A 56,532-nucleotide genomic window follows, 5' to 3' on the forward strand; every position below is an offset into this window, starting at 1 on the left:
GGCAGGGGGCGCTGCAAGTACGTCCCTGTAGCTCGGTCGCGCCATCCATGGCGCTCACGCCCCTGCCACCGGACCCACCCCGCCTTCGACAGTTTCCCGCGGCCTGCCGGAACGGCATCCCGCTCTGGGTGTCGACCTTGGTCGACACGGTAGATCCACGCCATGCGTGGATGGAGTGGTGCAAGACGCTGTAATGAAAAGGTTGGAACCAGAGGGTCAGAAGGGGTTCAGTGCCACGCGCTGAACGGGTGCCCCGGACGGGTAGACTGTGGCTCCTGCTCACGTGAAGACTGGTTGCCCGATGTCCGCCAAACGCCGCTGGTTGCCCCTGTTGTGCCTGGCCCTGGCGGGCTGCAGCCAGCTGGAAAATCCGGGCAATGTGACTGCTGCCGACAAGGCGGCGCGGGCACCGGCCAGCGATGGCGAGAACATGGTGTCGATCAATGCGGCCGATGCACCGCCACCGCCAGCGCCGCCGCGCAGCCAGGCGGATCGGCCGTGGCCGCAGGCGCAGCTTGAGAATGGCCGTGCCTGGGTCAGCTGCAGCACGGAATATGCTGGCGATGCCGGCGACGGTGTCGAGCTGGAAGGCCTGCAGCGCGAGCAGATCACTCAGGCGCTGGCGCCGTGCGCCGAGCGCGGCCTGATGCGCGTGCGTTACGCCGGCAAGATCAATCCGGGCTTCGCCGAGATGATGTGGCGGTTGGCGGTGGTCGCCGACCAGCAGAAGATCCACAAGCGCATCCTCGATCTGGATTCCAGCGGCGGCCAGGTGGAATCGGCGATCGTTGCCGGTGACAGCATCGGTGAATCCGGCTGGACCATCTGGGTGCGCGAAGGCTCGATCTGCCACAGCGCCTGCGTGTTCGTGCTGGCCGCCGGTGACAACCGCCTGCTGTCGGGCAAGGTCGGCATCCACCGCATGATGCGGATCAGCTCCAAGGCCACCTCGCGCGCGGAACTCAACCGCGAGCTGCACGAGGTCTACGACAACGTGAAGGACTATCTGCAGCGCAATGGCGTGGCGGTGGGCGTGGCCGATCTGATGATGACCGTGCCCAACCGCAGCCTGCGCCTGCTGACTCCGGACGAGCTGCGCCAGTACGGCCTGGATGGGACCAATGCGGTGCAGGATGATCTGGAACGGATCAAGCAGATGCGTGCCTGCGGCGATGATTTCGTGCAGCGCAAGGACGCGTTCCTGGTCGCCTTCGACCAGCAATGCAAGCGCGAAGGCGCCGACATGGAGTCGATCAACAGCTGCGGCCAGGCGTTGAAACAGCGCTTCGGCTTTCCCGACGCGGTGTGCCCGGACGAAAGCCCGCTGTCGGAGATCGATGTGGCGACGCTGCCCCCGGCACCGCCGGAACCGCGGATGGCCGAGCAGGCAGCCGACGATGCAGGCAAGTCTGCGGCGCAGGCCGATGCGGCGGCGGTGGAAGGCAACGCCCACGCGCGCTGACGAACCGCTCACCGCGCTGGCGTAGACTGCGGTCCTTTCCTCGAGAACCGGCGGTGTCCATGAAGCGCGCGCTCCTGCTGCTGTCCCTGCTGCCCCTGACTGCGTTGGCGCAGGCACCTGCGCCGGCCACGCCGGCACCGGCACCCGCGCGCCCGGCCCCGGCATCGCCGGCGGCTGCGAAACCGGCCACCGCCGGCGCTCCGGCATTGACCGCCGCGCAGCAGGCCCAGGTGCAGAAGCAGGACGCCGAAATGGGCGCGGCTGCGTTGAAGGCGGCGCAGCTGGTCGATGCCAACCGCGCCGGCGAACTGTGGGATGGCGCTTCGGCCGTCGCCCGTCGTGCGGTGCCGAAGGCCGCCTTCGTCAGCCAGCTGACCACCGAGCGTGCGCGCCTGGGTGCGTTGGCCGGGCGAGGCCAGCCCACCATCACCCGGGTCAAGTACAGCGCCGGTGCTGCGGTGCCGGAAGGGCTTTACATCAACGTCAGCTTCCCGACCCGTTTCGCCAACAGCGCGCAGCCGGTGCGCGAGCTGGTCTCGTTCCGTTTCGACGAAGACCAGGTGTGGCGCCTGGCCGGTTACAGCCTGCGTGCGTCGGCACCCTGAGGAGATGATCGATGGCAACTGAACTGGCAATGCTGGCCTGGTCGATCGTGCTCGGCTTCGTGTACATCTTCGCCACCTCCACCGTGGTCACCCGCGAGCGCGGGATGAAGTGGAATGCCTCGGCACGCGATGGCGATGCAAAGCCGCTCAGCCCGCTGGCCGGCCGCCTGCAGCGGGCCCAGGCCAACTTCCTGGAAACCTTCCCGTTCTTCGCCGCTGCCGCCATTGCAGTAGTCGTGTCCGGTCGCGGCAACGGCACCACGGCGCTGGCTGCGCAGGCCTACTTCTGGGCGCGTGTGGTCTATCTGCCCCTGTACGCGGCCGGCGTGCCCTACCTGCGTAGCCTGGTGTGGCTGGTGTCGCTGCTGTCGATCCTGGCGCTGGTGTTCGCGTTGTTGTGACCCGCGCCTGATCCAGATCAAGGACGGTCAGGCGCACGGCGCTATGCTGGCCCGGACTGAATCAACGGCAGGAGACGCGCATGCGCAGGATGGACGTGGTGGTGGTCGGCGCCGGACCGGCGGGCCTGTGCTTCGCTCGGGCGCTGGCCGGCAGTGGCCTGCAGGTCGGGCTGGTCGAAGTTCAACCGCGCCAGGCGCTGGCCGAGGCCGCCTTCGATGGCCGCGAGATCGCGTTGACCCATGCCTCGCGGCAGAGCATGGAGCAGCTGGGGCTGTGGCAGCGCCTGCCGCCGGCCGAAGTCGCTGAACTGCGCGATGCCAAGGTGATGAACGGCGGTTCGCCGTTCGCGCTGACCTTCGCCAGCAGCCAGGTCGACGGCCAGCCGCTGGGCTGGCTGGTGCCCAACCATCTGATCCGCCGCGCTGCATGGGATGCCGTGCAGGACCAGGATGGTCTGGACCTGTTCGACGGGCGCAAGGTGCAGCGCGTCCAGGCCGATGCGCAGGGCCACGTGGTCAGACTCGATGACGGCAGCCAACTGCACGCCCGCCTGCTGGTCGCGGCTGACAGCCGCTTCTCCGCCACCCGCCGCATGCTTGGCATCGGTGCGCAGATGCGCGACTTCGGCAAGTCGATGCTGGTGTGCCGCATGCAGGTCGAGCGCGACCATCACCACACGGCCTGGGAATGGTTCGGTTACGGCCGCACCATGGCGCTGCTGCCGCTCAACGAGGGCCAGGCATCGGCGGTGATCACGCTGCCGCCGCGGCAGATCGAAGAACTGCTGGCGATGGATGAGGTGGCCTTCGGCGATGCCATCAGTGCGTGCTTTGAACATCGCCTGGGCCGCATGCAGCCGGTGGCGACGCCGCAGGCGTACCCGCTGGTAGGTGTGTACGCGCACCGTTTCGTCGGCGAGCGTTCTGCGCTGATCGGCGATGCCGCAGTCGGCATGCATCCGGTCACCGCGCATGGCTTCAACCTGGGCCTGGCCAGCGCACAGCGGCTGGCGCAGGGCATCGTCGCGCAGCAGCGTCGCGGTGCCGACATTGCTGCCGCCGGCATGCTGACCAGCTACCAGCGGGGGCATCGGCTGGCGTCGCGGCCGCTGTACGAAGCCACCAATGCGATCGCCAGCCTGTACACCGACGACCGTCGCCCGGCGCGCCTGCTGCGTGCGGCTGGCCTGCGCCTGGCGCAGGGCGTGGCACCGTTCAGGCAGCTGATCGCCTCGCACCTGACCCAGCGCGTGGCCTGAACGGCTTCAGATCAGCCGGCAGCCAGCACTCGGATCTGGCTGCCGGAAAATTCGACCACCTGGCCCGCGCGGATCTTGCAGGCCTTGCGCAGCTCGATTTCGCCATCGACCCGCACCTGGCCTTCACTGATGACCATCTTGGCCTCGCCGCCGCTGGTGACCAGGTCGGCCAGCTTGAGCAGCTGCTTGAGTTCGACGTAGTCACCGTCGAGGTCGAATTCGAGAATCTGCATGGAGCGGGTTCCTGGGAAGAGGGCGCAGGCCAGCGGCCGGGCCGGGAAGCGGGCGCGTATTGTGCGCCAGCACGGGCTCGACGGCACGCGCACGGAAAGCTGTACGCCTCGTTCAGGATCAATGCGGTATCATCCCGCTCTGAGCGAGTGAAATCTCCTCCGACCGAGCAGCGCCAGGGCACGCGATAAGAAGGGCGCCCAAAGCGCGGACCATCCCTTTTTTATCGCACTGCCAGGAAGACGGCAGTGCCTTCGGAGTTCCCCATGTCCCAAGATTCCCAAGCGCCGCTGCAGTTCGCGCAGCTCGGCCTGTCCGAGCCCGTGATGCAGGCGGTCACCGCCATCGGCTACGAAACCCCGTCGCCGATCCAGGCCGCTACCATCCCCGCGATGCTGGAAGGCCGCGACGTGCTGGGCCAGGCCCAGACCGGCACCGGCAAGACCGCTGCGTTCGCACTGCCGGTACTGTCCAACATCGACCTGCAGCAGATCAAGCCGCAGGCCCTGATCCTGGCGCCGACCCGCGAACTGGCCATCCAGGTCGCCGAGGCGTTCCAGTCCTATTCGTCGAAGATCCCGGGCTTCCGCGTGCTGCCGGTGTACGGCGGCCAGCCCTACGGCCAGCAGCTGTCGGCGCTGCGCCGTGGCGTGCACATCGTGGTCGGTACCCCCGGCCGCGTGATCGATCACCTGGACCGCAGCACCCTGGACCTGTCCGAGCTGAAGACCCTGGTGCTGGACGAAGCCGATGAAATGCTGCGCATGGGCTTCATCGACGACGTCGAAGCGGTGCTGAAGAAGCTGCCGGAGCAGCGCCAGGTGGCCCTGTTCTCGGCCACCATGCCGCCGCAGATCCGCCGCATCGCGCAGACCTACCTGCAGGATCCGGTGGAAGTGACCATTGCGGCCAAGACCACCACCTCGGCCAACATCCGCCAGCGTTACTGGTGGGTGAGCGGCATGCACAAGCTGGATGCGCTGACCCGCATCCTGGAAGTCGAGCCGTTCGACGCGATGATCATCTTCGCGCGCACCAAGGCCGGCACCGAAGAACTGGCCAGCAAGCTGCAGGCCCGTGGCCTGGCCGCTGCCGCCATCAACGGCGACATGCAGCAGGCCCAGCGTGAGCGCACCATCGCCATGCTGAAGGAAGGCAAGCTGGACATCCTGGTTGCCACCGACGTGGCCGCGCGCGGCCTGGACGTGGAGCGCATCAGCCACGTGCTGAACTACGACATCCCGTACGACACCGAAAGCTACGTGCACCGCATCGGCCGTACCGGTCGTGCCGGCCGCAGCGGCGAGGCGATCCTGTTCGCGACCCCGCGCGAGAAGGGCATGCTGCGCCAGATCGAGCGCGCCACCCGCCAGCCGATCGAAGAGATGCAGCTGCCGAGCGTGGAAGCGGTCAACGACACCCGCATCAACAAGTTCACCTCGCGCATCAGCGAAACCCTGGGTGCCGGTGGCCTGGACTTCTACCGCCAGCTGCTGGAGCGCTTCGAGAACGAGCAGAACGTGCCGGCCATCGAGATCGCCGCCGCGCTGGCCAGGATGCTGCAGGGTGACACCCCGTTCCTACTGCAGCCGCCGGTGCGTGCCCCGCGTGAAGAGCGCGCCCCGCGCGAGCGTTTCGACCGTGGCGACCGTCCGGAGCGTGGCGATCGCTTCGACCGCAACGAGCGCGGTCCGCGCTTCGAGCGTGGCCCGCGTCGCGACGACGCCGAAGGTGGTTTTGAGCAGCGTCCGCGCCGTGAGGTTCCGCCGCGTGGTGCACCGGAGCAGGGCATGGAGACCTACCGCATTTCGGTGGGCCATCAGCATGGCGTGAAGCCGGCCAACATCGTCGGCGCCATTGCCAATGAAGCGGGCCTGGAAAGCCGCTTCATCGGCCGCATCGACATCCACGACGACTTCTCGCTGCTGGACCTGCCGGCACAGATGCCGCCGGACGTGCTGTCGCACCTGCAGAAGGTGTGGGTGTCCGGCCAGCAGCTGCAGATGCGTGCGCTGGCTCCGGGTGAAGACACCAACCCGGCCCCGCGTCCGTTCAAGCCGCGCTTCGACAAGCGTGGCCCGGGCGGCCCGGGTGGCCCGCGTCGTGGTGGCCCCGGTGGTCCGGGTGGCCATGGTGGCGACCGCGGCGGTGACCGCGACAGCCGCCCGCCGCGTCGTGACGGCTTCAAGCCGCGCGGCCCGCGCAGCTTCTAAGCCGCACCCGCAGCCGTCCATAACAACGCCAGCCCCGGGCTGGCGTACAGGAAAAGGGGACGGAGGGGATTAAGTCGTAAATGGCAGGCCATGCGCTTATGCCGAAAACGACTTAATCCCCTCCGTCCCCTTTTTCGCATGGCCCACACATTGCCGGTCATAGGCTGGGCCGGTTCCAAGGCAGGTTGTCACCGCAGCACATTCGGGGGGATCCGGGATGGGTAGAAGTGGCACGGACCAGCAGAGCCGGCGGGTGCCGATGACCCGTGGGCTGGGATTGCGCTTTGCGTTGTTGACGGGCATGGCGATCGGGCTGGTCGCATTGTCCGCGTTGATCCAGGAACTGCAGGCGGCTTCGACGGCCTGGATCGCCGGGCAGGGTTACTGGTCACGCGGGCAGCAGGATGCCACTGCTGCGCTGAGCCGCTACCTGGCGCGCGGCCATGCCCAGGACCTGGAGGACGCGCGCCAGGCCCTGCGGATTCCGTTGGGAGATCTGCAGGCCCGGTTGGCGCTGGAACAGGCGGTACCGGACGAGGAGAAGGCCCGGCTTGGCTTCCTGCAGGGTGGCAACGCACATGCCGATATCCCGCGTCTGGTGTTCTCGTTCCGCTATGCACGCGACATCGGCGCCTTCCGCGAAGCAACCGCGTTGTGGCGGCAGACCGACGATGACCTGTTGGCGGTGCAGCGGCTGGTCGCCGAGCTGCAGTCGGCGCACGCCGAAGGCACGCTGCCAGTGGCCGACCGCGACCGTTACCTGCAACAGCTGCGCGATCTGGACCGGCGGCTGCAGGTGCAGGCGCAGTCGTTTTCCCGAGCGTTGCTGCGCATGGCCACGATGGTGCGGATCGCCACGCTCGTGGTTGGTGGGCTGTCGGTGCTTGCGATCAGCCTGATGGCGGTGGCCCTCGCGCGCCGCGTCGGCAAGGACCTGACCGAACATGAAAGCCGCTTCCGCGCCGCCTTCTATCAGGCCAATGTCGGCATGCTCAAGCTCGACACCGAAGGCAAGGTGATCGAAGCCAACCAGGCGATGGCCGATATCCTCGACTACCGGCGCGACGTGCTGCTGCAGATGTCGTTGGGCGATCTGCTGATGGACGGCGAGCTTGTCATCGATGGGGTGGGCCGTATCGACTGGGACCGGCAGCTGCGGCCGAGCGAACTGCGCTTCCGCCGTCGCGATGGCAGCCTGGTCTGGGGCCGCTGGAGCGGCACCGGCGTGCGCAGCGCCGCCGGTGGCCTGTCGGTGTTCGCGATCATCGAGGACGTCAGCCAGAACCATGCACTGGCGCGCGAGATCGAGCACCACGCCAGCCATGACCCGCTGACCGGCCTGATCAACCGCCGCGAGATCGAACGGCTGCTGGAACGCGCGCTGTTGCAGGTGCGCAGCGAAGGCGGCACGCACGCGCTGTGCTATATCAACCTGGACCATTTCAAGCTGGTCAACGACAGCTTCGGCCACGCCGCTGGTGACCAGATGCTGCGCGCCTTCGCCGAGTACCTGGTGGCGGCGGTGCGTGATGGTGACTGGGTCGGCCGGCTGGGTGCGGACGAGTTCGCGGTGTTCCTCGCCCATGCCGGGCAGGACGAGGCCAAGCGCGTGCTGCAGCGGGTGATCCGCAACCTGGGCCAGGCCACGTTTCCGATCAGCGAGGGCAGCCCGCAGCTGAGCTGCAGCATCGGCGTGGTCGAGGTCAGTGCAGATGCGCCGGACGTGAACTGGTTGATGAGTGCCGCCGACAGCGCCTGCTATGCCGCCAAGCAGGCCGGGCGCAACCGCGTGCACTGCTTCAATGAGAACCGCATGGCGCTGGAGGAGCGGCGGCAGGAGGCCGAGCGCCTGCAGGGCGTCAGCCTGGCGATGGCCGAGAATCGCATGCTGCTGTATGCACAGCGCATCGCCCGCGTGGGGGATCCGTCCTACCTGCACTACGAGGTGCTGGTGCGCATGCGTGGCACCGATGGCAGCCTGCATCTGCCCGGCCAGTTCATGCCGGCGGTGGAGCGCTATGGCATGGCGGTGGCGCTGGACCGGCACGTGCTCGGGCTGCTGTTCCGCCACCTGCAGGTGTGCCCGGCGCACGTGCGCCAGCTGGGCCTGTGCAACGTCAACGTGTCCGCGCAGTCGATCGCCGAGCCGGGATTCCTCGCCTTCGTCTGCGACCTGCTCGAGCGCAACCGCGCGCTGGCCTCCAAGCTGTGCTTCGAGATCACCGAGACTGCGGCGATCAGCAACCTCAGCCAAGCCCGCGCCTTCATCGATGCGGTGAAGGCACGGGGGTGCCGGATGGCGCTGGATGACTTCGGCTCCGGCCTGTCTTCCTTCGGCTACCTGCGCCAGTTGCCGGCGGACATCCTGAAGATCGACGGCGCCTTCGTGCGCGACATGGATACCGACCCTGTCAGCCACGCCACGGTGCGCGCGATCAGCGAGCTCGGGCGCGAGCTGCAGATGGAAGTGGTGGCCGAGTGGGTGGAGACCGCCGAGGTTGCCGGTGCGCTGACCCGGCTTGGCGTACAGGGGCTGCAGGGCTATGCCATCGAACGGCCGCAGCCGCTGGAGCGGCTGACCCTGGTCGATCTGCGCCCGGTACGGCTGGTCGCGGTGAAGGGGCCGCCGGCGGCTGGCTGAACCGCGGGCGCCGACTTTGGTGTACACATGCGTGGCGTGCCCGGCTGCGATAATGCGCGTCAGGGGCGGCGCGCAGTGGGCGCGGACGTAAGCAGGAACAGGACGTGGCGTGGGCGGCAGGCAGTGGCGGTATGGAACAGGAGCGGTGCTGGCCGTCCTGATGGTGTGGTTGGCGTTGCCGTGGCCGCTTCAGGCTGCAGAGGCCGTGTCGGGCCATGATTATCTCCTGGTCGGCGGCGCTACCGACGAGCCGACGCCGCACCGCGCATGCACGCCGCAGATGCTGTCCGGCGCCCGCCAGCAGGTGCTGGTGCCGGCTCCGCCGCAGGGCTGGTCAGGCCAACCGCAGGCGCTGGACGTGTTCAACGTCTTTGCCGGTGAAGTGCGCGTCCAGCATGGTGACCGCGAGATCTGCGGCAACATGCACGACGCGCGCACCCGCGATTCACGTTTCCGGGCTGGCATCGGCCTGGTGGCGGTACCGCCGGCCGGCAGCCATGAGCCGTTCCTGGTCTCCTGGCAGACACCGCTGAAGACACGTTGGGTACCGACCCTGCGGCTGGGCGCGCCCAGCCCGGTGCAGCAGAACGACACCGCCCGCCTGCTGGTGCGCGCGGCCTGCATCGCGGTGGCGATCGCGCTGGCGCTGTCGGCGTTGATGGCCTTCCTGACCACCCGGGACCGCAGTTTCCTGGTCTACATCGCCGGCACCACCGTGATGGTGCTGTGGCAGGCAATCCTCGGCGGGCTCAGCGGCTATCCGGAACCCTGGCTGCCGGTGGGCGAGCACGGCGCATGGTGGCTGCTGGCGCTGACCGCTGCGACCCAGGCACTGGTGCTGCCGGCGCTGTGGCGGCTGAACGGAGGCGATCGCGTGCTGCCTCGATCGCGCCCGGCCCAAGTGGCGGTGTTGTGGGCCCTGATGGCGCTGGCCGTGCTGGTGCCGTGGCTGCGCTGGGAGCATCTGGCCTGGGTCGCGAAGGGCTTGCAGGTGTCCTATCTGTCCGGATGTGGCCTGGCACTGATGGTCGGCGTCTGGGCACGCTGGCGCGGCGACCGTTGGGCGCAGGCGGGTCTGGCCGCGCTGGCACCGATGCTGGTACTGATCATCGCCGATGCCTGTGGTGCGGCGTGGCTGCTGGAATACCGGGTGGAGGCGCTGCAGCTGGCGGTGACCTGGCTGTTGATGATGGCCGCGTATGCGTTGAACCAGCGGCTGGGCCGGCTGCGCCAGCAGCGTGATGAACTTCGCCAGCTGGCCGAGACCGACGGCCTGACCGGGCTTCCCAACCGTCGCGCCGGACTGCAGCAGCTGGCCCGCCACCTTGAGCGGGTCGACCGCGAGCGTGGCCCGCTGGTGATCGGCTTCCTCGACATCGACCTGTTCAAGGACATCAACGACCGCCATGGTCACGCCGTGGGCGACCTGGTGCTGGTGGCGGTGGCGCGTGCCCTGCGCATGGCAGTGCGCAGCCAGGACGAAGTGGTACGGATGGGCGGCGAAGAGTTCCTGCTGCTGATGCCGGGCATGCCGCGCGAGGCCGCTTCGGCGCGACTGGACCGGTTGCGCCAGCGAATCACCGAGGCTGGCCAGGCCCTGCAGGTGCCGGGGCTGGAGGTGACCGCCAGCATCGGCCTGGCGCAGTGGCGACCGGGCGAGGACGATCTGGCCGGGCTGCTGCGGCGCGCCGACCATGCCATGTACGTGGCAAAGCGGGCGGGCCGCAACCGGGTCTTCGACGGCGAGGAGCTCGATCCGCCCGCCCTGGCGTGAAGCGCAGCGGGCGGCGATGCCGGATAATGGGCCGATGACCACCCGACTCAACAAACATATCGCCGACACCGGCTTCTGCTCCCGCCGCGAGGCCGATCGCCTGATCGCCGCGCGCCGCGTTACCGTCAACGGCCATCCGGCCGGTACCGGCGCGGTGGTAGGCGAGGAAGACCAGGTGCTGGTCGACGGCCAGCCGCTGCGCGCCCGCGTGGCACGCAAGCCCGGCGCCCGCCGCCACGTCTACATCGCACTGAACAAGCCGGTAGGCGTCACCTGCACGACCGAAACTTCGGTCAAGGGCAACATCGTCGACTTCGTCGGCCACGAACAGCGCATCTTCCCGATCGGCCGCCTGGACAAGGACTCCGAAGGCCTGATCCTGATGACCAGCAATGGCGACATCGTCAACCAGATCCTGCGTGCCGAGAACGGCCACCAGAAGGAATACCTGGTGGCGGTGAACAAGCCGGTCACCGATGAGTTCCTGCGCGGCATGGCGCGCGGCGTGCGCATCCACGACCAGATGACGCTGCCGTGCAAGACCTCGCGCATCGCCAAGTTCGGTTTCCGCATCACCCTGCAGCAGGGCCTGAACCGGCAGATCCGCCTGATGGCTGCCGAGTTCGGCTATCGCGTGACCCAGCTGCGCCGCGTGCGCATCGACAACATCAAGATCGGCGCGCTGAAGCCGGGCCAGTGGCGCAACCTGACCGAGCAGGAGCTGCAGGGCCTGCTGCCGAAGCAGCTGGACTGGTGACGCGCGGTAGTGCCGGCCGCTGGCCGGCTACTCCAGGCATCGAATGCGCGCGGGATGCCGGCCAGCGGCCGGCACTACCCGTTGTGCGGATTACGCGCCGGCATCAGCTAGACTTTGCAGTGACCTGCCGGAAGTGACGCTGCATGATCAAGCCCGACAAGCCTGCCAACGAAGCCCTCCGGCTCGAGGCGCTGTACCGCTACCGGATCCTTGATTCGCAGCGCGAGAAGTCATTCGACGACCTGGTGGCGATCGCCAAGGCGGTCTGCGGTACCTCGATGGCGGCGGTGACCCTGATTGACGTCGAACGGCAATGGTTCAAGTCGATCCAGGGCATCGACGCGGCGGAAAACCTGCGCAGCGAATCGATGTGTGGCCACGCCATCCTGCAGCCGCACGAGGTCATGGTGGTCGAGGATGCGTTGCAGGACATCCGCTTCCACGACAACCCGGTGGTGACCGGCGACCCGCACATCCGCTTCTACGCCGGTGCGCCGCTGATCAGTTCCGATGGCCTGCCGCTGGGTACGCTGTGCGTGTTCGATGCACAGCCGCAGCACCTGCCAAGCGACAAGGCCGAGGCGCTGGCCGCGCTGTCGCGGCAGGTGATGCTGGTGATGGAGCTGCGCCGTTTCGCGCTCGACATCCAGAACCACATGCTGGAACGCGATGATTACGAGCGCCTGCTGTCGGAGTACCACGACGTGCTGCTGGCGCAGAACGCCGACCTGGCCGAGCAGAGCCGCACCGATGCGCTGACCGGCCTGCCAAACCGCCGCGCGATGGCGGCGGCGCTGGACGAGGCAGTGGCGGTGACCGGGGATCAGCCCGATGTGGCCTGCGTCGCGCTACTGGACATCGACCACTTCAAGCACATCAACGATTTCCAGGGCCACGCCACCGGCGACCGGGTGCTGGCCGAGCTGGGCACGCTGCTGCGCTCGCACTTCACCGGCCGTGGCATGGCCGCGCGCTATGGCGGCGAGGAGTTCGTGGCGGTGATGCCGGCGACCGACCTGCAAACCGCCGAACTTCAGTGCGAGTTCCTGCGCCTGGCCGTTGCTGATCTGCCGCTGGGGTTCCCGGTCACGATCAGTATTGGAGTGGCCCAGCACCAGCCCGGTGAAAGCGTGGATGAGACGCTGGCACGTGCCGACAAGGCGCTGTACCGGGCCAAGGGCAAAGGTCGCAACCGGGTGGAACGGGCGGACTGAAACACGGCGGTTCGCGCGTTGAACGCATGCGACGCGTGGATGATTCGATGCCGCTCCAGTAGATCCACGCCATGCGTGGATGCTCTTCCCGTTTCACTTGGCGTCGCAGCTCCTGCGATCAGAACCGGCCAGCATGACGCCCTGTTTCCCCGGACGCCGCCCATGCTGCAGACCCTGGCCATCGTCCACTATCGTTCGCTGCACGGGCTCGTACTGCCGCTGCAGCAGTTGAATGTGGTGACCGGTGACAACGGCAGTGGCAAGTCCAGCCTGTACCGTGCCCTGCGCCTGCTGGCCGAGACCGCGCAGGGCGGCGTCGCGGCGGTGCTGGCCCGCGAAGGCGGGCTGGGCTCGGCGCTGTGGGCGGGTCCGGAAAAAATGGACCGTCGGGTTGCTGCCGGCGAAATCCCCCTGCAGGGCGGCCCACGCCAGGAATCGGTGGGATTGAAGTTGGGCTTCGCCACTGACGAATTCGGCTACGCCATCGATCTGGGCTACCCGCCGCCCAGTCGATCGGCCTTCGCACTGGACCCGCAGATCAAGGCCGAGGCGATCTGGGCTGGCCCGTTCCTGCGCAGCGCCAACCTGCTGGTTGATCGCCGTGGGGCAATGGTTCGGCAACGTCATGCGCGCGGTTGGGATCTGGTGGATGACAGGTTGTCGCTGTTCGACAGCCTGTTCACCCAGGTCGGCGATCCGCAGCGCCTGCCGGAAACCATCGCCCTGCGCGAGTACATCCGGCGTTGGCGCTTCTACGATCATTTCCGCAGCGATGCCGATGCCCCGGCGCGGCAATCGGCGATGGCCACGCGTACGCCGGTGCTGCATCACGACGGCCGGGATCTGGCGGCAGCCTGGGTGACCATTATCGAGATCGGAGACCCGGTCGCGTTGGCACGCAGCGTCGGCGATGCGTTCCCCGGTGCCACGGTCGGCTTCGAGGAGCTGGACGGTCGACTGGCCCTGCGCTTCCACCAGCCGGGATTGCTGCGGCCGTTGTCGATGGCCGAACTGTCCGACGGTACGCTGCGCTTCCTGCTGCTGGCTGCTGCGCTGCACACGCCGCGTCCACCGCCGCTGCTCGTGCTCAACGAGCCGGAGACCAGCCTGCATCCGGACCTGCTGCCGGCGCTGGCGCGGCTGATCATCGCAGCCAGTTCGCGCAGCCAGGTATGGGTGGTGTCACACGCCAGCCGCCTGATCGCGGCGCTGGAACAGGCGCCAGGGTGCCATTCGCTGCATCTGTACAAGGAACAGGGCCGCACGCTGTTGAGCGGGCAGGGCCTGCTGGATGCGCCGGCCTGGCATTGGCCGCAGCGTTGATACGGGCGTCCAGGCCATGCGTGGATGCATTCAATCGGCGATGTTGCGCGCCTCGGCCGTGCCAAGAATCTCCGGATGCTGCACCGGCTTGCGGCGGTTCAGCAGCGGATGCAGGAACACCGCGCCGACGATGATCGCCACGCCCAGGTAGAACCACGGGGTGACCTCGTGCTGCTCGCGCAGCAGCACCACCGCCAGCACCACCGCATAGACCGGCTCCAGGTTGGTCACCAGTTGCACCGTGTAGGCGCTCAGGTGGCGCAGTGCGACCAGGGCCAGGGCAAACGGCAGCAGCGTGCAGAACCCGGCCAGCACCAGCAGCAGGATGCCGTCGTGCAGGTCCGGGACCACCCACAACGGGCTGGCCAGCGCAGGCAGCAGGTAGGGCATCAGCGGCGCCAGCAGGGTCAGGGTGAGGGTGCCCGCACCCAGCTCCAGCGCGGTGACCGTGAGCGGATCGGCGTGGCTGACCATGCGCTTGTTGAGCGAGCCGAACACCGCCACCAGCAGCGCTGAGATCGCGCCGATCAACACACCCAGGCGCATGCCATCGGGCACACCACCGACCACCAGCGCAACACCCGGCAGCACCGCCAGGCCGAACGCCAGCTCACGCAGCTGGAACGGCCGCTTGGCCACCCACGGTTCGATGATCGAGGTGAACACCGGCGCCAGTGCGATGCAGGTGGCAGCCACCGAGGCATTGGCCAGCTTCACCGCGCCATAGAAGGTCAGCCAATGCAGGGCGACCAGCGCGCCAATGCCGGCGTAGCCGGCGACCAGCCGCAGGGGCAGGGTGCGCAACCCGCGCCAGACCCGTGGCAGCAGGGCCAGCATCGCCGTCACCAGCAGCATGCGCCACCACACCAGCGGCAGTGCGGGCAGGGTGATCAGCTTGCCGAGGATGGCGGTGATGCCCCACAGCAGGACACAGAAGTGGATCTGCCACAGCGCTTTGCGGGTGTCGGGTGTGCTCATCGGCCTATTGTGAGGCAATCGCGCGGCCGTCGGCGATGACTGTGGCATGCTCGCGGCATCGACCCAGAGAACCGAGCCATGGCAGCCGATTGCTCCCTTCTGCGCGGATGGGCCGCACTGACTGCCCTGATGGCGGCAGCCTCGCTGCTGTTGCAGTACCTGTTGCTGGTGCAGGGGCCGGGGGCGGCGGCCGGGATCGGCGTGGCGACGCTGCGTTTCTTCGGCTATTTCACCATTCTCAGCAACCTGGCTGTCTGCGTCGGATGTGGGTGGCTGGTCCTTGGCAGAGTGCTCAAGCCGGCGGTGGCGGCGAGCCTGGCGCTGTGCATCGGTGTGACCGCGTGCGTCTACGTGCTTGCATTGCAGGGGCTGTGGCAACCGACCGGGCTGCAATGGTGGGTCGATGCGGGCCTGCACTATGTCGTGCCTGCCCTGTTCCTGCTGGGGTGGCTGCTGCTGTTGCCGCACGGTGAGCTGCGCTGGCGCGCGCTGGGCGGCGTGCTGCTGGTACCGCTGGCCTACCTTGGCTGGGCGATGCTGGTCGCTGCAATGACCGGACAGGCGCCGTATCCATTCCTCGAACTGCAACGCCTGGGCCTGGCGGCCTTCCTGCTCAACGTGCTGCGCGTTGCGGGCGTGTTCGTGGTGGGCTGGACCCTGCTGTGGGGGCTGGACCGCTGGCGCCGTCGATGAGGCGCTGCAGGGCCATCGCTGCCGCCGGGTTGCGGGCCTTGCCGGCACCGATGCACAGCAGGTAGACCTCGCGCGGGGTTTCCGGGGCGTGCCCGGCCAGACAGGGCAGGTCGTCCACCGGCTCGCCGCGTGACCAGCGTCGCGCGCGTTCAGCCCAGCGCTGCTGCACGGGCGCAGGCAGGCCCTCTTTCAAGCGGGCCTGGCTGCGCTTGATCCGCGCGTAGACGAAGCCCGAACTGACGTCGCCGTGCAGCGGCGCCTCGTCGCTGTCCTCGATCACCAGTGCCACGCCGTGGCGGCGCGCGGCGGCGACCAGTGCGGGGCCATGTGCTGCGGCATTGCGGACCTCCAGCGCATGCTGCAGCGGCACCCCTTCCAGCTGCTTCGGCAGCTGCGCCATCAGCGCGTCCAGTGCATCGGCGTAGGCCGGGTGGCGTGGATCGAACTGCCACAACAACGGGCCAAGCCGGTCACCGAGCGCGATCGCTGCCTGCAGGAAGGGCGCGGCTGCCTCCACCGTGCTGGACAGGTCGCGGCGCTGCACCAGGTAGCGTGGTGCCTTCATCGCAAAGCGGAAGCCTTCCGGCGTCTGCGCGGCCCACTGCGCGCACTGTGCGGCGGTGGGCGTGCGGTAGAAGGTGCCGTTGATTTCGATGCAGCGCAGGGCGCGGCTGGCATGGGCCAGCTCTTCACGCTGCGGCAGGCCCACGGGGTAGAAAACGCCGCCGCGCCATTCGGGAAACACCCAGCCACCGATGCCGCAGCGGATCTCCGCCTGCCGGGCGGTCGCGGTCACTGGCCGTGGTCCGTGCGCCACGGGTCGTAGCTGCCGAACCACCACAGATAGCCTTCGGGGTCGGCGCAGGCATAGCCACGGCCGCCGTAGTCCTGGTCGGCGATGTCGATGACGATGCGGGCACCGGCGGCCTTGGCCCGGGCGTAGTGCGCGTCGGCATCGGTGACGATCACGCAGGCACTCTGCGTCTGGCGGCCGCCGACCTCATCAGGCAACGCCGTATGCTCGCTCCACGCGCTCTGGTTGCTGGCCGAGCCCAGCATGATCATGCCGGTGCCGAAGGTCAGCTGCGCATGGAACACCGTGTCGCCGTCGGCATACACGGCCTGGGCATGGAAGCCGAAGGCGCGCTGCAGCCAGTCGATGGCGGTCTGCGCGTCGCGATAGCGCAGGCACGGAATGATGGTGGAGCCGTTGCTCGGTTGGCCGTTTCCGCCCATGACACCCCTCCAATGGCACAGGGCAGGGTGCGCCGCAGACCGTTACCATCCCGCGAAACCCCGGTGACGGCCTGCACATGGCCGCTACCCCTGTTCGGAGATCGTGCTGGATGAAACCCTGGATTGGAGGAGCCGTGCTGCTGGCGTGCACGACCATGGCGAGCGCTGCCACCCCGGCGCAGCTGCAGGAGCTGGATGCGACCGTCGAGCGCGTGCGCGCGCAGTTCGACGTGCCCGGTATTGCGGTGGCGGTGGTCAAGGATGGCGAGGTGGTGCTGGAGCGCGGCTGGGGCGTGCGCGAGCAGGGCAAGCCGGAACCGGTGCAGGCCGATACGCTGTTTGCCATTGCGTCCAACACCAAGGCGTTCACCGCCACTTCGCTGAACCTGCTGGCCGAGGACGGCAAGCTGAAGATGGATGACAAGGTGATCGACCACCTGCCGTCGTTCCGCATGTCCGATCCGTTCGTGACCGGGCAGATGACGATCCGCGACCTGCTGTCGCACCGCAGCGGGCTGAGCCTGGGTGCCGGCGACCTGCTGTTCTGGCCGGCCACCTCCTACAGCAATGCCGAAGTAGTCGAACGGCTGGGCAGGGTGCCGCTGAAGGGCGGTTTCCGCGAGAGCTACGCGTACGACAACATCCTGTACGCGGTTGCCCAGCAGGTGATCGAGCATGTCTCGGGCATGAGTTACCAGCAGTTCCTGCAGACGCGCATATTCGACAAGGTGGGCATGACCGGCACGCGCTACAACGCCGATCACCTGAAGCCGGGCGACAAGGCCGCGGTCGGCCACGCCAAGTACGATTTCAAGGACCTGCGCACCGTTGCGCCGCTGACCTGGTCGAACAATGCCGGCGCCGGCGGCATCTATTCCAGCGCGCACGACATGGCGCGCTGGATGCAGGTGCAGCTGGCCGAAGGCAAGCTGGCCGACGGCACGCCGTTGTTCAGCGAGAAGAGCCAGCAGCAGATGTGGCGGATGATCACGCCGCAGTCGATCCCGGCGCCGAGCGTGCCGGAGCTGGCACCTGCGCGGGCCAACTTCGCCGGCTATGGCGAAGGCTGGAGCCTGAGCGACTACCGTGGGCAGAAGTTGGTCTGGCATACCGGTGGCTGGCCGGGCATGGTTTCGCGGCTGACCCTGGTACCGGGCGAGAAACTGGGCGTGGTGGTGCTGACCAATCAGGAAGTGGGCGCGGCGTTCAATGCGATCACCCTGAGCGTGCTCGATGCCTACCTGGGCGGTGAAAAGCATGACTGGGTGGACGCCTATGCCAAGGCCGTGGCCAAGGGACAGGACAAGGCCGACGAGGCCTGGGCCAAGCACCAGAGCGCACGCGACAAGGGCAGCAGGCCATCGCTGGCGCTGGCCGGCTACACCGGCAGCTTCCTTGACCGCTGGTATGGCGACATGCAGATCAGCGCCGAAGGCAAGGGCCTGCGCCTGCGCTTTGCGAAGACCGCGCAGCTGAGCGGGCGCCTGGAGCACTGGCAGCACGACACCTTCATCGTGCGCTGGGACGACCGTTCGCTCAACGCCGACGCCTTCGTGAACTTCAGCCTGGACCCGGACGGCAAGGTACGCGAGGTGCGCATGCAGCCGATTTCCGACCTGACCGATTTCAGTTTCGATTTCCAGGACCTGCTGTTCACCCCGGTCAAAGAATGAGGGTAGTGCCGGCCGCTGGCCGGCAACCTCATGATCTCTGGAAACGTAGCGAGGTTGCCGGCCAGCGGCCGGCACTACCGGCGCCGCGGCATCGTCGGCCGGCGTACACATGCGGCGTGGGATACTCCGCCGGCTAAGATGGCGAGGGAATGCGATGTTCCGTTGGTTTGAATCCCTGATTCCGGTGTTCCCGCCCGTGGATGGGCGCATGCCACCGCGCAAGGTGCTGCCGTTCTACCTGCACTACCTGCGCCCGGTGTGGCCGGTGCTGCTGGCCACGCTCATCGCCGGCCTGCTCCTGGCGCTGGTGGAAGTGGCCATGTTCGATTACCTGGGCCGCATCGTCGACATGGTCGCCGAGCAACCCGGTGCCGATTTCTTCAAGCGCCATGCCAATGAACTGGGCTGGATGCTGTTCATCACGGTCATCGCGCGGCCGATCCTGGTCGGCCTGCACAACCTGCTGGTCAACCAGGCCATCGTGCCCGGCCTGAGCAACCGCTCGCGCTGGCTGATGCACAACTACGTGGTTCGGCAGAGCCTGAGCTTCTTCCAGAACGACTTCGCCGGCAGCGTCGCCAACCGGGTGATGCAGACCGGTACCTCGCTGCGCGAGTCGGCGGTGCAGATGGTCGACTCGCTCTGGTACATCGTGGTCTATACCGGCACCGCGCTGTACCTGTTCGCGCAGGCCGACTGGCGGCTGATGGTGCCGCTGATCCTGTGGCTGCTGGCCTACGTGGTGATCATGGTCTACTTCGTGCCGCGCGCGAAGGAGCGGGCCTGGATCGCCTCGGAAGCACGTTCGAAGGCAATGGGCCGCATCGTCGATGGCTACACCAACATTCCCACGCTGAAACTGTTCGCCCATGGCGGGCGCGAGCAGGCCTACGTGGCCGAGTCGATCCAGGAGCTGGCAGTCAAGCACCGCGCGCAGACCCGGGTGACCACCGGCATGGACCTGACCATCGCCATCGTCAACGGTTTCCTGATTGCCGGTACCTGTGGCCTGGCCCTGTGGCTGTGGAATGGCGGCCACATCACTGTCGGCGCGATCACGCTCGCGACCGGCCTGGTGATCCGCATCCACAACATGTCCGGCTGGATCATGTGGACCATCAACGGCATCTTCGAGGACATCGGTACGGTACAGGATGGCATCACCACCATTGCCCAGCCGCTGACCGTGCAGGACCGCGAGGACGCGGTGCCGTTGCAGGTGACCCGCGGTGGCGTGCACTTCCAGGACATCCACTTCCACTACGGCAAGAAGGGCGGCGTGATCGCAGGCCTCGACCTGGTGGTGAAGCCGGGCGAGAAGATCGGCCTGGTGGGTCCTTCCGGTGCCGGCAAGTCGACCCTGGTCAACGTGCTGCTGCGCCTGTACGACCTGGAAAGCGGCCGCATCCTGATCGACGACCAGGACATTGCCTACGTCACTCAGGAAAGCCTGCGCCAGCAGATCGGCGTGGTCACCCAGGATACCTCGCTCCTGCATCGCTCGATCCGCGACAACCTGCTGTACGGCCGGCCGGACGCGACCGATGAGCAGTTGCGCGCTGCGGTGGCCAAAGCACGTGCCGAGGCCTTCATCGATACGCTGGTGGACGGGCAGGGGCGTCGTGGCTACGACGCGCATGTCGGCGAGCGCGGCGTGAAGCTGTCCGGCGGCCAGCGCCAACGCATCGCCATTGCCCGCGTGCTGCTGAAGGACGCACCGATCCTGGTGCTGGACGAAGCAACCTCGGCACTGGACTCGGAAGTGGAAGCGGCGATCCAGGACAGCCTGGATGAGCTGATGGGCGGCAAGACGGTGATCGCGATCGCGCACCGGCTGTCGACCATCGCGCGCATGGACCGGCTGGTGGTGATGGACCAGGGCCGCATCGTCGAGACCGGCACCCATGCCGAGCTGATTGCTGCCGGTGGCCTGTATGCGCGCTTGTGGGCGCGGCAGACCGGTGGCTTTGTGGCTGCCGATCAGTGACTTCGATGTGACCGCGTTGCAAGGTGCCAAGTTACATCGTCACCCGTCCGGATGATTTGAGGTTTCACTTGCTCCGATGTTTGGAGGTCGCGGCTGATCGCCAAAGAACACCCTGGCATCGGGGATGTATCCCTCGTCCACGAGTACCGCGGCCATGCCTCTTGAATGCAGAAGATCATCCAAGGGCAGAGTGGTGAAAACCGTACTGTGCCGCGAAGTAGTTGAGCGGAGCACTGCAACCCAGTGAGTTCGTCTCTGGATATCAAGGTCAATATTCATCGTAGTGGCGATCGCGTCGTTGGTCAGACAAGCCCAGCACCGGGAGGGCGATGGAGGGGCATGCAGGAGCGCGCCCGATTCAATATCTCCCTCTGCCCACGCATGACCTAGCTCATCTAGGTTATCGAGCCAGGGCCGCAGGCTTGATGTGGCATCCGAGAAGCATTTGCGGTCTTTCACGGAGTCAATGTGAAAATTCTGGATAGTTTCCCTGGCGCCTCTCACCAGCATCGGGAAGCGGGCGTTGATCATCGGGATCCCATGATCGCGGGCCATGCGGTCAATGGCTCGAGAAAGTGGCTCACCGGCTCGGGCTCCACTGAATTGCAGTGCAGCATCATGAATTTTCCAAGCCGCGTACATTGGGCGCATCCTCTCAATGCTCGCGTCATGCAGGCCATAGAGAATCTTGAGATCGCTCAATCGCGTGTACTCTTCTTCGGTGAGCTCGTCACGAAGCGTTCTTCTACCTGAAAGGAACTTGAGCTTGCGGATGGCGGGCCACAGAATGAGGCTGCGAAATACCCCGCCATCGTGCTCCACGGTCACGCCCGGAGGGCTCAGAATTGCATCAGACGTCGAGATTGCTGCTTCAACGCTGCGAGTATCGATGGATAGGCTCTTTCTTAGGGGTTGAATCGTGCCCAGTACAAGCAGCGTTGAAGAGCCTTTTCTGAACTGCCAGATGCGCGGGCCGGGGGCTGAGTGGACCGCATGGATCGCAGGGAGATGAGTTGCATCGGCATTCTCTTGATCCGTTGCGTATCCATTGATGGGCGCCATCGCCATCAGGGCGATGGCCGCCAAGGTAATGGAAGGAGAATGAAATTGATCCATGTTCAATCCAGGCATGCCGTATAACGCGTGTGTGGCTTGGTTCGCGGGTCATTGGAGAACATGTGCCAAGCTTCATCGATTGTTTCGGGGTGAAACATCGGGAACTTGGAGGATTTCATGAAGTGTTGCCTGATGTAATGCCAATAGATGGCCTGAGGTCCCATTGCACGCTCAAGGAAACGATAGACTTCAGCCATCGTCCAGTAGTCAGCTACTTCAGATGGAAGCGATGCTCGCGTCTGTATAGGCTCGATGGCATCTCCGAAAGTAATAGTTGCTCGAAGATCCCGGTCAACGACGGAGATGGCTGGCAATATGCAACTTCCGGTTTTGCGCGCCATTGCGGCGGTTCCCAGCATGATGTCCAAGGGGCGCCCCAAAAATGGAATGCAATAGGCTTCTTCGCGAAAGCGGTGGACATCGGGCATCATGATGACTGCAGCTCTATTTTTCAGTGCGCGAAGCGCTATGCCTATCCCTCTGGCATTCGAGTGGATGATGCTCGCGCGGCATCCGGCGTGATTGAAGAGCCGGTGGTACAGGTCGTCGAACAATTCGTTGCCTGCATGGTTCTTTGGGTCGCCATAGAAGATGTAGATGTCACGCAGATGGCGAATGTGCTCCATCAGACGGACCGCAGACAGGATATAGTGGCCGTGATGCGGCAGTGCGATCACAACTCCCCTGTCGGCAGGGAGCTTTCCATCGATTGAGGAGTAGTCGGAACGGTCGATGCAGTGGACCGCCTCCAACAGTGACGGGCGGCAAAGGTCAGCCAACTGGGAGCTGATGGAGGCTTTCGATTGATACCAGCTGTAGTAGGAATCCATATCGAGTCCGCTGACTTCGCATGCGGAGAGGATGGCTTTCCTTTCCCTATCGGAAAGGGTCAATCCAAGCTGTTGCTCTGTCTGAACGCTGTGCCGAAAGGTGGCCTCCGGGGCAGGCTGACGACTCTCATGTGCTTGACTTTCGTGCATCCTGGACCTCCTTTGCTGGCTGCGATGCGCGGTAGAGGTTCTTGAGTTGTCCATGGAGCCAATCGAAATGCTTGGGATTGAAGTCAGGATGCTTCCAGTACATGTGCATCAGAGCTGAGTGAAAGACACGCTGACGGAATCTGCTCTCGGCTAGCCGTGTAGCAGGCCATCGCTTTGTCTGAACTGGTTGCGCGAGCCAGTCTCCTCCAAGCTTCTGGTTGGAATCCAGATGGTTCGAAATAGTGCGCAGAACGGAAGTGATGGGTGAGCAGGGTGGCAATTTGATCGTGTCATCGCATGTGCCTGTCATGATTTGAAATTCGTGGATGCTGTTGAGGACTCCTTCCACCAGAGGCAGGTAGCGCTGCTGCCCGTGGTGGGACGTCAAGACAGGAGCGTCAAGGCTGGATGTAAGCTGGTCACTGAACACGATAATGGTGTGAATTCCCGCATCACCCTCCAGTTTGCGAAGCGCGTCGGATGGCGTTGTCGAGTAAGCGGGATCTGTGCCAATTATCTCGGTGATCAATCCCCTTCTGCGGAGTTCGATAGCGCGATTAATATTGGATCGAGTCGTCGCGGCAATGATTGCGGTCGATGATGATGTGTCGTTTGGTAAGGGGAATGTTCCATCGCATCGCATGCGGCTTTGTTCTGGGCTTTGTGCTATTCGGCTCATGCCGTCATGACTGCGAGTCATCGTGATTCTGATCCTGTTTGATAGTGTTGATGACACGCATCCACGCCGCGTGCCATCAACGGAGTCTGTCAGCGCTCTTCGTAATTGTTCGATCCGCAGCAGTCACTGCTGAATGCGGCTACTTTGATTTCGTCCGCCTCGGTTTCAAACACTGCGTCGAGGGATCTTGCATTTGCGCTGGATGATTTCATCCATGCGGCGACGGCGTTTGGATCTGAAATGGTTGCGGATGCGTGCATGACGTAATTCCTTTTATAGGTGTGTGTTGATGACCAGGGCACATCCCTTGGTCGGCATCAAGAATGCGCCGTCCGTATGGCTACTTGCTGTCAGTGGTAGCGGGTTCGTTGCGTAGGACTTCTCTCTTAATTTCTGCATCAGTCTCGTAGTCGAGTAAGCTGCTCTGCGCGTTGTGTCCGTGGCTTGTTCTGATGCCTGGAGCTTCTCTTGAATGTCGGGGCCGGGGATGTAGCGCAGGGCGGCGTCGAGATCCTGGATCGGTTCGGCGCTCGCGTGTATCAATCAGACGAGGACGTGACTCAGGGAGCATCCTCGAGTGGGAGGCGATCACTGGATATTTCACGACTGGATGCGTTTGCATCGCGTGTCGGGGAGGTCATGGGTTGACGGTGCTACCATCCCCATTCGGTAGCTCGGAGAACGGTCTGTTCACCGTTTTGACATTGCCGTGCCGACCGTTGATCAGCAGACATGGGCTCGAGACTCTATCTGCACTATAGGAGCAGTGATGCAGGTTCAATCGTGCTCAAAGACTCGGATGCACTTCCGTATCTTTCGTTGCCTATCGCTGGTGACGAGCCTTGTGACCGCTGTTCCAGCCATGGCGGACAATGGCGAGGTGAGCGGAACACGTGAGGGCTCACTTGAGCAGGTCATCCTGCTCAGCCGCCACAACCTGCGCGCGCCGGTGGTGGCGTCGGGCGCGCTGGCCAATGCCACTCCGGAGCGCTGGCCAGGCTGGGACGTGGGCGCAGGCGAGCTCACCACCAAAGGCGGCGTGCTGGAGGTCTATATGGGCCGTTACATGGGCCAGTGGCTGCGTCAGGCGCAGCTGTTGCCGGCTTCGGGTTGCCCGCAGTTGGCTGACTTCCACGCCCATGCCAACAGCCTTCAGCGCACCCAGGCCACCGCGCAGTTCTTCGTTGCCGGTGCCTTCCCGGGCTGTCATGTCGCGGTCGAGCAGCGCATGGCGCTGGGCACGATGGATCCGATGTTCAATCCGGTGATCCACAACAGAGACACGGTCTTCCGCGAGCGCGCTATGTCGGCAATGCAGCGAGCGCTGGCCGCATCGGAACTGGCACCGGCACTGTCCGTGGTGGAGCAGATCACCCGCTACCCGCAGTCGGCGGCCTGTGCGGGGCACAGCGAGTGCCATCTGATGCTGGCCGACACGATCTTCAATGCGGAACCGGGCAAGGAACCACGCGCGTCCGGTTCGCTGGCCCTGGCCAGCGGGTTGGTCGATGCCTTGTTGATGGAGCACTACCAGGGCAGTGGCATCCCCCGCGAAGGCTGGGGCCGGTTGACCACCGAGGCGCAATGGCAGGCGCTGGCGCAGATCCGCAACCGCTACCAGGACATCCTGTTCGGAACGCCCGAAGTGGCGCGCGATGTGGCCGCCCCGCTGCTGGCAAGAGTGAATGCGTTGTTCGAGGACCCGGCATCGCCAAAGGTGAGCCTGCTGGTCGGCCACGATTCCAACATTGGTTCGGTGCTGGTGGCGTTGGGAATCACGGACTACAGCCTGCCGGGGCAGTACGAGAAGACGCCGATCGGCGGCCTGCTGCAGTTCGAGCGCTGGCGTGATCGTGGGGCCGGTGAAGTGCGTTACCGGTTGGTGTATGTCTATCCCACGCGCGAGCAGCTACGTGGTGCGATCCCGTTGACCGACGCACAGCCGCCGGGCCGGGTGGAGCTGATGCTGCCGGGCTGCGCGCAGTCGGGTTGCAGTGAAGCGCAGTTCAACAACCTGTTGCATTCACCTTGAATCCGGGATGGATGGCGGCGTCGCAGTGTGATGAGACGGAAGCAGCTTCGCGCCCCTTATGCTCGGATTCGAGTAGTCTCCAGCAATCAACCAAGCGATCCCGGTGAATCATGAACATCACGGACTTTCTTGTAATGGACGGTGATGGAGATGAAATATGGGCCGACCCCCATGGCAGCAACATTGCCTTTACTTGTTTTGATTGTGGATATCCGGTGGTGGCTGATGCCTCGGAGAACCAACGTGGGAGCGATGAGGATTGTCCCGCTGCCTGCCGCGGGTGTGGTGTGGAGTACTTCCTCGATTTGAGACTGGACTCGAGGAAGCTGTATATCCACATCGTCTGATTGAGTGGCGGCAGAAGCGGTGCGAACCAAGGTTCGCACCCACCAGGATGGCAGTTCGCACCACCAGGATGGCAGTTCGCAACCGCCAGAACAGAAAACGGCCCGGGTTTTTCCCCGGGCCGTTATCATTCAGCTCACACCGGCGCGATCACTCGATCGGCTGGTCCAGCATCAGCTGGCGTGCGAAACGCACCGGCGGTGCGCCGTAGGACAGTACCTGGTCGTGGTACGCCTTCAGGTTGAACTTGTCGCCCAGCTTCTCCTGCACCGCCTTGCGGGTGTCGAAGTGTTCCTGCGCACCGACGAAGTAGGTCGGCAGCTGCGCCGAGGTCAGCTGCGCGCGCACCCACTTGCCGGCCGCTTCGCTTTCCTGCTGGAACGCGTCGTGGGTCATCAGGTGCATCGCCTTCTCGCGATCCCAGTTGTCCACGTGCACGCCCTGGTCGAGGATCGCGTTGGAGATCGTGCGCAGGTAGAACTTCAGCTGCACCAGGTGGAACAGCGGGTCGTTGTTGAGGTAACCCTGCTCCTGCATCATGCGCTCGGTGTAGACCGCCCAGCCTTCGGCGAACAGGCCCGAACGCAGCACCGCACGCAGGGTGGAAGGGAACTTGGCCGAATGCCAGCCCTCCAGGTAATGGCCCGGGGTGCCTTCGTGGATGCTCAGCAGGTGGATCATGCGCGAGTTGTACTCACGCAGGAACGAGTCGACCTGCTTGTCGTTCCAGTCGTCCGGAATCGGCGACACGGCGTAGAAGGTCTTCAGGTTCTTGTCCAGCGGACCCGGCGAATCGCAGTAGGCCACGGCCACGCCACGTTGGAATTCCGGCATCAGGATGATGTCCACCGGCGCATCGGGCAGCGTCATCAGGTCGTGCTCGCGCACGAATGCGGTGGACTGCTCCAGCGCGGCCTTGGCATCGTCGACGACCTTGTCGCGTGCCGGCTTGTCGGCGTAGGCCAGTTCCAGCGCAGCTTCGATCGCCTTCTGCTGCTGCTCGTCGGTCGGCTGGGCCGGCATCTCCGGCGCACCCGGCTTGTCCTTCAGCACGGTCTGCGCGATGCCGTACATGTCTTCGCGCACGCGCTTGAGTTCGGCGCGTGCACGCTCACCGATCTCCTGGCGCGACAGCGACGAGCTCAGCGCGAACTTCAGCTTCTGGTCGTACTTTTCCGCACCGATGCGGAAGTCGCCCTTGGCATTCGGCACCAGGGTCTTGTCCAGCCAGGTCTGCTGCTCGTCCACCGCCTTCTTCAGGCCGTCGATGGCGGCCTGCAGGCGCTGCTGGTCGGCCTGCGGCAGTTCACCGATGTGCGGGGTGATGAAGGTATCGACGATGCTTAGGATGCCCTTGTTCTGCTTGGCCACCGTCTCGGCATGGATCTTCGGCACGCGCGCCGGATCCAGGTTCTCGCGGGCCTGGGCGAAGATCGCCGGCAGCTTTTCCATGCGCGCGGTGGCCGACTTCAGGCGCTCCGGCAGCGGCGCGAACTCGCGCGCCATCAGGCCGTAGATCGCGCTGCCGGCAATGCCGTTGTACAGCTGCGGATCCCACTTGCCGGACTGCAGCACTTCGGCATTCCAGATTTCCGACTGCAGCTGGTTGCGCAGGATCGCCGCGTCCACCTGGTTCTCGCGGCCCAGCTTGGCCACCTCGATCTTGTCCAGCTCGCCCAGCAGCGCCTTGTAGGCTGCCAGGGTCTTCTGCTGGCCGGCGGCACTGAGGTCGTCCAGCTCGCTGTCGTAGCGGTGGTCACCGATCTGGGTAGCGCTGACCGGCGACAGCTGCATCCAGGTGTCCAGGGCGCGCTTGGACAGGTCGGCGAAGGCGGCATCGACCGCCGCGTCACCGGCCTGCTGGCTGGTGGCCGGGGTGGAAGCGTTGGTCGGGGCGTCGGCCGGCTGGCAACCGGCCAGCGCAGCGACCAGGGCGAGGGCAAGAAGATGCGGGCGCATCGGCATTCCTGTACGGGGTCAAACCCTGAGCATAGGGCCCCGTCGCTGCTTTGTCCCCGTGCCATAGGATTACCATGGGCGGATTCAAGGACCCTCCAAAGGAGCGCAGGACATGGAATACCAGGGAAGCTGCCATTGCGGCAGGATCGCATTCAACGTACAGGCCGAGGCGCCGATCAGCGACGTCATCGACTGCAACTGTTCGATGTGCCGGCGTCGCGGCAGCCTGCTGTGGTTCGCCCCGCGTGCGGCGTTCCAGCTGACCACCGATCCGGCTGACGTGGCTACCTACCACTTCAACAAGGCCCACATCGACCATCACCACTGCCGCGAATGTGGCGTCGCCCCCTACAGCGAAGCGGTCGATCCGCGTAGCGGCACACCGATGGTGGCGGTGAACGTGCGCTGCGTGCCGCAGGTCGATCTGGCTGGCCTTTCGGTGACCTCCTACGACGGAGCCGCACTGTGACGGGCGCGCGCGCCTGGACGCGCAGCCTGGCGATGCCGGTGGTGCTGCTGGCATTGGCGGGCTGCGCCAAGCAGGGCGACATGGCCGCGGATGCGGGCGCCCCGGCCGCCGAAGCGGCCGTCGCGTCGCCAGAAGGTGCGTTCCTCGCCTATGAACATGACGTGCAGGTGCAGCTGGAGGCGGCAAAGATCGCGCCGCGCATCCAGCAGATCGCCCAAGCCTGCCAGAGCGCGAAGTTCGGCGACTGCGCGGTATTGCAGGTCGACCAGCGCAGTGGCGAGCAACCCAGCGGTGAGGTCAAGGTGCGCATCGCGCCGAAGGGCGCCGAGCCGCTGATCGCGATGGCCGGTGAGGGCGGAACGCTGCAGTCGCGCACCACCCGCGCCGAGGATCTGGCACAGGCCGTGGCAGACACGGCGCTGACCAAGGCGCGGCTTGAAAAGGAGCACGCCCGCCTGCTGTCCTACCAGGACCGCAAGGACCTGAAGATCGAAGATCTGATGGCGATCACCACGCGCCTGTCAGAGATCGAGGCGGGTGTCGAGCAGGCCAACAAGGACGCCGCGCAGCAGCGCCGGCGCATCGATACCCAGCTGGTGACGCTGCACTTCGAGACCACTTCGGGCCAACGCAGCCGAAGTGAGATCGGCGAGGCGCTGAGCGAGTCGGGCAGCATTCTCAGCACCAGCGTGGCGTTCCTGATTCGTGCTGTTGCCGCGCTGCTGCCGGTGGCGGTGCTGGCCCTGGTCGCAGCCTGGGGCGTGCGCGCATGGTGGCGTCGCCACCGTCGCAAGCTGCCGCCCAACCGCTGAGGTCAAGGCTGATGCCGGCAGCCCGCCGGCATCAGCCCTCGTCGGTTTCGTACTCGACGAACACATCCAGTTCCAGCGCCAGATCCTGCACGGCGTCGCGCACCTTCTGCGCGGTGCTTTCATTGCCCACTTCCACTTCCAGCTCGTGGATGCCCGGGCCGATGTCATCGGACAGCCCGGCCGAGCTGGAGTCGTCGTCGTCCATGTGCGGCATCAGGTCGTCGGTTTCCTCGACATGCTCGATGCCATCCAGGCCGAGCAGCAGGTCGCTGATGGCACGGGCGTCGTCTTCGGTTCCGGTAATGCGCAGTCGCAGCATGGCCATGGCGTAGGTACGTTGTGGAGTTGCCTGCAGCCTAGCCAGCATCGGGCAAAGAATGGGTGAGGGCGAAGTCAGGTGGGCGTGGCCGGGCGCCCGAGCAGGCTGTCCGGCAATGCCGGAATCGGTGTGCGTTCGTCCTGCGCCTGTTCCAGCAGCCAGTCGATGAACAGGCGTGCGGCCGGGCTGGGCGGTTGTCCTTCGGCATGCACTACGTGATACGCATAGCGCGCCTTCAGCGCCGGGCCGGGCAGGCGCACCACCTCGTAGCGCTGCAGGTAGGGCTGGGCGATGTGGGTGCGCGCCAGCACCGCGCCCATGCCATACACCGCTGCACGCATCGCGTCGGTGCTGTCGGCGAAGGTGTGCATGGGTGGCAGCGGCGACGGCGTGCGCACGCCGGCGTGGCGGAACCAGTCGCGCCAGCCCTGCGGCGACAGGTCGGTCAGCAGCGGCAGGTCGGCGATGCGCGCCGGATCGACCAGCGTTTCGACGCCGGCCAGTGCCGGTGAGGCGACCGGGAACAGGTAGTCATCCATCAGGTGCTGCGCACGCAGGCCGGGCCATTGGCCCAGGCCGTAGCGGATGCCCACTTCCGGGCCGTTGTCGTCATAGCGATCCAGCCCGCTGCCGGTATGCAGCTCGATGCGGATGTGCGGGTAGGCCTGGGTGAAGCGCGGCAGCCGTGGCAGCAGCCAGCAGTAGGACAGCGAGCGCAGCGTGGTGATGCGCAGCGGCACGCTGTCGGCATCCGGCTGCAGGTGATGGGCGACGGCCGCGACATCGGTGAAGGCGGCGCTGGCAGCGTCGGCCAGTTGCCGGCCCTCGGCAGTCAGGCGCACGCCGCGGGCGTGGCGTAGGAACAGCCGTACTTCCAGCACTTCTTCCAGGCGGCGGACGTGGTGGCTGACCGCGCTGGCGGTCAGGTGCAGCTCCTGCGCGGCCTGGGCGAAGTTCTGGTGGCGCGCCGCGACCGCGAACACGGCCAGTGCGGGTAGCAGGGAAGGGCGTAGCAGCATGTCGAGCCTCAAACCATATTTGTGGCTGGCAGCGATACTACGCGCTTGTGCCGCGGGCGTCTGCGCCTGATCCTGTCCGCCTTGGCGAAGAATTGACGATGTACGGAGGCAAGGCATGAATGCGGTCCCACAGGCGGCCGAGCGCGATTGGCGCACGCCGCTGGAATTGACCCTGCTGGGCGCCATCTGGGGCTGCTCGTTCCTGTTCATGCGGGTGGCGGTGCCGTCGTTCGGCCCGTTCGCGCTGGTCGAGGTGCGGCTGGTGCTGGGTGCGCTGGTGCTGCTGCCGTTCCTGTGGCGCGCCCGCGCGCAGTTCCCGCCGCGGCGCTGGCTGTGGCTGGCGCCGATCGGCCTGATCAACTCGGCGTTGCCGTTCGTGCTGTTCGCTTATGCAGCGGAACAGGCGCCGGCGGCGATCGGCGCGATCTGCAATGCGATGACGGTGCTGTTCGCCGCGCTGATCGCGTTCCTGTTCTTCGGCGAGAAGATCGGCATGCGCCGTGCCGGGGCGCTGCTGGTCGGCTTCGCCGGCGTGGTGGTGCTGGCCACGGCCAAGGTCTCCGGCCTGAGCATCGGCACCGCAGTGCTGGCCGGTGCGGCGGCATCGCTGCTGTACGGCCTGGGCGTGAACCTGGTGAAGCGGCACATGACCGGGTTGCCGTCGGCCGCCGCCGCGGCGGCAACGCTGTCGTGCGCCTCGCTGTGGATGCTGCCGATGGCGGTCAGCCACTGGCCGCAGGCGGCGATTCCGTTGAAGGCCTGGGGCGCGGCGATCGCATTGGGCGTGGCCTGTACCGGGCTGGCGTTCCTGATGTTCTATCGCCTGATCGGTCGTATCGGCCCGTCGCGGGCGTCGACGGTGACCTACCTGATTCCGTTGTTCGGTGCGGCGTTTGCGTGGTTGTTCCTGGATGAGCCGGTGACGCTGCAGATGCTGATTGCCGGTGCGTTGATTCTGGGTAGCGTGGCGGTGAGTCAGAAGGGCTGAGGCGTTGGCGTTTTGCGCGTGGCGCGTGCTGAAGGTGCTTCATTGTTCATGGGCGTCACTTTTCTTTTCGCGCGAAAAGAAAAGTAACCAAAAGAAACGCGCCGCCAGGTCGCGAGCCGCCGCGCTTCGCACGTCGGTCCCCTGCGCTTCTCGGTGAATCAGGGGACGGTGCCGAACTCGCTGCGCTCAGACATCGGCACCTCTTCGCCCCTGATTCCCCTGCGATGCTCGGCTTGCTCAAGGCGGATTCAAGATCAAGAGCCACAGCTGCACGACGATGCTTGGTAGTGCCGGGCCGGGCCCGGCGAGCGAAGCGAGCGCTTCTGCCTTTGATGTTGGATCCGCCTTGAGCGAGCCGAGCACCGCAGGTCCGGCGAGGGCGAAGAGGCGCGGGTGTCTGAGCGCAGCGAGTTCCCGCGCCGTCCCTCGACGGGCCGAGGAGCGGAGGGTACCGGTGCGCAGCACCGGCTCGCGACCGGCGGAGCGTTTCTTTTGGTTACTTTTCTTTGCGCACAAAGAAAAGTAACGCCCATGAACAGCGAAGTACCTTCAGCACGCGCAACGCGCAGGAAGCCAGGCTCCTACCGCACCGGCACCGGAATATTGCAGAGGTCGATATGCCCCGCCGGGCGCTTGTAGAAATCATCCACGCGATTGCGCCGCGCCTCCACCGTATCGGCGAAGGTCTTCGAATCGGTGCGCAGCACCTGGATCGGCGTGCGCTCGGCCACCGGCACGTCGCTGGCACGGCGGATCGACACGATCGGCGTACGCAGCTTCGGGTCGGTGTAGAAGCCCATCGGCGCCGGTCCGCGCGGCGTCGCGCTGAGCAGTTCCATGCCCTTCAGCACGCGGCCGACCAGGGTGATGTTGCGGTCGAGCTGACGCGGTGACTGGCCGGTCACCACGTAGAGTTCGGCACCGATGCTGCTGTCCTCTTCGTTGCTGCGGCCGGCGCCCAGCATGCCGTAGCAATGTGCCAGCCAGGCCTTGCCGGCCTGCGGGTCCTGGCCGACCGGGAAGCCGTCGACGAAACCGGTCTGCGCGGCCCAGCCATCGCGATCCGGCAGCACGCTGACCTTCAGGCCAGCGCTGGCGCGCTCGAATTCAGCCGGCAGCTTGCGCGCGGCGCTGCCTAACGGCTTGGCCTTGGCCGCGTCATCGGCGTCGGCATCGCCGAACTGCACCACGAAGTTGTCCTGAGAGCGGTAGATGCTGGTGCCGTCCCAGAAGTGCTCGTGGGCGAAGGTCTGGATGTTGGCGACATGGCGCGGGGCGAACTGCGGCGCCAGCTCGATGATCACGCGCCCGGCCGGCAGGTCCATGTACAGCAGGTTGGCCGGGTCCGGCGTGCGCCAGTCGCTGGCCGGCGAGGCGTCCAAGATCTGCTGCGGGCTGCGGTAAGGCGAGGCCGCGCTGGCCATGGCGGGCAGCAGGCAGGCGAGGGCGAGGGCGGTCAGGGCAAGGCGACGGCGGTGCGGCATGGGAACCCCGGAACATGAACGAGGCTTCGATTCTGCGCGAGCAATTCGGTCACGCCAACCGGCAGAGTGACTAACGACACATTCGCTATACCGAACTTCGCACTACTGTGGACTTCAACGTAGTGGAGGGCAGGTCATGGTCGAAGACGATGTCCACCTGAAGAAGTTCCAGAAGGAGCTCAGCGCCGGAACCGTGTCGCTGGCCCTGCTGGCGGTGCTGGCCCGGGCCGGCGAGCCGCTGTACGGCTATCTCATTGCCAAGGAGCTGGAGCGGGTGGGCGAGGGCGTGCTGAGCGGCAAGCAGAGCGCGCTGTACCCGGTGCTGCGCAACCTGGAGGGCGCCGGGCTGCTGGAAAGCCATGTGGAGCCATCCAGCAGTGGTCCGCCCCGGCGCTACTACCGCATCAATGAACGTGGCCGCGAGGTGCTGGCGCAGTGGCGCCAAGCCTGGCAGGCCACCCGTGATTCCGTCGATTCCGTGTTGGAGGGGGTACCGCAATGAACGACCCGAGCCTGGCAGGCCGAGCCCTGCCGACCACCATCCCGCAGTATCTGGCGCAGCTGCGCGCGGCGCTGGAAGGTGCCGATCCGGCGATGGTGCAGGACGCGTTGTACGACGCCGAGGAATACCTGCGCTCGGAGCTGGCGGCGCAGCCCGGCCGCAGCGAAGCCGAGGTCATCGCCGACGTGGCCGGCAGCTATGGCGCCCCGGACGAAGTGGCCGAGATCTACCGCGAGACCGAAGTGACGGTGAACCGCGCGCTGCGCACGCCGCGTGCGGATACCGCGCCGGTGCTGCGTGCAGCGGCCGAAGCCAGTGGCGTCGAGCCGGCCTCACCGCCGCAGGCGCCGGTGCAGCGTTCGCTGCTGGCGCGCTTCTTCGGCGTGGTGACCGATCCGCACACCTACGGTGCGCTGTTCTACATGCTGCTGTCGCTGGCCACCGGCATCTTCTTCTTCACCTGGGTGGTGACCGGCCTGTCATTGTCGCTGGGCCTGCTGATCCTGATCATCGGCATTCCGCTGACCGTGCTGTTCTTCGGCTCGGTGCGCGGGCTGGCGCTGCTGGAAGGGCGGTTGGTGGAAGCACTGCTGGGCGAGCGCATGCCGCGCCGCCCGCGTTACACCGACCGCAGCCGCACCTGGCTGCAGCGCATCGGCGACATGTTCACCGATGGCCGTACCTGGCTGACCCTGCTGTACTTCGTGCTGATGCTGCCGCTGGGCGTCATCTACTTCACCATCGCGGTGACGTTGCTGTCGCTGTCACTGGGGTTCATCTGGGCACCGGTGGCCGCACTGTTCAGCGGTGACATTCCGGGCGTGTACGTCGACGGCGTGAACGTGTTGCCGATGGCCGCTTCGCCGCTGGTGGGCATCGTGATCGCCGCCGTGGGCGTACTGCTGCTGTTGTTGACCATGCACCTGGCACGCGGCGTCGGCAAACTGCATGGTCTGATCGCCAAGAACCTGCTGGTGCGGTTGTAAGCGGGAGCCCAGGCTTCGGTAGGTGCCAACCTTGGTTGGCACGATCGATCAGATGCCGGGATCCATGGTAGAGCGCCAACCAAGGTTGGCATCTACCAGGGCCTGGTTACCCCGCCTTTCGCCGCAACGGGGTGACGTTGCTCTTCTTCTTCGTAGCCTTCGCCGCCGGGGTTTCGGCATGCGCGGCGAAGAAGTCGCGTACCTTCGGGTACACCACTTCGCGCCAGCGACGGCCACTGAAGATGCCGTAGTGGCCGGCGCCTTCGACGATGAAATGCTCGCGGCGGTCAGCAGCAATGCCGGTGCACAGCGCCTGCGCGGCTTCGGTCTGGCCAAGGCCGGCGATGTCGTCCAGTTCGCCCTCGATGCTCAGCAGCGCGGTATCGCGGATCGCCGACGGGTCGACCTTCTCGCCATTGACCACCCACTCGCCACGCGGCAGCAGGAAGTCCTGGAACACCACGCGGATGGTGTCCAGGTAGTACTTGGCCGGCATGTCCAGCACCGCGTTGTACTCGTCGTAGAAGCGACGGTGCGCGTCGGCGTCTTCCAGGTCGCCCTTGACCAGGTCGGTGTAGAAATCCCAGTGCGAGCTGAAGTGGCGGCTCGGGTTCATCGACAGGAAGCCGGCGTGCTGCAGGAAGCCCGGATACACGCGGCGGCCGGCGCCGGGGTAACTGGCCGGCACGGTGTGGATGACGTTGTTCTCGAACCACGACAGCGGGTTCTGCGTGGCCAGGTTGTTCACTGCGGTCGGGCTGCAGCGCGCATCGATCGGGCCGCCCATCATCACCAGCGTGCGCGGCGTCGGCTCGCCACGGCTGGCCATCAGTGAAACCGCGGCCAGCACCGGCACGGTGGGCTGGCACACGCTGACCACGTGCAGGCGCTCGACACCCAGGTGGCGGATGAACTCCTGGATATAGGCGATGTAGTCGTCCAGGCCGAACTCGCCTTCGCTGGCCGGTACCATGCGCGCGTCAACCCAGTCGGTGACGTACACGCGGTGGTCGCGCAGCAGCGTGCGCACGGTATCGCGCAGCAGCGTGGCATGGTGGCCGGACAGCGGTGCCACCACCAGCACGAACGGCTGGTTGAGCATGGTGTGCAGCTGGTCGGCTTCATTGCTGTGGCGCTTGAAGCGCAGCAGCTTGCAGAACGGCTTGCTTACTTCCTCGTGCACGACGATCGGCACGCGCTCGCCTTCGACCTCGATTTCGTTGATGCCCCACTCGGGCTTCTCGTAATCCTTGCCGATGCGATGGAACAACTCGTTGACCGCCGCCAGGCGATCGGCACCCGGCATCTGCGACCACCAGTGGCCCGGGTTGGCGAAGAACTTGGCGTTGGCCTGGGCCTGGTGCACCCAGGGGGCAAGCAGGTTGCGGGTCAGTTCGTGCAGTTGATAGAGCATGACGACCGAATATGTATGGTCATATGTTGCCGCGCAGCATATCCCATCCGGGTGTCCCGCAGGTTAAGTTGCCTGAAAATAATGAATCCGGATTCACATCCGTTCCAGCGCGGCGGCATCGCCTGCCAGGGCGGGGCCGAGCCAGCAGTGCGACCCCACCGGCTGCAGGCCGTGCCGGGCCAGCGTGCGGCGGTACCAGCGCGCCGGGCGGGCGTGGAAGCCCTCGTGGTCGCCGTCGAATTCATCCTCGGCGGCGAAGGTCTCCAGGAAGGCCACGCCACCGGTCAGCTCGGCCACCCCGGCCAGGCCGGCGCGCAGTTCACGGTCGGGCACGTAGTGCATCACGTCCGAGCACACCAGCAGGTCGACCGGGGCGCAGGGCCGCAGCCAGGCGAAATCACCGAAGGCGGCCAGGTGCAGGTTGCGGGTCCTGCCGTAGCGGCGCACAGCGTACTCGCTGCTGTCGAAGCCGAGATATTCGACCTTCGGACGCAGCTTCAGCAGCGGCGCGCGCCAGGCGCCTTCACCGCAGCCGATATCCAGCACGCTGTGGATCGGCCGCTCCAGGTAGTACTCGGCGCTGGCCACGGCCAACGCAACCTTGCGCGCCAGGCGGGCGCTGCCGCCGATGTCGGCACGGCGGTACCAGCGTTGGAAGTAGGCGGCGTCGTAGGTCTTGTCCATGGGGCGGTGCGCGATCGGGGAAAACGGCGCCTATCGTACGGTGTTGCGGCGCGCCATGCGTCGATGTGTCGCGGCGGGCGTGCCTGCGGCGGCTTCGCCACGGCATGCGAGAATGGCCGCCAACCTACGCCAGCCGCCGGAGCGAGCGCATGCAGAGCTACTACTGGGTCAAGACCTTCCACATCGTGTTCGTGGTGGCGTGGATGGCCACGGTGTTCTACCTGCCGCGCATCCTGGTGAACCTGGCCGAGACCGCGGGCCAGCCGGCGGTGAGCGAGCGCCTGCAGCTGATGGGCCTGCGCCTGTACCGCTTCGGCCACTCGATGTTCGGCCTGGCGTTCCTGCTCGGCCTGGTGCTGTGGCTGGGCTACAAGGTCATCCCCGATTTCCCGACCATGGTGGCTCCGGGAGCTGCCGGCTGGCTGCACGCCAAGCTGGGGCTGGTGGTGCTGCTGCTGGTGTACTTCGGCTGGACCGGTCGCCTGCTCAAGGGCGTGGCCAAGGGCCGGGCGCTGCCGTCGTCGCGCGCGCTGCGCTGGATCAACGAGATCCCGCTGCTGGCGTTCATTCCGATCGTGTGGCTGGTGCTGGCCAAGCCGTTCTGAACGGGGCGCGCTGCGCGCGCGGCGCATCGCACAGATGCATCCACGCATGGCGTGGATCTACTGGGTGCAGCTGTGGCTTTTGATGTCCAGGTCCGCCATGAGCGAGCCGAGCATCGCAGGTGAAACAGGGGCGAAGAGGCGCCGATGTCTGAGCGCAGCGAGTTCGGCGCCGTCCCCTGATTCACCGAGAAGCGCAGGGAACCGGTGCACAGCACCGGTTCGCGTTCGGCGGCGTGTTCTTTGGTTACTTTCTTGCAAGAGCAAGAAAGTAACAAGCCGATGAATCAGGCTGCCTCGTACGTGCCGTAACTGCGCAGGCGCGTGTAGCGCTGTTCCAGCAGCTGTTCGGTGGACAGCTTGTCCAGCGCGTCCAGCTCGTTCAGCAGCACGGCCTTCAGGCGCTTGGCCATCTGGGTCGGGTTGCGGTGGGCGCCACCGGTCGGCTCGCGCACGACCTTGTCGACCAGGCCCAGGCTCTTCAGGCGCGGGGCAGTCAGGCCCAGTTGTTCGGCCGCTTCCTTGGCCTTGCCCGCGTCCTTCCACAGGATCGAGGCGCAGCCTTCCGGCGTGATGGTCGAGTACACCGCGTATTCCAGCATCACGGTGCGGTCGCCCACACCCAGTGCCAACGCACCGCCGGAGCCGCCTTCACCGATCACGGTGCAGATGATCGGCACCTTCAGCTCGGCCATCTCGATCAGGTTGCGCGCGATCGCTTCGGACTGGCCGCGCGACTCGGCGTCGATGCCCGGCCAGGCGCCGGCGGTGTCGATCAGGGTCAGCACCGGCAGGCCGAAGCGCTCTGCCATCTTCATCAGGCGCAGGGCTTTGCGGTAGCCCTCCGGCTTGGGCATGCCGAAGTTGCGCTTGATCTTTTCCTTGGTGTCGCGGCCCTTCTGGTGGCCGATCACCATTACCGCGCGGCCATTGATGCGGGCCAGGCCGCCCATGATCGCCTTGTCGTCAGCGAAGGCGCGGTCACCGGCCAGCTCCTGGAACTCATCGAACATGACGCGGATGTAGTCGGCGGTGTACGGACGCGATGGGTGCCGGGCCAGCTGCAGCACCTGCCACGAGGTCAGGTTGCGGAAGATCTGCGCGGTGCGCATGCGCAGCTTGTCCTGCAGCGCGTGCACTTCCGCCTCGACATTGACCGCCGGCCCGGCACTGGCGTTGCGCAGTTCCTGGATCTTGGCTTCCAGGTCGGCGATGGGTTGCTCGAAGTCGAGGTAGTTCGGATTCATCGGAAGCCGTCGTGTAAAGAAGGGGGCAATTCTAGCCGAATGCGTGCAAACCACCCGTACGCCTTCGTCTGGAAGGCGACGGTAACGCAGCCGGGCAGGCGGCGCCAGTCAGCTCAGGGCACCACCAGCGCGCTGCGGCCCATCAACTGGCTGCGCTGGGAAACGAAGTCGTTGTAGGCCTCGTTGGCCTCCCGGCCCAGGCCGCTGCCCAGGGTGGCGGTGGCCGAGGTGAAGGCCATCTGCGCGTCGAAGTCCTGCTTGCGCAGGGCCTTCTGTTCATCGGCGGTGGTGGCCTTCAGCCAGCGCGCATAGACCTTGCGCAGCGGCGCGGCGTGCGCCTCGAAGGCGGGGTCAAGGGCCGGCAGGCTGGCCGGGGCCGGCTCCAGGCTGAATGCCGGCGCGACGTAGCCGGCCGGCTGTTGGCGCTTGAATGCACCGGGTTCGCCCATGCCTTCTTCGACGTAGGTGATGAAGTCCGGGGCCGTGAACACCTTGGCCACGATCTGGCCGCCGCTGGAATCGACATGGGCCACCACCTTTTCCTTCGGGAACGGCTCGCGCACGCCGTAGGTCCAGGTCTTGTCGATGAACAGGTCGTGGCGCTTCTCGAAGGGACCTTCGAAGCTGACCCCGCCCAGTTCGATCCCGTTGTTGCCGACGCCGAAATTCTTCAGCTTGCTCTCGTCGGTGACATAGACCTCGCGAGCAATCACGTACTCGCTCAGGGTCGGGTTGATCAGGCCGCCACGACCGTCGACGTAGACGATGAAGCGCACGTCGCCAAGCGCGTCTGTGTGCAGGCGATGTTCGCCAATGGCGAGCGAGATCGGGCGCGAGCCGTGCGCGGCCACTGGCACGTCCTGGCCGTCGATGCTCAGCGCCAGCGGCGCGTCGGTCGGGTTGTCGATCTGGAACTCGATCTTCGACGGCGAGCAGGCGGCCAGTGCCAGTGCGGCAACGAACGGAAACAGCAGGGTCTTCATGGGCGATCGTCCTTGATGGTTGGAACTGGAAAACAGGAACACGAAGGAGCCAGCCTCAGCTGGCCCACGGCGGGCTGTAGCGCACCTTCAGCGTGCGTACGGCCGGGTCGGCGCGCAGCGCCTCCATCAGCTTGGAATCGATGCGTACCGCGCTCTGCCCGGAGACATCGAGCATGCCGGCGACACCGCCGTGCGGGCCCTTCAGCAGCAGGTCCAGGCGCAGCGGCGTGCGCCCCGGGCGATGGCGGTCGAGCAGGGCATTGATGCGCTCCCAGACCGGGCGCTGCTGGCGCAGGTCCAGGCGCAGCGACAGCCGCGTGGCGTAGTTGGCGCAGACTTCGTCGAAGTCCCAGCACTGGCGGATGCGCAGCGCGTAGCCACCGTTGAACTCGTCCTCGCGCAGGCCGCCCTTGACCACCAGGATGCGGTCCTTGGTCATCAGGTGGCCGAACTCGGCCATTGCATCGGAGAACGCACTGCACTCGACGCGGCCGCGGCCATCCTCCAGCTGGATGAAGATCTGGCTTTCGCCCTTGCGGCGCACGCCGACTACCTGGCCTGCCAGCACGGTCTGCACCTCCGGGCGCCAGCGCTTCTCGCCGCCACCGCCGCCACCGCTGTTGCCGCTCCAGATTTTCTCCACCGAACCCAGGTCGTTGCCTACCAGATCGCGCACATCGTCGCGCCAGGGATCGAACGGGTGGCCGCTGAGGTAGAAGCCCAGCGTGTCGCGCTCGCCGTTGAGGCGCTGCAGCAACGGCCATTCTTCGGCTTCTGGCAGGTCCAGCTGGATCGAAACGGTGCTCGGGTCGGGCCCGCCAAACAGCGAGTTCTGTCCGGACGCACGCTCGCGTGCCATCTGATCAGTGGCCTTGATCACTTCCGGCAACTGCAGCATCAGCGAGGCACGGTTGCGGCCGAGCTCATCGAGCGCACCGCAGTTGATCATCGCTTCCAGCGTGCGCCGGTTGAGCTTGGCCGAGCCGACGCGGGTGCAGAAGTCCAGCAGATCCTTGAACGGGCCGCCCTTCAGTCGTTCCTCGACCACCGCTTCGCAGGCGCCCTGGCCCACGCCCTTGATCGCGCCCAGGCCGTACTGGATCGTGTCCGGGGTGACCGCTTCGAACATGAAGGCCGACTGGTTCACCTTCGGCGGCAGCACGGTCAGGCCGAGGTTGCGCACCTCGTCGAGGAAGCCGACCACCTTGTCGGTGTTGTCCAGGTCCGAAGACAGCGTGGCCGCCATGAATTCGGCCGGATAATGGCGCTTCAGCCACGCGGTCTGGTAGCTGACCAGTGCGTATGCAGCGGCGTGTGACTTGTTGAAGCCATAGCCGGCGAACTTCTCCATCAGGTCGAAGATCTCGTCGGCCTTGGGGCCATCGACGCCGCCCTTGGCCGCACCTTCGCGGAAGATCTCACGGTGCTTGGCCATTTCCGCCGGCACCTTCTTGCCCATCGCGCGGCGCAGCAGGTCGGCGCCGCCCAGCGAGTAGCCGCCGACGATCTGCGCCATCTGCATCACCTGCTCCTGGTACACCATGATGCCGTAGGTGTCCTTCAGGATCGCTTCGGTGCGCGGATCGGGATAGATGATTTCTTCCTGGCCGTGCTTGCGCGCGTTGAACGAAGGAATCAGGTCCATCGGGCCAGGGCGGTACAGCGACACCAGCGCGATCAGGTCTTCGAAACGGTCGGGGCGCGCGTCCTTCAGCAGGCGGCGCATGCCCGAGGATTCGAACTGGAACACCGCGCCGGTGTTGCCGTTGGCGAAGATGTCCTTGTAGGTGGGCGCATCGTCGAGCGGGATCGCGGCAATGTCGACCGGCGGAATGCCCGCGCGTTCGTGGCGCTTGTTGATCGCCTTCACCGCCCAGTCGATGATGGTCAGCGTGCGCAGGCCGAGGAAGTCGAACTTCACCAGGCCCACTTCTTCCACGTCGTTCTTGTCGAACTGGGTGACCGGGTTCTTGCCGAGCCCATTTTCGTCGTGTTCCGCATACAGCGGGCAGAACTCGCTCAGCGGCTCGGGCCCGATCACCACGCCGCCGGCGTGCTTGCCGGCGTTGCGGGTCAGGTCTTCCAGCTGCAGCGCCAGGTCGATCAGGTCGCGGACATCGTCCTCTGTCTCGTAGCGCTGGATCAGTTCCGGCGACGCCATTTCCGAGCTCGGGCCTTCCTTGCCCCTGCCCAGCGCATCCTTCAGGTGGATACCCAGGATGTTCGGGATCAACTTGGAAACGCCGTCGACCAGGCCGTACGGGAACCCGAGCACGCGGCCGGAGTCGCGCACCACCGCCTTGGCGGCCATGGTGCCGTAGGTGATGATCTGGCTGACGCGCTCGCGCCCATACTTGCGCGCGACGTAGTCGATCACCTCGTCGCGGCGGTCCATGCAGAAGTCGATGTCGAAGTCGGGCATCGACACGCGTTCCGGATTGAGGAAGCGCTCGAACAGCAGGTTGTACGGCAGCGGATCCAGGTCGGTGATCTTCAGCGCCCACGCCACCAGTGAACCGGCACCCGAGCCGCGGCCGGGGCCGATCGGAATGCCCTGGTTCTTGCCCCATTGGATGAAGTCGGCCACGATCAGGAAGTAGCCGGGGAAGCCCATCTTGATGATGGTGTTGAGCTCGAACTCCAGGCGCTCGAAGTACTCCTCACGGGTCTTGCCCGGCGCCAGCGGATTCTTCTCCAGGCGCTCTTCCAGGCCCTCGCGCGACATCTTCTGGATCCAGGTATCCAACGTTTCGTCGTCGGGCACCGGGTAGTTGGGCAGGAAGTAGGTGCCCAGCCGCATCTCGATGTTGCAGCGCTCGGCCAGCGCCAGCGTGTTGTCGATCGCGTCGGGGATGTCGGCGAACAGCGCGCACATCTCCTCGGCCGACTTCAGGTACTGCTGGTCGCTGTACTCGCGCGGACGCTTGGGATCGTCCAGCACGCGGCCGGTGGAAATGCACACGCGCGCCTCATGCGCGCTGAAATCGGAGGGCGACAGGAAGCGCACGTCATTGCTGGCCACCACCGGCAGGCCACGCTGGCCCGCAGCCATCAGCGCGAACTGGTTGAAGGTTTCCTCGCCCTCGCGGCCGGTGCGGGTCAGCTCCAGGTGCAGGCCATCGCCGAACACCCGTTGCCAGTCGGCCAGCTGCTGCTCGGCCAGCTCATGCTTGCCGTCCAGCGCCAGGCGTCCGGCCAGGCTCTGCCGGCCGGCCAGCGCGAACAGGTTGGCGTTGCCGGCCTTCAGCCAGTCCGGGTGGATGGCTACGCCGCCTTCGGGGCGATGGCCTTCCATCCAGGCGCGGGTCAGCAGCCGCGACAGGCTCAGGTAGCCTTCGCGATCACGGCACAGCAGGGTCATCCGCCACGGGTCCTGGCCTTCCTCGGCGATCAGCACGTCGGCACCGGCGATCGGCTTGATGCCCACGCCTTCGGCGGCCTTGTAGAACTTGACCAGGGCGAACAGGTTGTTGAGGTCGGTCACCGCCAGCGCCGGCAGGCCGAGCTCGACCGAGCGCGACAGCAGGTTGGCCTGCTTGGCCTTCTTCGGGTCCGCCTGGTCCGGCTTGGCCGGCACACGGATGGTGGAGTCCGCCAGCGAGAACTCGGTGTGGACGTGGAGATGTACGAAGCGGGAGTTGGACATGCCGGACCAGGTTGGAGCGCGCGGGCCCCGGGTGCTGACGGAGGTTCGTCGCCGGGGTCGGGAAGCGCTGGAATGCCCGGTCAGGGTAGCGAGGGCAGGGGGTTGCCACAAGGCTTGACAGGGGCACGGCGTGGCGCCGGATTCAGGCGTGCGGGAGGCCGCCTTCTTAGAGCCGAGCCCATGCTCGGCTGTCCACAGCAGCCGAGCATGGGCTCGGCACTACAACTCCAGCTGGCTCAGGCGATGGCCGCCGCCTGCGTCAGGTCCAGACACTCACGCACCGGAGCGAAACTGCGGCGGTGCTCCATGCAGGGGCCGTGCTCGCGCAGGGCGGCCAGGTGGGCCGGGGTGCCGTAGCCCTTGTGCTGTTCGAAGCCGTACTTCGGATGGCGGGCATGCACCTCCTGCATGTAGCGGTCGCGCGAGACCTTGGCCAGGATCGAGGCGGCCATGATCGCGCGGTCGATGCCATCGCCGCCGACCAGCGCCTGCGCCGGCAGTGCCAGGCCCTTGGGCACCACGTTGCCGTCGATGCGCGCGAAGCCGGCCACATGGGCGACCGCTGCAACGACGTCACGCATGCCCTGCAGGGTGGCCTGGTAGATGTTCAGGCGGTCGATGGTGTCCACGTCCACCAGCACCACATGCCAGGCCAGGGCGCGCTCGATGATGCGGTCATGCAGCTGCTCGCGGCGGGCCGCGGTCAGCTGCTTGGAGTCATCCAGGCCGTTGATCCGTGGTCGCGACGGGTCGAACACCACCGCTGCCACCGCGACCGGCCCGGCCAGTGGGCCACGGCCTGCCTCGTCGACGCCAGCGACCAGGCGCTCCGGCTCGACCACGGGCGCACCGTCGAACAGGGTCAGGCTGGCTGCGGCGGCGTGACGGCGGCTCATGCCTGTGCCTGGTCGCGCATCAGCAGTTCGCCAACGGCGTCGGCGGCACGCGCCGAGGCGTTGCGGCGCAGCCGCTCGTGCAGGCGCACGTAGGCATCCTGCAGATCGGTCACCCGCTGCGGGTGGTCGAACCACTGCTGGATGGCCGCGGCCAGCTTGTCCGGCGTGCAGTCGTGCTGCATCAGTTCCGGTGCCAGGTCCTGCCCGGCCAGGATGTTGGGCAGGGCGAAGCGGTCGACCTTGATCAGGCCGAGCGCCTTCACCAGTCGATAGGTCAGTTCGTTGACGCGGTAACCGACCACCATCGGCCGCTTCACCAGCATGGCCTCCAGAGTCGCGGTACCGGAGGCCAGCACCACCACGTCGGCGGCGATCATCGCGTTGCGCGCCTGGCCATCCAGCACATGCGAATAGGCCACCGGCAGCGCCGAGCGCGACAGCTGTTCCTCGATCAGTTCCCTGCAGGCCGGGTTGGCGGCAGGCACCACCACATGCAGGCCCGGAATGCGTTCGGAGACCTGCCAGGCGGCTTCGAAGAACGGTTCGCCCAGGCGCGAGATCTCGCCCAGGCGGCTGCCCGGCAACACTGCCAGCACCTTGGCCGAGGCCGGCAGTCCGAGCGCGGCGCGTGCTTCCTCGCGATTGCCCTGCAGCGGAATGTCATCGGCCATCGGGTGGCCGACGAAGCGCGCGTCGATGCCGTGCCTGGCATAGATCGGTGGCTCCATCGGGAACAGGCACAGCACCAGGTCGGCGCTGCTGCCGGTCTTCTCGGCGCGCTTTTCGCGCCAGGCCCAGACCGAGGGACTGACGTAATGCACAGTGCTCACGCCACGCTGCTTCAGCCAACGCTCGATACCCAGGTTGAAGTCGGGGGCGTCGATGCCGATGAACACGTCCGGCTGCCAGTCAAGCGCACGCTGGCGGAACGCCGAACGCAGCTTGAGCAGGCGCGGCAGGTGGCGCAGCACTTCGGTCAGGCCCATCACCGCCAGCTCGCTGGCATCGTGCCAGGTCTGGCAGCCCGCGCTGCGCATGGCGTCGCCACCGATGCCGGCGAACTCGGCATTCGGGAAGCGCGCTTTCAGTTCGCGGACCAGGCCCGCACCGAGCAGATCGCCGGAGGCCTCGCCGGCCACCAGCGCGATCCGCAACGGGCGCTCGCTGAGCACCCGTTGCGCCGGGACGCTGCCGGTCATCGAGGCCAGCGGGATCACTGCGGCGCCGGCCGGCGCCTGGCCGGTCGTGCTGCTCATCGCAGCAGGGGCCTCTCGGCGTGCTCGATGAAGTCCAGCATCGCCTTTACGTCGTCGCTGTCACGCGCCTGCTCGGTCAGCTGCACCTTGGCCTCTGCCAGCGGCAGGCCCGCCACGTACAGCGTGCGGTAGGCACGCTTGATGGCCGAAATGCGGTCAGCGTCGAAGCCACGTCGCTTCAGGCCTTCGCTGTTGATGCCGCGCGGGCGTCCCAGCGAATCAGTACCGACCATGGTGAACGGCGGTACGTCACCATTGGTCAGCGCGCCCATGCCGAGGAAGGCATGCGCGCCGATCCGGCAGAACTGGTGGGCACCGGCGAAGCCGCTGATGATCACGTAGTCGCCCACGGTCACATGGCCGGCCAGGGTGGTGTTGTTGGAGAACACGCAGAAATTGCCGACATGGCAGTCGTGCGCCACGTGCGTGTAGGCCAGCATCCAGTTGTCGTTGCCGATGGTGGTGATGCCGCCGCCGCCGCCGGTGCCACGGTTCAGGGTGACGAACTCGCGGAACACGTTGCGGTCGCCGATCACCAGTTCGGTGCGCTCGCCGCCGAACTTCTTGTCCTGCGGCTCGCCACCGATCGCGGCATGGCCGACGAAGCGGTTGTCGCGGCCGATCCGGGTCGGGCCGTGGATGCTGCAATGGGGGCCCACCACCGTACCGGCACCGATTTCAACGTCGGGGCCGATCAGGGTGAAGGCGCCCACCTGGACATCGTCGGCCAGGCGTGCGGCCGGGTCGATGACGGCGGTGGGGTGGATCCGCGGTGCGTTGTCAGTCATTGCTGCCTCCAGTGGATCAGCCCTTGGCGCCGGCACACATGACCTCGGCCGACGCGACGACTTCGCCGTTGACCTTGGCTTCGCCGTAGTACCAGCCCATGTTGCGGATCAGGCGCTTCATCTGCACGTCCAGCATCAGCACGTCGCCGGGGACGACCTGCTTGTTGAAGCGGGCGTTTTCCACCTTGACCATGTAGAACAGCTTGGACTGCGCATCGCGGCCAAGCGTGAGCTGGGTCATCACGCCGCCGGCCTGCGCCAGCGCTTCGATGATCAGTACGCCGGGCATGATCGGGCGGCCCGGGAAGTGGCCCTGGAAGAACGGCTCGTTGATGCTGACGTTCTTCTGCGCCAGGATCCGCTTGGCCTCGACGTCGAGTTCAAGCACCCGGTCCACCAGCAGGAACGGGTAGCGGTGTGGAAGCAGTTCCTGGATCTGGCAGACGTCGATCGGAAGCTGCAGCGAATCGTTCATTCTTTCTCCTTGCCAGCAGCCAGGACGCGGCGAGCCAATGCGTCCAGCTGCTTGAAACGCGCGGCGTTCTTGCGCCACGTACGGTTGTCGGTCAACGGGGTGCCGGATGAGTACTCGCCCGGCTCATGGATGGAATTGCGGACCACCGACTTGCCGGTGATCACGACCTTGTCGCAGATCTCCAGGTGGCCGACAACGCCGACGTGGCCGCCGAGCAGGCAATAGCGGCCGATCTTGGCGCTGCCGGCGATGCCGGTGCAACCGGCGATGGCCGAATGCGCACCGATCTGCACGTTGTGCGCGATCTGCACCAGGTTGTCCAGGCGTACGTCTTCGTCCAGCACGGTGTCTTCCAGCGCGCCACGGTCGACGCAGGTGTTGGCGCCGATTTCGCAATCGTCGCCGATGCGCACGCCGCCGAGCTGCGGCACCTTGATCCACTTGCCGGCGTCCATCGCCAGGCCAAAGCCGTCGGCGCCGAGCACGGCACCGGGATGCACGCGCACGCGCTTGCCCAGCCGGACCCGGGTGACCAGGGTGACCCGGGCGATCAGCTCACAGCCGGAATCCAGGCTGCAGTCCTCGCCGATCACGCTGCCGGCGCCGATGATGCAGTTCTCGCCGACCACGCTGCGCGCACCGACTGAGACGAACGGACCGATGTGCGCGCTGGCCGCAACCTGGGCACTGGGGTCGATCACCGCGCTGGGGTGGATGCCCGGCGGACGGGTCGGCGCGATGTCGAACAGCGCGGCGATCTTGGCGAAGGTGGTGTACGGGTCCTTGGCGACGAGCGCGGCGCCGGGAGCGGACTCGGCGTCTTCGGCACGCAGCACCACCAGCGAGGCTTGGCTGTCGGCCAGCTGGGCGCGGTAGCGCGGGTTGGCAAGGAAGGTCAGCTGGCCAGGACCGGCATGGGCGAGGGTGGCCACGCCATGGATGGCGGTGGCGGGGTCGCCATGGACCTGCAGGCCGAACTGCTCGGCGAGTTGCTGGGCGGTGTAGGTGGGAGTATTCACGGCGGGAGTTTAACGTGTGACGCCATTGCGGTCATGCGGGGGGGGCAGGGCTTGGCGCCTGCCGGGTACGGTGGGAGGCGGCGGGTGGCCCTGGCCAGGACACGCAAAAGCCCCTCCATGGTGCTCGATGGCGCCTTGCTCGTGTGCGCTGTCCTGCGCACATGGCAAGACCGGGGTTGGGGGTCCTGCCCAACCCGCCCGAGGCATGCCTCGGGCCCATGGCGCCAACGGTCCTGGTCAGCCCCCTGCGCCATCACCAGATGATTTCACGCGAGCGCGGGAAGTAACGGCGGCGGCGAGCAAGTAAAACGAAAACGCCGGGCAATGCCCGGCGCTTCGCGCCCCGTCTGGTGGAGAGCCCCCCTTTGTTGAGGGGGGCGCGCCAGCGGCGCGGGGGATAGGTGAAATGCGCGGGCAATTCACCGGAGGTGGATCAGTTCTGAGGAACAGAGTTCCTCAGAACTGGCCACCGAACGTGAATTGCAGGCGCTCGATCTTGTCATCGTCTTCCTTCTTCAGCGGGAAGGCGTAGCTGATCGAGATCGGGCCGACCGGGGCGCGCCACAGCAGGGCCACACCGGTGGACACGCGCAGCTCGTTGGCCTTGAAGTTGTCCACGCCGGTATACACGTTACCGAAGTCGACGAAGGCCGACACACGCGCCGACGGGCTGTCGAACAGGCGCGGGAAGTAGGCCTCCACCGACCCAACGGTCTTCAGCGAACCACCCAGCGGCTGGCCTTCCGGATAACCGGTGGTGACTTCGCGCGGGCCGAGTGTGTTGTCCTCGAAGCCGCGCACCGAGTTGGTACCACCGGCGTAGAAGTTCTCGAAGAACGGCAGGCCGCTGGCGGTGACGGTGCGGGTGGTGCCATCCGGATTGGTCAGCGTACGGGTGTAGTCGTTGCCGTAGGCATCGCCGTAGCCGATTTCGGCACGGGTGTTGATCACCAGCGACGGCATGATCGGCCAGTACTTGCTGATCTGGTAGTTCAGCTTGTAGTACTCGATGGTCGAACCCGGCAGCGTGGTTTCCAGGCCGATGCGCTGGTAGGTACCGCGCGTGGGCATGAAGTAGTCGTTGCGCGAGTCGCGCGCCCAGCCCAGCTCGGTGCGCCATGCGTGGAAGGTGCGCTTACCGACTGCGTTGATGTAGTCGATGATCGACTGCGGGGTCGAGCCCTGGTAAGTGGTGATCTGGTTGCTGTCGATGCCGAACATCAGCGAGACGGTATCGGTCTCGGTCAGCGGCACGCCAAACACCACCTGCGCGGCACCGTTGGTGCTGTTGTACTGCGCGGTGTTGAAGTCGGAGTAGTCCAGTTCGCGCCAGGACAGGTTGTAGCCCAGCGAGACGCCGTCATCAGTGAAGTACGGGTTGGTGTAGCTGAAGCCGTAACGCTGCAGGTAGCTGCTGCGCGAGGCTTCGACCGACACGCGGTTGCCGCCGCCGAGGAAGTTGTTCTGCGACAGCTGCACCGACGTGGTCATGCCGTAGGACTGCGAGTAGCCCAGGCCGAACACGAAGCTGCCCGAGGTGGTTTCCTTGACGTTGTAGACGACGTCGACCTGGTCGTTGCTGCCGCTGACGGCCGGGGTCTCGACGTCCACCGATTCGAAGTAGCCCAAGCGCTGCAGGCGGATCTTGGAACGATCGATCGCGGCCTGCGAGTACCAGCTGTTCTCGAACTGGCGCATTTCGCGACGCATCACTTCGTCGGACGTACGCGTGTTCCCGCGGAACAGGATGCGACGCACCGACACGCGCGGGCCGGGCACGACCTGCATGTTGATCGCCACGGTCTGCTCGGCGCGGTTGGTGGTCGGGATCGGGTTCACCTTGGCGAACGCGTAGCCGATGTTGGACAGCGAATTGGTGATGGTGTCCGAGCTGAACTCCAGCAGCGCACGCGAGAACGTATCGCCGGACTTCTGGATCACCATGCGCTCGACGTCCTCCTGCGGGAGGATGGTGTCGCCGCTGACCTTGATCTCGGAGATCTTGTACTGCGCACCTTCGGTCACGCCGGCGGTGAGGAACATGTCGCGCTTGTCGGGGCTGATCGACACCTGGGTCGAATCGATGCTGAAGTCGACATAGCCGCGGTCCAGGTACCAGGAATTGAGCTTTTCCAGGTCGCCGGACAGCTTTTCCTTGGAGTACTGGTCGTCACGGCGGTACCAGGACGCCCAGTTGTGCTCCTTGGACTCCCAGGTTTCCAGGATGTCCTTGCTCTCGAACTTTTCGGTGCCCACCAGGTTGACGTGGCGGATCTTGGCCGCCTTGCCTTCCTTGATGGCGATGGCGATGTCCACGCGGTTGCGGTCCAGCGGGCTCACCGTGGGGGTGATCTCGACGTTGTACTTGCCGCGGTCGTTGTACTGGCGGCGAAGTTCCTGGGTCACGCGGTCCAGGCTCAGCCGATCAAAGGTGCCGCCCTCGGTCAGGCCGATGTCGGACAGGCCCTTGAGCAGCTGCTCGGACTTGATGTCCTTGTTGCCGGTCACGGTCAGCTTGTTGATCGCCGGGCGTTCCTTGACGGTCACTACCAGGATGCTGCCCTGGCGGTCCAGCTGCACATCCTCGAAGAAGCCGGTCTTGTACAGGGCGCGGATCGTCTCGCCGACCTTGCTGTCGGTGACCGTCTCGCCACGTTCCACCGGCAGGTAGGTGAACACCGTGCCCGAGCTGATGCGCTGCAGGCCGTCGACGCGGATGTCGCTGACAGTGAAGGGCTCGGCTGCCTGGGCCAGGGCGGGGGCGCCGGTGACGGCGGCAAGGGCGAGGGCCAGCAGGCGGCGATTGGGGAGTCGCGTCATGTCACGTCCGGTAGGAAGGTCGATTTCATTGGTGCGGGATGCCGACGCTGTAGACGGCAACAACGTGGAAAAGTTCATCGCGGGACCAGGCCGAGGATGTCGTTGTAGAACGCCAACCCCATCAGCCCGGCCAGCAGCGCCAGGCCGATGTACTGGCCGGCGGCGATGGCACGCTCGCTCAGCGGGCTGCCCTTGACCAACTCGATAAGGTAATACAGCAGGTGGCCGCCGTCCAAGATCGGGATCGGCAGCAGGTTGATGATGCACAGGCTGAGGGACAGCAGGGCAAGGAACTGCAGGAACCAGTCGAGGCCGCGCTTGGCCGAGACATTGGCCACCCGGGCGATGGTGACTGGCCCGGACACGTTCTGCAGCGAGGCCTTGCCGGTGACGATTCGGCCCATCATGCCCAGCGAATCTGCCGCCAGGCGGCCGGTTTCGCGCACGGCCACGGTGACCGCGTCAAGCGGGCCATAGCGAAGCAGGGTGTCGTAGGGAGGGCTGAACGAAGTCGGGAACTGCACGCCGATCTGCCAGGTCGGTTCACCCCTGGAATCCTTGCCCTGGCGCGGGGTGACTTCCAGCGCCAGGCGTTCACCGCCGCGCAGGACCTCGATCATGCCAGGGCCGCCGGCGCGGCCCAGCGTCTGGATCTCGCCGATGACCTGATCGGCACCATCGATGCGCTGGCCATCAATGGCCACGATCAGGTCCCCCGGCTGCAGCTGCCCGGCCACCACCGAATCCGGCGTCAGCGAGTCGACCAGCGCCGGCTGCAGCCACGACTGCCAGTACAGGCCGGCCAGGATCGGCACCCGCCGCTCATCGAAACCTGCCGGCAGCTGCGACAGCGGCAGAGTGCGCATGCGTACCTGGTCAGCCGTATCCAGCACCTCCAGCCTCACGTCGCGGCGGTCCATCGCGGCCGCGGTCAGCGCCATGCTGGCTTCACCGAGGGTAACGACCGGGCGCTCGTCCACGCGCAGCACGCGGTCACCGCTGGCCAGCCCGGCACTGGCAGCGATGCCGCTGACACGGCCGATCGTCGGCGAATAATCCTGCTTGCCGATCACGAACATCGCCCACAGCAGCAGGATGCACAGCAGCAGGTTGGCGATCGGGCCGGCGGCAACGATGGCAATGCGCTGCCAGACGCTCTTGTTGTTGAAGGCCTGGCCGCGCTCGTGGGGGTGGACTTCAACCTCGCGTTCGTCGAGGAACTTCACGTAGCCGCCGAGCGGGATGGCGGCAATGGCGAACTCGGTGCCGTGCCTGTCCCGTCGCGACCACAGCGGCCGGCCGAAGCCGACCGAGAAGCGCAGGATCTTGACCCCGCACAGGCGCCCGACCCAGTAATGCCCGAACTCGTGGAACGTGACCAGCAGCCCGAGGCTGACAATCATCCACCAGACCGATCCGATGAAGTCAGTCATGCAGGCTCACAATGGCGGGCAGGGGCGGCGGCGTCATGCTGGGCGAGGCAGTCGTTCAGGCGGCGTCGATGGCGTTCAGGGTGAGCTGGCGTGCCCGCTGGTCGGCGCACAACAGGACCTCCAGTGTATCGGCTGGCTGGGTCGGCAGTGTTGAAAGAGCGTTAGCAACCAGCTTCGGGATGGTCAGGAAACCGATCCGGCCCTGAAGAAACGCTGAAACCGCCTCTTCATTGGCGGCGTTCAGCACCGCCGGTGCGGTGCCGCCGGCCTGCATGGCCTGCCAGGCCAGCGCCAGACAGGGGAACGCGTCCGTGTCCGGGGCCTCGAAATCCAGCCGGCCCTGGGCCAGCAGATCCAGCCCGGCCACGCCCGATTCGATGCGTTGCGGCCAGCCCAGGCCAACGGCGAGGGTGGTGCGCATGTCCGGCAGGCCCATCTGTGCCAGGGTCGAACCGTCAACGAACTCGACCAGCGAATGGACCAGGCTCTGCGGGTGCACCAGTACCTCGATGCGTTCGCCGGGTACGCCGAACAGGTGGTGGGCCTCGATGACTTCCAGGCCCTTGTTCATCAACGTCGCCGAATCGACCGAGATCTTCGGCCCCATCGACCATTTCGGGTGGGCAACGGCCTGGGCCGGGGTGACCTGGGCCAGTTCGTCGCGGCTGCGGCCACGGAATGGGCCGCCGGAGGCGGTCAGCAGGATCCGGCGCACGCCGGCGCCATCAACGCTGGCATCGCGTGAGCGCAGGCACTGGAAGATTGCGCTGTGTTCGCTGTCGATCGGGATGATCTCGGCGCCCGCGCGTTCAGCGGTGCGGGTCAGCAGCTCACCGGCCAGTACCAGTGATTCCTTGTTGGCCAGCAGGATGCGCTTGCCCGCGGCGGCTGCGGCCAGGGTGGAAGACAGCCCGGCCGCGCCAACGATCGCGGCGACCACGGTGTCGCAGGCGTCACTGGCGGCCAACTGGTCCAGCGCGGCATGGCCGGCATGCGCCTCGGTGGACAGCCCCGCATCGCGGAGGCCGTCGCGCAGTTCGGTGAACAGCGCTTCGTCGGCGATGACCGCGTGCGCTGGCCTGTGCTGGCGGCACAGTGCCAGCAGCGCCTGCACCTGGCGGCCGGCAGCGAGCACCGTGGCCTGGTAGCGGTGCGGGTGGCGGGCGATCACGTCCAGCGTGGAAGCACCGATCGAGCCGGTGGCGCCGAACACGGCGACCCGGCGCAGGTCTGCGACAGCATTCATGGTCAGAATCCGAAGATTTCCTTGCCGAGTGCGAACACCGGCACGGCAGCCAGGACACCGTCGACACGATCGAGCACACCACCATGGCCCGGAATCAGGTTTCCGGAGTCCTTGGCGCCGGCGTGGCGCTTGATCAGGCTTTCGAACAGGTCACCCAGCACCGAGGCGAACACGGCCACCACCGAGGTGATCAGCAGGCCTGGCAGGTGCCCGGCGTCGATGCCGGCCAGCCAGCCCAGGCCGAGGGCCACGGCGACACCGGCCAGCAGGCCGCCGAACAGGCCTTCCCAGGTCTTGTTGGGGCTGATCCGTGGGGCCAGCTTGTGCTTGCCGAAGTGACGACCGGCGAAATAGGCGCCCGAATCGGCCGCCCAGACCAGTGCCAGCGCAGCCAGCAGCCACAGGTGGCCCTGCCTGCCCGGCGGATCGCCGCCGGCATGGATCAGCACCAGCGCAGCCCAGGCCGGAACGATGGCCAGCGTACCGGCCAGCATCTTCACGATGCGCGAGGGTGCCGACGGCTGCGCACCGAAGTTGAAGAAGCGCAACCAGACCAGCGCGGCCAGCCACCAGGCCACGCCGGCCAGGGTGGTGATCTGGAACAGCACCAGCGTGCTGCCATCGGCCCAGACCAGCAGCACCATCAGCAGCAGGTTCAGTACCAGCAGCACGGTACGCGCCAGGGTGTCTTCGATGCCGGCCAGCTTCAGCCATTCCCACAGGCCGATCAGCAGCACCGCAGCGGCCGCCGCTGCCAGCCACTGGGTCGGCAGCAGCAGGATCGCGGCAATGGCGACCGGCGCCATGATCAGCGCGGCAAGGACTCGGATCTTGGTCATGGGCTGGAAGTCTCGGTGGCCAGTGCGGCGATCTGGGCGCTGGTCAGGCCGAAACGACGCTCACGTCTGCCATAGGCGTCCAGCGCCTGCTGCAGCTGCCCGGCATCGAAGTCCGGCCACAGGGCATCGGTGAACCACAGCTCGGTATAGGCCAGCTGCCACAGCAGGAAGTTGCTGATGCGGGTGTCGCCACCGGTGCGGATGAACAGGTCCGGCGGTGGCAGGTCGGCCAGGGCCACCTGGCTGCCCAGCAGCGATTCATCGATCTGCTCGGGCAGAAGGCGACCGGCCGCCACTTCGACGGCCAGGGCGCGCGCGGCGCGGGCGATGTCCTGGCGGCCGCCGTAGCTGGCGGCGATCGACAGGGTCAGGGTGGTGTTGTCGGCGGTGCGCTGCTCGGCCAGCTGCATGCGGCTGACCAGCCCTGCACCGAAGCGCTCGCGTTCGCCGATGAAGCGAACGCGCACGCCACGCCGATGCAGCTCGTCCACTTCACGGTCGAGCGCGCCGAGGAACAGCTTCATCAGGGCATCGACTTCTTCCTGCGGCCGGCCCCAGTTCTCGCTGGAAAACGCGAACAGGGTCAGCGCCGGTATGCCCAGTTCAAGGCAGCGCTCGATGGTGCGGTTGACCGCGCGCGCGCCGGCCCGGTGGCCGATCACGCGCGGACGACGGCGCTGCTGTGCCCAGCGCCCATTGCCATCCATGATGATGGCGATGTGGCGGGGCAGGGCGGCCGGCAACGGAGGTGGGACTGAAGGCATCGACTTCAGACCGACAGCAGTTCTTTTTCCTTGTCGGCAACGACCTTGTCGACGTCCTTGATGTTGGTGTCGGTCAACTTCTGGATGTCGTCTTCACCGCGCTTCTTCTCGTCTTCGCTGATCGCCTTGTCCTTGACCAGCTTGGCGATTTCCTTGTTCGCGTCCTGGCGGATGTTGCGGATCGCGATCTTCGCGCCTTCGCCTTCCTTCTGCACCTGCTTGACCAGCTCCTTGCGGCGCTCTTCGGTCGGCGGCGGCATGTTGATGCGGATCGCAGTGCCCAGCGTGTTCGGGGTGAATTCGGCGTTGTAGAGACCCTTTTCGATCTCCTTGATCATGCCCTTGTCGAACGGCGTGACCAGCAGCGAGTGCGCGTCGGCGTTGGAGATCGACGCGACCTGGTTCAGCGGGGTGCTGGCGTTGCCATAGGCGCTGACCGTGACACGGTCCAGCAGGGCCGGGGTGGCGCGGCCGGTGCGGATCGAGGTGAGGGTGTGCTTCAGAGCGTCGATGCTCTTGGCCATGCGCGTCTGCGCGTTGTTCTTGATGTCGTTGAGCATCGCCGGGTCCTGGGTGTAACTGGAATCGGGCGATTATAGGCGAATACGGGACGCTGCCGGGCCTGAATCGGCCCGGAGCTCGCCTGGCGCTCAGGCTCAGGCCGGGTCGCGGCCCTGGACCAGGGTGCCGATGTTCGCGCCGCTGAGGATCTTCAGCAGCTCACCCGGCTGGCCCATGTCGAACACGCGCATCGGCAGGTCGCTGTCGCGGGCCAGCGCGAAGGCCGCCGTATCCATCACTTCCAGGCCGCGGCGGATGACTTCGTCGTAGCTCAGGCTGTCGAAGCGGACCGCGTCGCTGTGCTTGTTCGGGTCCTTGTCGTACACGCCATCGACCTTGGTGGCCTTCAGCAGCAGGTCGGCGCCGATCTCGATCGCGCGCAGCGCGGCGCCGGAGTCGGTGGTGAAGAACGGGCTGCCGACGCCAGCGGCGAAAATCACCAGGCGGCCCTTTTCCAGATGGCGGATGGCGCGGCGGCGGATGTAGTCCTCGCACACGTCGTTGATCTTGATCGCGCTCATCACGCGGGCCTTGGCGCCCAGTTTCTCGAGGGCGTCCTGCATGGCCAGGGCGTTGATGACCGTGGCCAGCATGCCCATCTGGTCGCCGGTGACCCGGTCCATGCCGCCAGCGGCCAGGCCGGCGCCGCGGAAGATGTTGCCGCCGCCGATCACCAGTGCCACTTCGGCACCGGCCTGCTGGGCTTCGATGACCTCACGGGCCAGGCGGTTGATGACCTTCGGGTCGATGCCGTAGTCCTCATCTCCCATCAGCGCCTCCCCGGACAGTTTCAGGAGGATGCGGCGATAGGCGAGCTTGGACATGGGGACCTCGGGTGCGTGGAAATCGCGGGGGATTCTACGCGCATGCGGCGTAGGGCCAAAGTGTTTTGTGCACTGCGGCGCGAAATCCTGCCATCCGCCCCGGTCATGCAGGGCGTCCCGTTCAGCCCAGCTCGGCGCCGGCGGTGGCTGAAAGCTCGTCGTGGCCGAGCGCACCGGGGGAGCGGGCGATCACCCGGTTACGGCCCAGGTTCTTCGAGCGGTACAGCACGTCGTCGGCGGCGCGCAGCAGGTCCTGCACGTCGGCAAAGCGCTCGTAGCCGCCCTGGGTAGCCACGCCGGCGGAGAAGGTGACGAACAGCGGCCCTCCCTCCAGTTCGGCCATCGGCGTGGCGACGATGTTGGCCAGTACGCGCCGGATTACGTCAAGGGCCACGGACTCACTGGTATTGGGCAGCAGCGCGACGAATTCCTCGCCGCCGAAGCGGGCCACGGTATCGCTATGGCGCAGCTGGCCCTGCAGCTTGCCGGCAAAGGCGCGCAGCACCTCGTCGCCGGTCAGGTGGCCGTGGGCGTCGTTGATCTTCTTGAAGTCATCCAGGTCGATGAAGGCCACCGACAGCGGCCAGCCCTGACGCCCGGCGCGCAGGAACTCCTGCTCGAGCACCGCCTCCAGCTGGCGCCGGTTGAGCACGCCGGTCAGGGCGTCGCGGTGGGCCTGGTCAGCCAGGCGCTTGGCCCGCGCCTCGAATTCGTCGGCGCGGCGGCGTGCCTGCTCGGCATCCTGCAGCTCGCGCAGGTTGCGCAGGGTGGCCAGCTCCTGCGCGTGGTCGATCAGCTCGCGGACCCGCGAGGGCGAGTTCAGGCCGGCCTCGAACAGGCTGGCGATATCCGGCAGGGCCTCGCTGATGCGGGTCAGCACCTGGTCGAAACGGGCGCT

50 protein-coding genes and 1 pseudogene (1 of these 51 only partly in view) are annotated in these 56,532 nt (G+C 66.2%); 21 read left to right on the plus strand and 30 right to left on the minus strand.

Annotation, left to right across the window (positions count from 1 at the left end; translation table 11 throughout):
* Window positions 1–301: 301 nt before the first annotated feature.
* The 4 genes from O0J15_RS03255 (at window position 302) to ubiM (ending at window position 3,727) form a co-directional block, all read left to right on the plus strand.
* The gene (locus O0J15_RS03255) at window positions 302–1,462 is read left to right on the plus strand and encodes a hypothetical protein (RefSeq protein ID WP_134729396.1); all 1,161 of its coding nucleotides are present in this window, start codon (window positions 302–304) and stop codon (window positions 1,460–1,462) included.
* Window positions 1,463–1,521: 59 nt separating this feature from the next.
* Window positions 1,522–2,067, plus strand: a complete 546-nt coding sequence (locus O0J15_RS03260; RefSeq protein ID WP_019659159.1) for a DUF4019 domain-containing protein — start codon at window positions 1,522–1,524, stop codon at window positions 2,065–2,067.
* An 11-nt stretch (window positions 2,068–2,078) separates the two neighbouring features.
* Window positions 2,079–2,468 carry an MAPEG family protein gene (locus O0J15_RS03265; RefSeq protein ID WP_021203642.1) on the plus strand — a complete coding sequence of 130 codons (390 nt, stop codon included), beginning with the start codon at window positions 2,079–2,081 and terminating at the stop codon, window positions 2,466–2,468.
* An 80-nt stretch (window positions 2,469–2,548) separates the two neighbouring features.
* Window positions 2,549–3,727, plus strand: a complete 1,179-nt coding sequence (gene ubiM, locus O0J15_RS03270) for a 5-demethoxyubiquinol-8 5-hydroxylase UbiM (RefSeq protein ID WP_021203643.1) — start codon at window positions 2,549–2,551, stop codon at window positions 3,725–3,727.
* 11 nt (window positions 3,728–3,738) lie between these two features.
* Here ubiM and O0J15_RS03275 read toward each other — a convergent pair whose 3' ends face one another.
* A complete protein-coding gene (locus O0J15_RS03275; RefSeq protein ID WP_019659156.1) occupies window positions 3,739–3,960 on the minus strand; it encodes an RNA-binding S4 domain-containing protein in 222 nt (73 codons plus the stop codon).
* A gap of 264 nt (window positions 3,961–4,224) precedes the next feature.
* On the opposite strand from O0J15_RS03275, the gene O0J15_RS03280 reads away from it, so the two are divergent.
* The 6 genes from O0J15_RS03280 to O0J15_RS03305 all read left to right on the plus strand — a co-directional run bounded on the left by O0J15_RS03280 (window position 4,225) and on the right by O0J15_RS03305 (window position 13,880).
* The gene (locus O0J15_RS03280; RefSeq protein ID WP_049413970.1) at window positions 4,225–6,171 is read left to right on the plus strand and encodes a DEAD/DEAH box helicase; all 1,947 of its coding nucleotides are present in this window, start codon (window positions 4,225–4,227) and stop codon (window positions 6,169–6,171) included.
* Window positions 6,172–6,388: 217 nt separating this feature from the next.
* Window positions 6,389–8,812 (plus strand): EAL domain-containing protein, encoded by a 2,424-nt coding sequence (locus O0J15_RS03285; protein WP_308305075.1) that lies wholly within the window; start codon window positions 6,389–6,391, stop codon window positions 8,810–8,812.
* Window positions 8,813–8,921: 109 nt separating this feature from the next.
* Entirely contained in the window at window positions 8,922–10,586 is a 1,665-nt protein-coding gene (locus O0J15_RS03290) for a diguanylate cyclase (RefSeq protein WP_188250084.1), read from the plus strand.
* 34 nt (window positions 10,587–10,620) lie between these two features.
* Window positions 10,621–11,343, plus strand: coding sequence for a pseudouridine synthase (locus O0J15_RS03295; protein WP_019659152.1), 723 nt, complete (start codon window positions 10,621–10,623; stop codon window positions 11,341–11,343).
* Window positions 11,344–11,486: 143 nt separating this feature from the next.
* Window positions 11,487–12,557, plus strand: coding sequence for a sensor domain-containing diguanylate cyclase (locus O0J15_RS03300; RefSeq protein WP_308305076.1), 1,071 nt, complete (start codon window positions 11,487–11,489; stop codon window positions 12,555–12,557).
* Between the two features lie 162 nt (window positions 12,558–12,719).
* A complete protein-coding gene (locus tag O0J15_RS03305; protein ID WP_308305077.1) occupies window positions 12,720–13,880 on the plus strand; it encodes an AAA family ATPase in 1,161 nt (386 codons plus the stop codon).
* 30 nt (window positions 13,881–13,910) lie between these two features.
* On the opposite strand, the gene O0J15_RS03310 is transcribed toward O0J15_RS03305, so the two are convergent.
* Window positions 13,911–14,858, minus strand: a complete 948-nt coding sequence (locus tag O0J15_RS03310) for a DMT family transporter (RefSeq protein WP_010486385.1) — start codon at window positions 14,856–14,858, stop codon at window positions 13,911–13,913.
* A gap of 78 nt (window positions 14,859–14,936) precedes the next feature.
* Between O0J15_RS03310 and O0J15_RS03315 the strand changes: the two genes are divergently transcribed.
* Entirely contained in the window at window positions 14,937–15,551 is a 615-nt protein-coding gene (locus O0J15_RS03315) for a Pr6Pr family membrane protein (protein WP_180832690.1), read from the plus strand.
* Here the strand turns inward: O0J15_RS03315 and O0J15_RS03320 are convergent.
* Window positions 15,472–16,347 carry a DUF72 domain-containing protein gene (locus tag O0J15_RS03320; RefSeq protein WP_308305078.1) on the minus strand — a complete coding sequence of 292 codons (876 nt, stop codon included), beginning with the start codon at window positions 16,345–16,347 and terminating at the stop codon, window positions 15,472–15,474. The two genes, O0J15_RS03315 and O0J15_RS03320, sit on opposite strands and share 80 nt — an antisense overlap.
* Entirely contained in the window at window positions 16,344–16,787 is a 444-nt protein-coding gene (locus O0J15_RS03325) for a VOC family protein (RefSeq protein ID WP_308305079.1), read from the minus strand. Before O0J15_RS03325 ends, O0J15_RS03320 begins: the two co-directional genes overlap by 4 nt.
* Window positions 16,788–16,897: 110 nt before the next feature.
* Between O0J15_RS03325 and O0J15_RS03330 the strand changes: the two genes are divergently transcribed.
* Complete coding sequence (locus O0J15_RS03330) at window positions 16,898–18,460, plus strand: serine hydrolase (RefSeq protein WP_308305080.1); 1,563 nt, start codon at window positions 16,898–16,900, stop codon at window positions 18,458–18,460.
* 154 nt (window positions 18,461–18,614) lie between these two features.
* On the plus strand, window positions 18,615–20,447 hold the full coding sequence (smrA, locus tag O0J15_RS03335) for a multidrug efflux ABC transporter SmrA (protein WP_111102003.1): 1,833 nt from the start codon (window positions 18,615–18,617) through the stop codon (window positions 20,445–20,447).
* A gap of 39 nt (window positions 20,448–20,486) precedes the next feature.
* On the opposite strand, the gene O0J15_RS03340 is transcribed toward smrA, so the two are convergent.
* The 4 genes from O0J15_RS03340 to O0J15_RS03355 form a co-directional block, all read right to left on the minus strand.
* Entirely contained in the window at window positions 20,487–21,563 is a 1,077-nt protein-coding gene (locus O0J15_RS03340) for a TraB/GumN family protein (RefSeq protein ID WP_308305081.1), read from the minus strand.
* A 2-nt stretch (window positions 21,564–21,565) separates the two neighbouring features.
* Window positions 21,566–22,543, minus strand: a complete 978-nt coding sequence (locus tag O0J15_RS03345; protein WP_308305082.1) for a hypothetical protein — start codon at window positions 22,541–22,543, stop codon at window positions 21,566–21,568.
* Window positions 22,521–23,243 carry a hypothetical protein gene (locus O0J15_RS03350; protein WP_171952268.1) on the minus strand — a complete coding sequence of 241 codons (723 nt, stop codon included), beginning with the start codon at window positions 23,241–23,243 and terminating at the stop codon, window positions 22,521–22,523. The genes O0J15_RS03345 and O0J15_RS03350 overlap by 23 nt, the downstream gene beginning before the upstream one ends.
* 68 nt (window positions 23,244–23,311) lie before the next feature.
* Window positions 23,312–23,482, minus strand: coding sequence for a hypothetical protein (locus O0J15_RS03355; RefSeq protein WP_157999904.1), 171 nt, complete (start codon window positions 23,480–23,482; stop codon window positions 23,312–23,314).
* A 602-nt stretch (window positions 23,483–24,084) separates the two neighbouring features.
* Here O0J15_RS03355 and agp point away from each other — a divergent pair.
* Both agp and O0J15_RS03365 read left to right on the plus strand, forming a co-directional pair.
* Window positions 24,085–25,254, plus strand: coding sequence for a bifunctional glucose-1-phosphatase/inositol phosphatase (agp, locus tag O0J15_RS03360; RefSeq protein ID WP_111098969.1), 1,170 nt, complete (start codon window positions 24,085–24,087; stop codon window positions 25,252–25,254).
* 110 nt (window positions 25,255–25,364) lie between these two features.
* Complete coding sequence (locus O0J15_RS03365) at window positions 25,365–25,601, plus strand: hypothetical protein (protein WP_043396519.1); 237 nt, start codon at window positions 25,365–25,367, stop codon at window positions 25,599–25,601.
* Between the two features lie 148 nt (window positions 25,602–25,749).
* On the opposite strand, the gene O0J15_RS03370 is transcribed toward O0J15_RS03365, so the two are convergent.
* Complete coding sequence (locus O0J15_RS03370) at window positions 25,750–27,558, minus strand: DUF885 domain-containing protein (RefSeq protein WP_005408718.1); 1,809 nt, start codon at window positions 27,556–27,558, stop codon at window positions 25,750–25,752.
* A gap of 112 nt (window positions 27,559–27,670) precedes the next feature.
* Here O0J15_RS03370 and O0J15_RS03375 point away from each other — a divergent pair, with 112 nt between their 5' ends.
* Complete coding sequence (locus tag O0J15_RS03375) at window positions 27,671–28,027, plus strand: GFA family protein (protein ID WP_134729418.1); 357 nt, start codon at window positions 27,671–27,673, stop codon at window positions 28,025–28,027.
* Window positions 28,028–28,059: 32 nt separating this feature from the next.
* Window positions 28,060–28,839: a DUF4349 domain-containing protein gene (locus O0J15_RS03380; protein ID WP_155030420.1), complete on the plus strand. Its 780-nt coding sequence runs from the start codon at window positions 28,060–28,062 to the stop codon at window positions 28,837–28,839.
* A 31-nt stretch (window positions 28,840–28,870) separates the two neighbouring features.
* On the opposite strand, the gene O0J15_RS03385 is transcribed toward O0J15_RS03380, so the two are convergent.
* Window positions 28,871–29,164, minus strand: a complete 294-nt coding sequence (locus O0J15_RS03385; RefSeq protein ID WP_021203661.1) for a hypothetical protein — start codon at window positions 29,162–29,164, stop codon at window positions 28,871–28,873.
* Between the two features lie 68 nt (window positions 29,165–29,232).
* Complete coding sequence (locus O0J15_RS03390) at window positions 29,233–30,177, minus strand: LysR substrate-binding domain-containing protein (RefSeq protein WP_171952267.1); 945 nt, start codon at window positions 30,175–30,177, stop codon at window positions 29,233–29,235.
* A gap of 115 nt (window positions 30,178–30,292) precedes the next feature.
* Here O0J15_RS03390 and O0J15_RS03395 point away from each other — a divergent pair, with 115 nt between their 5' ends.
* Window positions 30,293–31,165, plus strand: a complete 873-nt coding sequence (locus O0J15_RS03395) for a DMT family transporter (RefSeq protein ID WP_134955427.1) — start codon at window positions 30,293–30,295, stop codon at window positions 31,163–31,165.
* 581 nt (window positions 31,166–31,746) lie between these two features.
* Here O0J15_RS03395 and O0J15_RS03400 read toward each other — a convergent pair.
* Complete coding sequence (locus tag O0J15_RS03400) at window positions 31,747–32,649, minus strand: peptidylprolyl isomerase (RefSeq protein WP_308305083.1); 903 nt, start codon at window positions 32,647–32,649, stop codon at window positions 31,747–31,749.
* Between the two features lie 136 nt (window positions 32,650–32,785).
* Between O0J15_RS03400 and O0J15_RS03405 the strand changes: the two genes are divergently transcribed.
* Both O0J15_RS03405 and O0J15_RS03410 read left to right on the plus strand, forming a co-directional pair.
* Window positions 32,786–33,151, plus strand: coding sequence for a PadR family transcriptional regulator (locus tag O0J15_RS03405; RefSeq protein ID WP_021203665.1), 366 nt, complete (start codon window positions 32,786–32,788; stop codon window positions 33,149–33,151).
* Window positions 33,148–34,137: a sensor domain-containing protein gene (locus O0J15_RS03410; RefSeq protein ID WP_134735785.1), complete on the plus strand. Its 990-nt coding sequence runs from the start codon at window positions 33,148–33,150 to the stop codon at window positions 34,135–34,137. Before O0J15_RS03405 ends, O0J15_RS03410 begins: the two co-directional genes overlap by 4 nt.
* Window positions 34,138–34,243: 106 nt before the next feature.
* On the opposite strand, the gene O0J15_RS03415 is transcribed toward O0J15_RS03410, so the two are convergent.
* Window positions 34,244–35,551, minus strand: coding sequence for a polyhydroxyalkanoate depolymerase (locus O0J15_RS03415; protein ID WP_155029199.1), 1,308 nt, complete (start codon window positions 35,549–35,551; stop codon window positions 34,244–34,246).
* A gap of 93 nt (window positions 35,552–35,644) precedes the next feature.
* Entirely contained in the window at window positions 35,645–36,235 is a 591-nt protein-coding gene (locus O0J15_RS03420; RefSeq protein ID WP_308305084.1) for a class I SAM-dependent methyltransferase, read from the minus strand.
* Window positions 36,236–36,384: 149 nt separating this feature from the next.
* Here O0J15_RS03420 and O0J15_RS03425 point away from each other — a divergent pair, with 149 nt between their 5' ends.
* Window positions 36,385–36,840: a CopD family protein gene (locus tag O0J15_RS03425; protein WP_019659135.1), complete on the plus strand. Its 456-nt coding sequence runs from the start codon at window positions 36,385–36,387 to the stop codon at window positions 36,838–36,840.
* 284 nt (window positions 36,841–37,124) lie between these two features.
* Here the strand turns inward: O0J15_RS03425 and O0J15_RS03430 are convergent, their stop codons facing one another.
* The 16 genes and pseudogenes from O0J15_RS03430 to O0J15_RS03505 form a co-directional block, all read right to left on the minus strand.
* A complete protein-coding gene (locus tag O0J15_RS03430; RefSeq protein WP_019659134.1) occupies window positions 37,125–38,084 on the minus strand; it encodes an acetyl-CoA carboxylase carboxyltransferase subunit alpha in 960 nt (319 codons plus the stop codon).
* 113 nt (window positions 38,085–38,197) lie between these two features.
* The gene (locus O0J15_RS03435; RefSeq protein WP_308305085.1) at window positions 38,198–39,067 is read right to left on the minus strand and encodes a hypothetical protein; all 870 of its coding nucleotides are present in this window, start codon (window positions 39,065–39,067) and stop codon (window positions 38,198–38,200) included.
* A 55-nt stretch (window positions 39,068–39,122) separates the two neighbouring features.
* Complete coding sequence (gene dnaE / locus O0J15_RS03440) at window positions 39,123–42,713, minus strand: DNA polymerase III subunit alpha (RefSeq protein WP_308305086.1); 3,591 nt, start codon at window positions 42,711–42,713, stop codon at window positions 39,123–39,125.
* A 236-nt stretch (window positions 42,714–42,949) separates the two neighbouring features.
* Window positions 42,950–43,609 carry a ribonuclease HII gene (locus tag O0J15_RS03445; RefSeq protein WP_021203671.1) on the minus strand — a complete coding sequence of 220 codons (660 nt, stop codon included), beginning with the start codon at window positions 43,607–43,609 and terminating at the stop codon, window positions 42,950–42,952.
* Window positions 43,606–44,769, minus strand: a pseudogene (gene lpxB / locus O0J15_RS03450) (lipid-A-disaccharide synthase); the annotation flags it as partial. The pseudogene lpxB and the gene O0J15_RS03445, both read right to left, overlap by 4 nt.
* A 92-nt stretch (window positions 44,770–44,861) precedes the next feature.
* Window positions 44,862–45,653, minus strand: coding sequence for an acyl-ACP--UDP-N-acetylglucosamine O-acyltransferase (lpxA, locus tag O0J15_RS03455; protein ID WP_005415844.1), 792 nt, complete (start codon window positions 45,651–45,653; stop codon window positions 44,862–44,864).
* Between the two features lie 16 nt (window positions 45,654–45,669).
* On the minus strand, window positions 45,670–46,128 hold the full coding sequence (fabZ, locus tag O0J15_RS03460) for a 3-hydroxyacyl-ACP dehydratase FabZ (protein WP_005415845.1): 459 nt from the start codon (window positions 46,126–46,128) through the stop codon (window positions 45,670–45,672).
* Window positions 46,125–47,147, minus strand: coding sequence for a UDP-3-O-(3-hydroxymyristoyl)glucosamine N-acyltransferase (gene lpxD / locus O0J15_RS03465; protein ID WP_021203673.1), 1,023 nt, complete (start codon window positions 47,145–47,147; stop codon window positions 46,125–46,127). Before lpxD ends, fabZ begins: the two co-directional genes overlap by 4 nt.
* 456 nt (window positions 47,148–47,603) lie before the next feature.
* A complete protein-coding gene (bamA, locus tag O0J15_RS03470) occupies window positions 47,604–49,967 on the minus strand; it encodes an outer membrane protein assembly factor BamA (protein WP_021204147.1) in 2,364 nt (787 codons plus the stop codon).
* A gap of 74 nt (window positions 49,968–50,041) precedes the next feature.
* The gene (gene rseP, locus O0J15_RS03475) at window positions 50,042–51,400 is read right to left on the minus strand and encodes an RIP metalloprotease RseP (RefSeq protein ID WP_308305087.1); all 1,359 of its coding nucleotides are present in this window, start codon (window positions 51,398–51,400) and stop codon (window positions 50,042–50,044) included.
* 55 nt (window positions 51,401–51,455) lie between these two features.
* Window positions 51,456–52,646: a 1-deoxy-D-xylulose-5-phosphate reductoisomerase gene (locus O0J15_RS03480; protein ID WP_021204145.1), complete on the minus strand. Its 1,191-nt coding sequence runs from the start codon at window positions 52,644–52,646 to the stop codon at window positions 51,456–51,458.
* A gap of 2 nt (window positions 52,647–52,648) precedes the next feature.
* Window positions 52,649–53,485, minus strand: a complete 837-nt coding sequence (locus O0J15_RS03485; protein ID WP_019659125.1) for a phosphatidate cytidylyltransferase — start codon at window positions 53,483–53,485, stop codon at window positions 52,649–52,651.
* Window positions 53,482–54,249, minus strand: coding sequence for a polyprenyl diphosphate synthase (gene uppS, locus O0J15_RS03490; RefSeq protein WP_019659124.1), 768 nt, complete (start codon window positions 54,247–54,249; stop codon window positions 53,482–53,484). Before uppS ends, O0J15_RS03485 begins: the two co-directional genes overlap by 4 nt.
* A gap of 5 nt (window positions 54,250–54,254) precedes the next feature.
* A complete protein-coding gene (frr, locus tag O0J15_RS03495; RefSeq protein ID WP_019659123.1) occupies window positions 54,255–54,809 on the minus strand; it encodes a ribosome recycling factor in 555 nt (184 codons plus the stop codon).
* A 96-nt stretch (window positions 54,810–54,905) separates the two neighbouring features.
* The gene (pyrH, locus tag O0J15_RS03500) at window positions 54,906–55,634 is read right to left on the minus strand and encodes a UMP kinase (RefSeq protein WP_019659122.1); all 729 of its coding nucleotides are present in this window, start codon (window positions 55,632–55,634) and stop codon (window positions 54,906–54,908) included.
* A 121-nt stretch (window positions 55,635–55,755) separates the two neighbouring features.
* Window positions 55,756–56,532 carry the 3' portion of a GGDEF domain-containing protein gene (locus tag O0J15_RS03505; protein WP_021204144.1) on the minus strand. Its footprint extends 762 nt past the window's final position, so only the last 777 of its 1,539 coding nucleotides appear in the window; the start codon falls outside the window, past its right edge — the gene reads right to left on this strand; it ends in the stop codon at window positions 55,756–55,758.

The sequence above is a fragment of the Stenotrophomonas sp. Sm10 genome (genome assembly GCF_030985515.1).
Lineage (GTDB): Bacteria > Pseudomonadota > Gammaproteobacteria > Xanthomonadales > Xanthomonadaceae > Stenotrophomonas > Stenotrophomonas hibiscicola.

Coding starts and splice junctions, on each gene's coding strand:
- O0J15_RS03255 (WP_134729396.1), top strand. CDS start 302: ATGTCCGCCAAACGCCGCTGGTTGCCCCTGTTGTGCCTGGCCCTGGCG.
- O0J15_RS03260 (WP_019659159.1), top strand. CDS start 1,522: ATGAAGCGCGCGCTCCTGCTGCTGTCCCTGCTGCCCCTGACTGCGTTG.
- O0J15_RS03265 (WP_021203642.1), top strand. CDS start 2,079: ATGGCAACTGAACTGGCAATGCTGGCCTGGTCGATCGTGCTCGGCTTC.
- ubiM (WP_021203643.1), top strand. CDS start 2,549: ATGCGCAGGATGGACGTGGTGGTGGTCGGCGCCGGACCGGCGGGCCTG.
- O0J15_RS03275 (WP_019659156.1), bottom strand. CDS start 3,960: ATGCAGATTCTCGAATTCGACCTCGACGGTGACTACGTCGAACTCAAG.
- O0J15_RS03280 (WP_049413970.1), top strand. CDS start 4,225: ATGTCCCAAGATTCCCAAGCGCCGCTGCAGTTCGCGCAGCTCGGCCTG.
- O0J15_RS03285 (WP_308305075.1), top strand. CDS start 6,389: ATGGGTAGAAGTGGCACGGACCAGCAGAGCCGGCGGGTGCCGATGACC.
- O0J15_RS03295 (WP_019659152.1), top strand. CDS start 10,621: ATGACCACCCGACTCAACAAACATATCGCCGACACCGGCTTCTGCTCC.
- O0J15_RS03300 (WP_308305076.1), top strand. CDS start 11,487: ATGATCAAGCCCGACAAGCCTGCCAACGAAGCCCTCCGGCTCGAGGCG.
- O0J15_RS03305 (WP_308305077.1), top strand. CDS start 12,720: ATGCTGCAGACCCTGGCCATCGTCCACTATCGTTCGCTGCACGGGCTC.
- O0J15_RS03310 (WP_010486385.1), bottom strand. CDS start 14,858: ATGAGCACACCCGACACCCGCAAAGCGCTGTGGCAGATCCACTTCTGT.
- O0J15_RS03315 (WP_180832690.1), top strand. CDS start 14,937: ATGGCAGCCGATTGCTCCCTTCTGCGCGGATGGGCCGCACTGACTGCC.
- O0J15_RS03325 (WP_308305079.1), bottom strand. CDS start 16,787: ATGGGCGGAAACGGCCAACCGAGCAACGGCTCCACCATCATTCCGTGC.
- O0J15_RS03330 (WP_308305080.1), top strand. CDS start 16,898: ATGAAACCCTGGATTGGAGGAGCCGTGCTGCTGGCGTGCACGACCATG.
- smrA (WP_111102003.1), top strand. CDS start 18,615: ATGTTCCGTTGGTTTGAATCCCTGATTCCGGTGTTCCCGCCCGTGGAT.
- O0J15_RS03340 (WP_308305081.1), bottom strand. CDS start 21,563: ATGGATCAATTTCATTCTCCTTCCATTACCTTGGCGGCCATCGCCCTG.
- O0J15_RS03345 (WP_308305082.1), bottom strand. CDS start 22,543: ATGCACGAAAGTCAAGCACATGAGAGTCGTCAGCCTGCCCCGGAGGCC.
- O0J15_RS03350 (WP_171952268.1), bottom strand. CDS start 23,243: ATGACTCGCAGTCATGACGGCATGAGCCGAATAGCACAAAGCCCAGAA.
- O0J15_RS03355 (WP_157999904.1), bottom strand. CDS start 23,482: ATGCACGCATCCGCAACCATTTCAGATCCAAACGCCGTCGCCGCATGG.
- agp (WP_111098969.1), top strand. CDS start 24,085: ATGGCGGACAATGGCGAGGTGAGCGGAACACGTGAGGGCTCACTTGAG.
- O0J15_RS03365 (WP_043396519.1), top strand. CDS start 25,365: ATGAACATCACGGACTTTCTTGTAATGGACGGTGATGGAGATGAAATA.
- O0J15_RS03370 (WP_005408718.1), bottom strand. CDS start 27,558: ATGCGCCCGCATCTTCTTGCCCTCGCCCTGGTCGCTGCGCTGGCCGGT.
- O0J15_RS03375 (WP_134729418.1), top strand. CDS start 27,671: ATGGAATACCAGGGAAGCTGCCATTGCGGCAGGATCGCATTCAACGTA.
- O0J15_RS03380 (WP_155030420.1), top strand. CDS start 28,060: ATGCCGGTGGTGCTGCTGGCATTGGCGGGCTGCGCCAAGCAGGGCGAC.
- O0J15_RS03385 (WP_021203661.1), bottom strand. CDS start 29,164: ATGGCCATGCTGCGACTGCGCATTACCGGAACCGAAGACGACGCCCGT.
- O0J15_RS03390 (WP_171952267.1), bottom strand. CDS start 30,177: ATGCTGCTACGCCCTTCCCTGCTACCCGCACTGGCCGTGTTCGCGGTC.
- O0J15_RS03395 (WP_134955427.1), top strand. CDS start 30,293: ATGAATGCGGTCCCACAGGCGGCCGAGCGCGATTGGCGCACGCCGCTG.
- O0J15_RS03400 (WP_308305083.1), bottom strand. CDS start 32,649: ATGCCGCACCGCCGTCGCCTTGCCCTGACCGCCCTCGCCCTCGCCTGC.
- O0J15_RS03405 (WP_021203665.1), top strand. CDS start 32,786: ATGGTCGAAGACGATGTCCACCTGAAGAAGTTCCAGAAGGAGCTCAGC.
- O0J15_RS03410 (WP_134735785.1), top strand. CDS start 33,148: ATGAACGACCCGAGCCTGGCAGGCCGAGCCCTGCCGACCACCATCCCG.
- O0J15_RS03415 (WP_155029199.1), bottom strand. CDS start 35,551: ATGCTCTATCAACTGCACGAACTGACCCGCAACCTGCTTGCCCCCTGG.
- O0J15_RS03420 (WP_308305084.1), bottom strand. CDS start 36,235: ATGGACAAGACCTACGACGCCGCCTACTTCCAACGCTGGTACCGCCGT.
- O0J15_RS03425 (WP_019659135.1), top strand. CDS start 36,385: ATGCAGAGCTACTACTGGGTCAAGACCTTCCACATCGTGTTCGTGGTG.
- O0J15_RS03430 (WP_019659134.1), bottom strand. CDS start 38,084: ATGAATCCGAACTACCTCGACTTCGAGCAACCCATCGCCGACCTGGAA.
- O0J15_RS03435 (WP_308305085.1), bottom strand. CDS start 39,067: ATGAAGACCCTGCTGTTTCCGTTCGTTGCCGCACTGGCACTGGCCGCC.
- dnaE (WP_308305086.1), bottom strand. CDS start 42,713: ATGTCCAACTCCCGCTTCGTACATCTCCACGTCCACACCGAGTTCTCG.
- O0J15_RS03445 (WP_021203671.1), bottom strand. CDS start 43,609: ATGAGCCGCCGTCACGCCGCCGCAGCCAGCCTGACCCTGTTCGACGGT.
- lpxA (WP_005415844.1), bottom strand. CDS start 45,653: ATGACTGACAACGCACCGCGGATCCACCCCACCGCCGTCATCGACCCG.
- fabZ (WP_005415845.1), bottom strand. CDS start 46,128: ATGAACGATTCGCTGCAGCTTCCGATCGACGTCTGCCAGATCCAGGAA.
- bamA (WP_021204147.1), bottom strand. CDS start 49,967: ATGACGCGACTCCCCAATCGCCGCCTGCTGGCCCTCGCCCTTGCCGCC.
- rseP (WP_308305087.1), bottom strand. CDS start 51,400: ATGACTGACTTCATCGGATCGGTCTGGTGGATGATTGTCAGCCTCGGG.
- O0J15_RS03480 (WP_021204145.1), bottom strand. CDS start 52,646: ATGAATGCTGTCGCAGACCTGCGCCGGGTCGCCGTGTTCGGCGCCACC.
- O0J15_RS03485 (WP_019659125.1), bottom strand. CDS start 53,485: ATGACCAAGATCCGAGTCCTTGCCGCGCTGATCATGGCGCCGGTCGCC.
- uppS (WP_019659124.1), bottom strand. CDS start 54,249: ATGCCTTCAGTCCCACCTCCGTTGCCGGCCGCCCTGCCCCGCCACATC.
- frr (WP_019659123.1), bottom strand. CDS start 54,809: ATGCTCAACGACATCAAGAACAACGCGCAGACGCGCATGGCCAAGAGC.
- pyrH (WP_019659122.1), bottom strand. CDS start 55,634: ATGTCCAAGCTCGCCTATCGCCGCATCCTCCTGAAACTGTCCGGGGAG.